Annotated in this window: 51 protein-coding genes and 32 tRNA genes (2 of these 83 running past the window's edge); 36 read left to right on the top strand and 47 right to left on the bottom strand. The window is 45.6% G+C overall.

From position 1 onward, the window contains the following. On the bottom strand, window positions 1–76 hold the start of the coding sequence (locus tag NC997_RS04955; protein WP_347276209.1) for a hypothetical protein. 794 nt of this gene lie to the left of the window's left edge; 76 of the gene's 870 nt are visible here — the first part of the coding sequence; it begins with the start codon at window positions 74–76; its stop codon lies off the left edge, out of view. Between the two features lie 404 nt (window positions 77–480). On the opposite strand from NC997_RS04955, the gene NC997_RS04950 reads away from it, so the two are divergent. The 4 genes from NC997_RS04950 (at window position 481) to NC997_RS04935 (ending at window position 2232) form a co-directional block, all read left to right on the top strand. After that, window positions 481–711, top strand: a complete 231-nt coding sequence (locus tag NC997_RS04950) for a hypothetical protein (RefSeq protein ID WP_190528383.1) — start codon at window positions 481–483, stop codon at window positions 709–711. A 56-nt stretch (window positions 712–767) separates the two neighbouring features. Beyond that, the gene (locus NC997_RS04945) at window positions 768–893 is read left to right on the top strand and encodes a hypothetical protein (protein ID WP_277881819.1); all 126 of its coding nucleotides are present in this window, start codon (window positions 768–770) and stop codon (window positions 891–893) included. Between the two features lie 53 nt (window positions 894–946). Continuing rightward, complete coding sequence (locus NC997_RS04940) at window positions 947–1504, top strand: hypothetical protein (protein ID WP_190412560.1); 558 nt, start codon at window positions 947–949, stop codon at window positions 1502–1504. A gap of 83 nt (window positions 1505–1587) precedes the next feature. Next, window positions 1588–2232: a DUF3318 domain-containing protein gene (locus tag NC997_RS04935; protein ID WP_190429385.1), complete on the top strand. Its 645-nt coding sequence runs from the start codon at window positions 1588–1590 to the stop codon at window positions 2230–2232. A 158-nt stretch (window positions 2233–2390) separates the two neighbouring features. Here the strand turns inward: NC997_RS04935 and NC997_RS04930 are convergent, their stop codons facing one another. Both NC997_RS04930 and NC997_RS04925 read right to left on the bottom strand, forming a co-directional pair. After that, window positions 2391–3869, bottom strand: a complete 1479-nt coding sequence (locus NC997_RS04930; RefSeq protein WP_190528528.1) for an esterase-like activity of phytase family protein — start codon at window positions 3867–3869, stop codon at window positions 2391–2393. A 198-nt stretch (window positions 3870–4067) separates the two neighbouring features. After that, on the bottom strand, window positions 4068–4856 hold the full coding sequence (locus tag NC997_RS04925) for a 7-carboxy-7-deazaguanine synthase QueE (RefSeq protein WP_190528381.1): 789 nt from the start codon (window positions 4854–4856) through the stop codon (window positions 4068–4070). Window positions 4857–5332: 476 nt separating this feature from the next. Between NC997_RS04925 and NC997_RS04920 the strand changes: the two genes are divergently transcribed. The 10 genes from NC997_RS04920 to NC997_RS04875 all read left to right on the top strand — a co-directional run bounded on the left by NC997_RS04920 (window position 5333) and on the right by NC997_RS04875 (window position 14082). Further along, window positions 5333–6331 carry an anti-sigma factor antagonist gene (locus NC997_RS04920; protein WP_190528379.1) on the top strand — a complete coding sequence of 333 codons (999 nt, stop codon included), beginning with the start codon at window positions 5333–5335 and terminating at the stop codon, window positions 6329–6331. 22 nt (window positions 6332–6353) lie between these two features. Then, complete coding sequence (locus tag NC997_RS04915; RefSeq protein WP_190412556.1) at window positions 6354–6803, top strand: anti-sigma regulatory factor; 450 nt, start codon at window positions 6354–6356, stop codon at window positions 6801–6803. Between the two features lie 216 nt (window positions 6804–7019). After that, complete coding sequence (locus tag NC997_RS04910; RefSeq protein WP_190528377.1) at window positions 7020–8249, top strand: glycosyltransferase family 4 protein; 1230 nt, start codon at window positions 7020–7022, stop codon at window positions 8247–8249. Between the two features lie 146 nt (window positions 8250–8395). Further along, entirely contained in the window at window positions 8396–9001 is a 606-nt protein-coding gene (gene yqeK / locus NC997_RS04905) for a bis(5'-nucleosyl)-tetraphosphatase (symmetrical) YqeK (protein ID WP_190429389.1), read from the top strand. A 105-nt stretch (window positions 9002–9106) separates the two neighbouring features. Beyond that, window positions 9107–9613, top strand: coding sequence for a ribosome silencing factor (gene rsfS / locus NC997_RS04900; protein WP_242030385.1), 507 nt, complete (start codon window positions 9107–9109; stop codon window positions 9611–9613). Window positions 9614–9633: 20 nt separating this feature from the next. Next, window positions 9634–10134, top strand: a complete 501-nt coding sequence (locus NC997_RS04895) for a CGLD27 family protein (protein WP_190412553.1) — start codon at window positions 9634–9636, stop codon at window positions 10132–10134. A 133-nt stretch (window positions 10135–10267) separates the two neighbouring features. Beyond that, a complete protein-coding gene (locus NC997_RS04890) occupies window positions 10268–11221 on the top strand; it encodes an asparaginase (RefSeq protein ID WP_190412552.1) in 954 nt (317 codons plus the stop codon). Between the two features lie 46 nt (window positions 11222–11267). Next, window positions 11268–11344, top strand: a tRNA-Met gene (locus NC997_RS04885). Window positions 11345–11435: 91 nt separating this feature from the next. Beyond that, window positions 11436–12911 (top strand): DUF697 domain-containing protein, encoded by a 1476-nt coding sequence (locus NC997_RS04880; RefSeq protein WP_190528375.1) that lies wholly within the window; start codon window positions 11436–11438, stop codon window positions 12909–12911. Window positions 12912–13167: 256 nt separating this feature from the next. Continuing rightward, window positions 13168–14082: a branched-chain amino acid transaminase gene (locus NC997_RS04875; protein WP_190528373.1), complete on the top strand. Its 915-nt coding sequence runs from the start codon at window positions 13168–13170 to the stop codon at window positions 14080–14082. A gap of 267 nt (window positions 14083–14349) precedes the next feature. Here the strand turns inward: NC997_RS04875 and NC997_RS04870 are convergent, their stop codons facing one another. The 4 genes from NC997_RS04870 to NC997_RS04855 form a co-directional block, all read right to left on the bottom strand. Next, entirely contained in the window at window positions 14350–15213 is an 864-nt protein-coding gene (locus tag NC997_RS04870) for an alpha/beta hydrolase (RefSeq protein ID WP_190528371.1), read from the bottom strand. 178 nt (window positions 15214–15391) lie between these two features. Beyond that, complete coding sequence (locus NC997_RS04865) at window positions 15392–18190, bottom strand: TIGR02921 family PEP-CTERM protein (RefSeq protein WP_190528369.1); 2799 nt, start codon at window positions 18188–18190, stop codon at window positions 15392–15394. Window positions 18191–18397: 207 nt separating this feature from the next. Next, window positions 18398–19099, bottom strand: coding sequence for a hypothetical protein (locus tag NC997_RS04860; RefSeq protein ID WP_190528367.1), 702 nt, complete (start codon window positions 19097–19099; stop codon window positions 18398–18400). Window positions 19100–19122: 23 nt separating this feature from the next. Next, window positions 19123–19803: an actin-binding WH2 domain-containing protein gene (locus tag NC997_RS04855; protein WP_190528365.1), complete on the bottom strand. Its 681-nt coding sequence runs from the start codon at window positions 19801–19803 to the stop codon at window positions 19123–19125. A gap of 174 nt (window positions 19804–19977) precedes the next feature. Between NC997_RS04855 and NC997_RS04850 the strand changes: the two genes are divergently transcribed. Continuing rightward, window positions 19978–20745: a hypothetical protein gene (locus NC997_RS04850; RefSeq protein ID WP_190528363.1), complete on the top strand. Its 768-nt coding sequence runs from the start codon at window positions 19978–19980 to the stop codon at window positions 20743–20745. Next, on the top strand, window positions 20742–21689 hold the full coding sequence (locus NC997_RS04845; protein ID WP_190528361.1) for a DUF1822 family protein: 948 nt from the start codon (window positions 20742–20744) through the stop codon (window positions 21687–21689). The genes NC997_RS04850 and NC997_RS04845 overlap by 4 nt, the downstream gene beginning before the upstream one ends. Window positions 21690–21797: 108 nt before the next feature. Here NC997_RS04845 and NC997_RS04840 read toward each other — a convergent pair whose 3' ends face one another. After that, window positions 21798–22136, bottom strand: a complete 339-nt coding sequence (locus tag NC997_RS04840) for a type II toxin-antitoxin system PemK/MazF family toxin (protein ID WP_190528359.1) — start codon at window positions 22134–22136, stop codon at window positions 21798–21800. Next, a complete protein-coding gene (locus NC997_RS04835) occupies window positions 22123–22374 on the bottom strand; it encodes a type II toxin-antitoxin system ParD family antitoxin (RefSeq protein ID WP_190528527.1) in 252 nt (83 codons plus the stop codon). The genes NC997_RS04840 and NC997_RS04835 overlap by 14 nt, the downstream gene beginning before the upstream one ends. 262 nt (window positions 22375–22636) lie before the next feature. Between NC997_RS04835 and NC997_RS04830 the strand changes: the two genes are divergently transcribed. From NC997_RS04830 to NC997_RS04740, 19 genes are all read left to right on the top strand, one after another. After that, window positions 22637–27220 (top strand): CHAT domain-containing protein, encoded by a 4584-nt coding sequence (locus tag NC997_RS04830; protein ID WP_190528357.1) that lies wholly within the window; start codon window positions 22637–22639, stop codon window positions 27218–27220. Between the two features lie 249 nt (window positions 27221–27469). After that, entirely contained in the window at window positions 27470–28003 is a 534-nt protein-coding gene (locus NC997_RS04825; protein WP_190528355.1) for a GrpB family protein, read from the top strand. Window positions 28004–28120: 117 nt separating this feature from the next. Then, window positions 28121–28603 (top strand): cupin domain-containing protein, encoded by a 483-nt coding sequence (locus NC997_RS04820; RefSeq protein WP_190528353.1) that lies wholly within the window; start codon window positions 28121–28123, stop codon window positions 28601–28603. Between the two features lie 522 nt (window positions 28604–29125). Next, window positions 29126–30079 (top strand): hypothetical protein, encoded by a 954-nt coding sequence (locus tag NC997_RS04815; protein WP_190528351.1) that lies wholly within the window; start codon window positions 29126–29128, stop codon window positions 30077–30079. A gap of 786 nt (window positions 30080–30865) precedes the next feature. Continuing rightward, on the top strand, window positions 30866–31825 hold the full coding sequence (locus NC997_RS04810; protein ID WP_190528349.1) for a GNAT family N-acetyltransferase: 960 nt from the start codon (window positions 30866–30868) through the stop codon (window positions 31823–31825). Between the two features lie 134 nt (window positions 31826–31959). Continuing rightward, complete coding sequence (locus NC997_RS04805) at window positions 31960–32160, top strand: hypothetical protein (RefSeq protein WP_190428392.1); 201 nt, start codon at window positions 31960–31962, stop codon at window positions 32158–32160. Between the two features lie 800 nt (window positions 32161–32960). Continuing rightward, window positions 32961–33027: transfer RNA gene (locus NC997_RS04800), tRNA-Met, on the top strand. 179 nt (window positions 33028–33206) lie between these two features. Then, on the top strand, window positions 33207–33941 hold the full coding sequence (locus tag NC997_RS04795) for a hypothetical protein (protein ID WP_190528347.1): 735 nt from the start codon (window positions 33207–33209) through the stop codon (window positions 33939–33941). A gap of 31 nt (window positions 33942–33972) precedes the next feature. Beyond that, window positions 33973–34047 (top strand) — tRNA-Leu (locus NC997_RS04790). A gap of 66 nt (window positions 34048–34113) precedes the next feature. Then, a complete protein-coding gene (rplL, locus tag NC997_RS04785) occupies window positions 34114–34497 on the top strand; it encodes a 50S ribosomal protein L7/L12 (protein ID WP_190528526.1) in 384 nt (127 codons plus the stop codon). Continuing rightward, complete coding sequence (locus NC997_RS04780; RefSeq protein ID WP_190528345.1) at window positions 34497–34931, top strand: hypothetical protein; 435 nt, start codon at window positions 34497–34499, stop codon at window positions 34929–34931. Before rplL ends, NC997_RS04780 begins: the two co-directional genes overlap by 1 nt. Before the next feature lie 178 nt (window positions 34932–35109). Then, window positions 35110–36543, top strand: coding sequence for a hypothetical protein (locus NC997_RS04775; RefSeq protein WP_190528342.1), 1434 nt, complete (start codon window positions 35110–35112; stop codon window positions 36541–36543). Window positions 36544–36692: 149 nt separating this feature from the next. Further along, on the top strand, window positions 36693–37355 hold the full coding sequence (tsf, locus tag NC997_RS04770; protein ID WP_190528525.1) for a translation elongation factor Ts: 663 nt from the start codon (window positions 36693–36695) through the stop codon (window positions 37353–37355). A gap of 128 nt (window positions 37356–37483) precedes the next feature. Next, on the top strand, window positions 37484–38149 hold the full coding sequence (locus tag NC997_RS04765) for a Uma2 family endonuclease (protein WP_190528340.1): 666 nt from the start codon (window positions 37484–37486) through the stop codon (window positions 38147–38149). A gap of 132 nt (window positions 38150–38281) precedes the next feature. Next, window positions 38282–40291 carry an AAA family ATPase gene (locus tag NC997_RS04760; protein WP_190528338.1) on the top strand — a complete coding sequence of 670 codons (2010 nt, stop codon included), beginning with the start codon at window positions 38282–38284 and terminating at the stop codon, window positions 40289–40291. A 20-nt stretch (window positions 40292–40311) separates the two neighbouring features. Beyond that, window positions 40312–40575, top strand: coding sequence for a UPF0175 family protein (locus tag NC997_RS04755; protein WP_190528336.1), 264 nt, complete (start codon window positions 40312–40314; stop codon window positions 40573–40575). A gap of 248 nt (window positions 40576–40823) precedes the next feature. Beyond that, window positions 40824–41621 carry a vWA domain-containing protein gene (locus NC997_RS04750; RefSeq protein WP_190528334.1) on the top strand — a complete coding sequence of 266 codons (798 nt, stop codon included), beginning with the start codon at window positions 40824–40826 and terminating at the stop codon, window positions 41619–41621. 241 nt (window positions 41622–41862) lie between these two features. Then, window positions 41863–42687 carry a TlyA family RNA methyltransferase gene (locus NC997_RS04745; protein WP_190528332.1) on the top strand — a complete coding sequence of 275 codons (825 nt, stop codon included), beginning with the start codon at window positions 41863–41865 and terminating at the stop codon, window positions 42685–42687. Between the two features lie 84 nt (window positions 42688–42771). Further along, window positions 42772–43035, top strand: a complete 264-nt coding sequence (locus NC997_RS04740) for a hypothetical protein (RefSeq protein WP_190433099.1) — start codon at window positions 42772–42774, stop codon at window positions 43033–43035. An 89-nt stretch (window positions 43036–43124) separates the two neighbouring features. Here the strand turns inward: NC997_RS04740 and NC997_RS04735 are convergent, their stop codons facing one another. Then, a complete protein-coding gene (locus NC997_RS04735; RefSeq protein ID WP_347276131.1) occupies window positions 43125–44501 on the bottom strand; it encodes a GTP-binding protein in 1377 nt (458 codons plus the stop codon). Window positions 44502–44646: 145 nt separating this feature from the next. Here NC997_RS04735 and NC997_RS04730 point away from each other — a divergent pair, with 145 nt between their 5' ends. After that, complete coding sequence (locus NC997_RS04730) at window positions 44647–45456, top strand: hypothetical protein (protein WP_190528544.1); 810 nt, start codon at window positions 44647–44649, stop codon at window positions 45454–45456. Window positions 45457–45586: 130 nt separating this feature from the next. On the opposite strand, the gene NC997_RS04725 is transcribed toward NC997_RS04730, so the two are convergent. From NC997_RS04725 to NC997_RS04545, 37 genes are all read right to left on the bottom strand, one after another. Further along, entirely contained in the window at window positions 45587–46651 is a 1065-nt protein-coding gene (locus NC997_RS04725) for a tRNA-dihydrouridine synthase family protein (RefSeq protein WP_190528330.1), read from the bottom strand. Window positions 46652–46951: 300 nt separating this feature from the next. Then, on the bottom strand, window positions 46952–47575 hold the full coding sequence (locus NC997_RS04720; RefSeq protein ID WP_190528328.1) for a hypothetical protein: 624 nt from the start codon (window positions 47573–47575) through the stop codon (window positions 46952–46954). A 610-nt stretch (window positions 47576–48185) separates the two neighbouring features. Next, entirely contained in the window at window positions 48186–48917 is a 732-nt protein-coding gene (locus tag NC997_RS04715; RefSeq protein ID WP_190528326.1) for an ATP-grasp domain-containing protein, read from the bottom strand. A 459-nt stretch (window positions 48918–49376) separates the two neighbouring features. Then, complete coding sequence (locus tag NC997_RS04710; RefSeq protein WP_190412525.1) at window positions 49377–50309, bottom strand: hypothetical protein; 933 nt, start codon at window positions 50307–50309, stop codon at window positions 49377–49379. 286 nt (window positions 50310–50595) lie between these two features. Continuing rightward, a tRNA-Lys gene (locus tag NC997_RS04705) sits at window positions 50596–50667 on the bottom strand. A 12-nt stretch (window positions 50668–50679) separates the two neighbouring features. Further along, a tRNA-Asn gene (locus NC997_RS04700) sits at window positions 50680–50751 on the bottom strand. Between the two features lie 165 nt (window positions 50752–50916). Beyond that, window positions 50917–51014, bottom strand: a tRNA-Asn gene (locus NC997_RS04695). A gap of 323 nt (window positions 51015–51337) precedes the next feature. Then, window positions 51338–51423: transfer RNA gene (locus tag NC997_RS04690), tRNA-Ser, on the bottom strand. A 7-nt stretch (window positions 51424–51430) separates the two neighbouring features. Continuing rightward, a tRNA-His gene (locus tag NC997_RS04685) sits at window positions 51431–51504 on the bottom strand. A gap of 5 nt (window positions 51505–51509) precedes the next feature. Then, window positions 51510–51583, bottom strand: a tRNA-Ala gene (locus NC997_RS04680). 6 nt (window positions 51584–51589) lie between these two features. Next, window positions 51590–51666 (bottom strand) — tRNA-Ala (locus NC997_RS04675). Window positions 51667–51984: 318 nt separating this feature from the next. Next, window positions 51985–52057: transfer RNA gene (locus NC997_RS04670), tRNA-Arg, on the bottom strand. A 9-nt stretch (window positions 52058–52066) separates the two neighbouring features. Further along, window positions 52067–52141 (bottom strand) — tRNA-Val (locus NC997_RS04665). Between the two features lie 88 nt (window positions 52142–52229). Further along, a tRNA-Gly gene (locus tag NC997_RS04660) sits at window positions 52230–52301 on the bottom strand. 52 nt (window positions 52302–52353) lie between these two features. Next, window positions 52354–53199: a TIGR02452 family protein gene (locus tag NC997_RS04655; protein WP_190528324.1), complete on the bottom strand. Its 846-nt coding sequence runs from the start codon at window positions 53197–53199 to the stop codon at window positions 52354–52356. A gap of 181 nt (window positions 53200–53380) precedes the next feature. After that, window positions 53381–53452 (bottom strand) — tRNA-Thr (locus NC997_RS04650). A 132-nt stretch (window positions 53453–53584) separates the two neighbouring features. Further along, window positions 53585–53656, bottom strand: a tRNA-Thr gene (locus NC997_RS04645). Between the two features lie 92 nt (window positions 53657–53748). Further along, window positions 53749–53823, bottom strand: a tRNA-Leu gene (locus NC997_RS04640). 117 nt (window positions 53824–53940) lie between these two features. Next, window positions 53941–54015: transfer RNA gene (locus NC997_RS04635), tRNA-Pro, on the bottom strand. 4 nt (window positions 54016–54019) lie between these two features. Then, a tRNA-Leu gene (locus NC997_RS04630) sits at window positions 54020–54095 on the bottom strand. A 9-nt stretch (window positions 54096–54104) separates the two neighbouring features. Continuing rightward, window positions 54105–54180, bottom strand: a tRNA-Leu gene (locus tag NC997_RS04625). A 30-nt stretch (window positions 54181–54210) separates the two neighbouring features. Next, window positions 54211–54283, bottom strand: a tRNA-Gln gene (locus tag NC997_RS04620). A 4-nt stretch (window positions 54284–54287) separates the two neighbouring features. Then, a tRNA-Gln gene (locus NC997_RS04615) sits at window positions 54288–54359 on the bottom strand. Window positions 54360–54367: 8 nt separating this feature from the next. After that, a tRNA-Asn gene (locus NC997_RS04610) sits at window positions 54368–54439 on the bottom strand. Window positions 54440–54446: 7 nt separating this feature from the next. Beyond that, window positions 54447–54521, bottom strand: a tRNA-Phe gene (locus NC997_RS04605). Window positions 54522–54530: 9 nt separating this feature from the next. After that, window positions 54531–54616 (bottom strand) — tRNA-Ser (locus NC997_RS04600). Window positions 54617–54719: 103 nt separating this feature from the next. Beyond that, a tRNA-Trp gene (locus tag NC997_RS04595) sits at window positions 54720–54794 on the bottom strand. A gap of 45 nt (window positions 54795–54839) precedes the next feature. Next, a tRNA-Tyr gene (locus NC997_RS04590) sits at window positions 54840–54922 on the bottom strand. A gap of 12 nt (window positions 54923–54934) precedes the next feature. After that, a tRNA-Ser gene (locus tag NC997_RS04585) sits at window positions 54935–55018 on the bottom strand. 103 nt (window positions 55019–55121) lie between these two features. Then, window positions 55122–55194 (bottom strand) — tRNA-Met (locus NC997_RS04580). Between the two features lie 22 nt (window positions 55195–55216). Further along, window positions 55217–55289: transfer RNA gene (locus NC997_RS04575), tRNA-Lys, on the bottom strand. 6 nt (window positions 55290–55295) lie between these two features. Further along, window positions 55296–55369 (bottom strand) — tRNA-Cys (locus NC997_RS04570). Between the two features lie 53 nt (window positions 55370–55422). Next, a tRNA-Glu gene (locus tag NC997_RS04565) sits at window positions 55423–55495 on the bottom strand. A 44-nt stretch (window positions 55496–55539) separates the two neighbouring features. Then, window positions 55540–55613 (bottom strand) — tRNA-Asp (locus tag NC997_RS04560). A 175-nt stretch (window positions 55614–55788) separates the two neighbouring features. Next, the gene (locus NC997_RS04555) at window positions 55789–55989 is read right to left on the bottom strand and encodes a hypothetical protein (protein ID WP_190412523.1); all 201 of its coding nucleotides are present in this window, start codon (window positions 55987–55989) and stop codon (window positions 55789–55791) included. 156 nt (window positions 55990–56145) lie between these two features. Continuing rightward, window positions 56146–56280, bottom strand: a complete 135-nt coding sequence (locus NC997_RS04550) for a hypothetical protein (RefSeq protein ID WP_277881818.1) — start codon at window positions 56278–56280, stop codon at window positions 56146–56148. A 33-nt stretch (window positions 56281–56313) separates the two neighbouring features. Next, window positions 56314–57671, bottom strand: the 3' portion of a protein-coding gene (locus NC997_RS04545) for a metallophosphoesterase (protein ID WP_190528322.1). The gene runs 217 nt beyond the window's last position; only the last 1358 of its 1575 coding nucleotides appear in the window; its start codon lies off the right edge, out of view — the gene reads right to left on this strand; the stop codon is at window positions 56314–56316.

Raw genomic sequence — 57671 nt, 5'->3', positions numbered from 1 at the left:
ATGAAAGTTCATTAAGCTTAGATACGGCATTGGCTAGCTTCATGAGCGATCGCTCTAAGTTCATATCAATATACACAGCTAAACTGCTGGGTATTTTAACAGTCCTCAAAGACGCTCCGATTCAGGAGTAATACTGAATTTCAACCTAATTGTATGGCACCATCAATAAATGCTTTCCAAGTTTTTGTTAGTTCTTCAGTTTTCAGTTGGTAGTTTGACTGTGCGAATTAGATAGGAAAAGGCATTTTTGTCAGAAAACGTACTGGCTTGAAATGCTACAAAGGCTTCCGGAAGGGTTGTGCAGTTACAAAAACCACTTTAGTTTTAGCTTGTCTGAGTTAGAGCGATCGCACTCCCCTTTTTTTGCACTTGCGTAGCATTCCACCCCAGTTTAGTCAGAGGCAGCTAGAATTAAATGAAACTTTGCGCGATCGCTCAGGATCGTTCCCTGCACTAAAACGCGGTAGGAGAAAAAACTGTATGAAAACAAAATTATCTTTGGTTACGATCGCTTCTAGCACTGCGATCGCTAGTAGCATTTTGTTGGGTTCAGTCAGTTCCGCTCAACCCTGTTCGCTTAGGTCTACTTATTATCGAGAACGGTACGAGCAAGCGAGTTGGTTACGTTCTCCATTGGCAGCAGTCATTACATTACCTGGAATCGCCCTTGCCGCGGCACTCTATCTTGGCGGTCGTTCCCACCAGCGCTAGGCAAATTTGAACTGTACCGCAGGCATCTGGCGTTGGGTTTTTCGGAGCAAAATTGCTTGAGAAACAAAAGACGCGATCGCTATCCTAGCTCCAAACCAAACCCCGATCGGAACAGCGTTAGAAGCAAGCGATCGCCCCAAGCCCTAACTAAAGACGGCTTTCTCTATGCCGTTGTCAGATAGCACGTTATACTGTGTCGTGTTATTCCTGCTCCACCTGACGCAGCGAGGCTGTCATGGGCGCTACTTTACGACAGATTGCCACGTATCTAGACAATCAAGGTTGGAAATATCACATCGACGAAGAAGCGTACCGGATTCTGACGGGTGTACAAGCTGAAAACGTAGACGAATTCTTGATTGTTGTCCAGCTGGATGAGGATGGGGAATTTTTCAAGGTATTTGCGCCCCAAGTTATATCTGGAGTTAAAGATCATCCTTACAAAGAAGCGATCCTCCAGACAATGCTGTGCATTTCTTGGGAAACCAAAATGCTGCAATGGGAATATGACCCAAACGATGGCGAAATTCGTGCCATCATTGAGTTTCCCTTAGAAGATTCAAGTCTTACCGAAAAACAATTCAACCGTTGTTTGTCAGGTTTAATTCAAATTATTGATAATGTAGCGATGCCTCGACTGAAAGAGGTGATGGAAACCGGCAAAGATCCAGGCGATCGAGAATTGGGAGAAAGGCTACTGCTTACCCTTCAAGAAGAAGCTCCTGGATTACTGCAAATGTTGGAGAGAGCGATGGAAGCGCGTAAGAAGCGGGGACTATTCCCATCTGAGTGAATCTGAATCCGGGCACGAAGATCGCTATACTCCAAAGTAATAACCTTACGATTGAAAAGCGAATTTCCTGGGGCTGGACGACTATGACATCCTATGCAACCTCTTCTGCTAGAGCTGAGATGAGCGAACTCCGGCGGTTAAAAACCTTACTGCCGCCAGAATTGCAAAGCTGGGTAACAGTCGAAGGAACGACTGAAGTGAATCCACCCCTGATCCGCTGTGAAGAAATTGGCAAGGATCAAATTGAGGTTCAAATTGATCTGGTGAAATGGGATCAGCTAGCACTCGATCAGCGGAATTTGCTGTTTTGGCACGAAGTTGCCCGAATTCAAAACGACACCATCCCTAGAGATGGCTGGGAAATGGCGGCGCTAGCAATTGGTTTAGGCGGTGCTGTCGGCGAACTGTGGGTGCAGGATGGCTTGCTGTTGATATTAGCCTTGGCATTGTGTGGTGTCTCAGGCTGGAGATTGTATCAAAAAAATAGTGGAGAGAAGCAGGTAAAAGAGATGATTGAAGCGGATGAGAAAGCGATCGCGCTTGCCACCCGCTTTGGTTATTCCCTCCCCAACGCCTACAAAAGTTTGGGTAGCGCTTTGAAAGCTTTGCTAGAGCTAACCCCAAACAAACGGCAACGGAGCAAATACGAAACGCGGCTTTCTGCCCTCAAGCGTAGTGCTGCCAAAGCCAAAGCTAAAGTCAAAGGCGCACGCGAGGACTCAATATAAAGACTCTTCGGATGCGATCGCATCCAAATCTTCGTTACCAGGCGTAAGCTGAGTAACGAGATTGAAGAATTCTTCTGTTTTACATGAGTGCCTGTCTTTCCCCAAATTCGGGTGTAGCTTTGGTACACCCGAATTTGGGCACTGTTTACATTGCCTTTTTATTGCCGCCGCTTAAGCAACAAACCGCCAAAACCCAGTAGCATTAATCCAGCCGTTGCCGCTGGTTCTGGCACTTTTTCCGGAGGTACAAACCCCTCTAACTCTGTAGCACTAGCTTTGAACGAGTAGAGGTAGCCTGGAAGTAATTTTTGTCCGGCGGGACAGCCGCTATCAATAGATACGAGAGTAAAGGCTGTACCATCTGTGCAAACATCCTGCTGACCAGCATTCCCCTGAGTCACACTAAAGTCGTTATCCGTGCCAAGGATAATTGCGTAGGAACCATCCGTTAGCTTAGGCCCGATTGTCAAACCTTCCAACTTCTCAGGGATTACTTGACCACTCGCCTTCAGCTGCGCTGCAACATCTAAAAACAGAGACTTGCTAACAGGTATTACGCCAGATGGTAAAGTATTTGTACCTATCAAGCTGATGTTGCTGACATCTGTGGCACCTGTGAGATCAATTTTGTAAACCCGCTTACTGGCGACTGGGGCTTCACTTAGAGGATCGGCTTCGCCCACGCCGCGATTATCGCGTTCCAGTACCAGGAACTCATTGTTATTGAGGGCGGTAATGGCGCTAATACCAATATTACGACCTTGAGAATTCTGCCCAAAATCGTCATCAGTTCCGGGAATGCGATCGTTAATAGCGGCAAGACTTTCTAGCTGGTAAATATATTGGGCAACGCTATCACCTGTTGCCGTATCAAACTCCACAATTCTCAAGTTCTGGCTGCGTCGTCCATCGGGACTTCCCTCAGTTACGAGCGGGTCTTGCAGCATCGCATACAGTTTTCTACCGTCTGGGCTAAGAGTCACTCCCTCAAAGCCTCGGTTATCCTGGCGACCGCTAGTAAGGATTGGGCGACCATCGACATAATTGGGAACGCTTCCAGCTAGAGGAAGTATGTTGCTTGGAGTGGCAAAGGCCCGAATGAACGAACCAGTCGAAGTGAACTCATAAACAGAGGGGCCATACTCGTCTGAAACGTAGAAGTTGCCGTTGGGTGCAACTGCAAAGCCTTCTGGATCGAAGCTAAGACCAAGAATTCCGGTATCGCCGTTGAGTAACTGGGGGTTCAACCCGTTGAGGTTCTCACCGTCCTTAGTAAATAAAATGGTCTTCAGCAGCTTAAAGTTGCTAATCGTCCCCGTGTTTGGGTCAACATCCAGCGAAAATTTCTGAACTCGGGTTTCGTAGGAAAGTACACCGCCTCCTGCACCGCGATCGCCCAAACCGTAGTACACATTCTCGTAGCGATCGTAATATAGATCCGAGAAAAAACCTAAGCGATTGATGTTAGCACCACCATTGTCGCCATTAGTCGGGAATAGATCCGTACTTTCCCCCGGAATCGCCAGAGTATTAACCAGGGAAGCAGCATAAGTAGAGGTGGTATTTGCCGTGATAGAGAGCGTAGATAGTGCCAGCGAGCAACTAACCGTCCAAAGCCAATGCTTTGCTTTCATAATGTCTTAGCCTCAGAACTTTTACTATCACGAGCATCAGACGGTTACTTTAAAAGCTGGTTAAAGATAACTTTAAAGCGGTCTTCCACACAGTAATTTCACATAAGTATTCCGGTTCTTCATCAATTCTTTATTCAACTACACAAATTTACTAATCAGGATTCGTGGTTCCTGAGAATTCCTTATGAACCATGAACAATTCTAAAGTTGACCCAGCATTTTGTGAGTCTGTGGCACAACTCGTACTTGTTTGAGGCTTCGCTTCATTAATGCCTGCCACTCCAGAACCTGCTCGGGGGTTGGAGCAAACACTGGCAGATGATGGGGCATTTGTAGGGGTGTTACTGGCTGTAAGAACACCGGGATAGCAGGGCTAACTGCTGCCACCAATTCAGATGCCTGTTCCAGCTCAGATGACTCAGTTTGGCTAGAAATAATTAATTTGACAAAACTATCAACCCGTGAGTCATGGCAAAGCTGGAGAAATTCCCTGTGCGCTTCCCACCTTTGTTCTCCACTGACGCTAGGCAGCTTCATATCCATGCCTACAGAGTCCAGGAAGGGCAAAATCGGGGCTAGTTGTTCTGGACGATGACCGCCAGTTTCTAGGTAGACTGGCAACCCTGTGGAGTGGCGCAAAACAGGCAGAAATTTAGCTAGGAAGGGAGCATGAAGCAGCGGTTCGCCACCCGTGAGGCTGATGCTGTCGTGCAAACCAGGTTGATTTTGCCGTTCAATCCATTCTAGTAACACCGAGCTAGACACTGGATTGGAGTGGGTTTCAAAGTCTCTTTGGCCAGGTGTTTGCTCCACAGTACATTTATCTGGAGCTAACCAGGTGTGGGCACTGTCGCAAAAATGGCAGCGCAGGTCGCAGATGGCAAAGCGGATAAATATTTGGCGGGTGCCTACATTCAGTCCTTCCCCTTGAATGGCGGAGAAGACTTCAATTAGCCGCGCAGTGGGATAGTCGGCAGTGTTAGGGGTCATTGTTGCTCTGACTTGAGATGCGACTGGTTCGCTCCGGACTCGGTTTACTTTAAGGTTTCTACTAATCTCATTATCTGCCTTGAGTTCCTAGATTAACCACGCGGGAAGTATGCTTGGCTCTGCGCGTGCTGCCAACAGCGATCGCTGTTGGCAGGGGGTTCCCCAGTCAGCCTTCTCACCGCTTGATAATTCTGTCAATATTGATGATTCCGGTCGGTCCCTGAGGATAACTCACGATAACTACAATTTTTAACCACCGCCAAGCTGTTTGCTCTTTGGTACCCTTAGAAGCAGTTTAAAAAATTCTTGGTACAATTCGCTATTTCAGTGCTACTATGGACACTCGATGAATTTGATTTAGGTAGAATTATATCAAAACAATAAAATAATTCTTTACAAAAACTTTTAATGAAGTTGAATTGACTAATCTCAAATATTTTTCAAAATATAAGATGGCACCTTAGCACTAGGTTTACATGGTTGGACCGATCCCCGATGCAGATTTTCGGATTACGTTCTTCAACGACACTCCTGTAGTCCAGCTACCCCCTCGCCTTACTGTTCTTGAGGCCGTGGCTTTTAAGAAAAGCTGTCAGCAATTCTTACAAGAGAGTGCCGATACCCAGCAATTAGTTTTTGATTTGAGTCAGACCACATTTATTGATAGCAGTGGTATTGGTGCGCTGGTCAGTAATGTAAAGCTAGCGCGGGAGAAACAAGTCGAATTAGTACTTCGGGGTGTCCATCCTCAAGTGATGGCAGTGTTAGCGATGACGGGGCTGGATCAAGTTTTAACGATCGAGCCGCCAAGCCAAAGCACAACCACAATCCCTGGGAAAAAATCAGAAATTCAGCTACCAACGACTCATCCTTCCGTCCGCTCGTGGATTAAACGTGGTATTGATGTGGTGGGATCGCTGGTGGGTTTAGGGATTACGGCAATTTTGTTTATTCCCATCGTCATTGTGATTAAGCTCGACGATCCTGGCCCGATTTTTTTCAGTCAAATCCGTTGCGGTTGGATGGGAAGACGGTTTCAGGTGTGGAAATTCCGTTCGATGTGCGTAAACGCGGAAGCACTGAAAGACAAAATCGAGAATCAAGCCAGCGGTGCCTTTTTCAAGAATGAAAACGATCCGCGAGTAACACGGGTGGGTCGAATTTTACGGAAGACAAGCCTGGATGAACTGCCGCAGTTTTGGAATGTTCTGAAAGGGGAGATGAGTTTAGTCGGTACGAGACCCCCGACACCTGATGAAGTAGAACGATACGAAGTTCCGGAATGGCAGCGTTTAGATGTGAAACCAGGAATGACGGGTGAGTGGCAGGTAAATGGGCGATCGCAAGTACGCAATTTTGAAGACGTGATTCGCTTAGATTTGCGCTATCAAGAGAATTGGAGCCTGATTTACGACCTCAAGTTAATTGTTAAAACAATCCTAATTTTATTTCGCAAAAACAGTGGTGCTTATTAGGAAACCTCAATTACTTCTGTTAATGACAAAGGAACAACCAATAGCACAATCCCGCCTTCAGGTGGAGACGGATCTAAATGCTTTAACAGAAGTTTTGCAATGGTTTGAGCAACTTACTCTACCGCTACTGCCCTATGAATTATGGTGGCAGTCCCAGGTAGCCTTGACTGAAGGGTTTACGAACGTCATTCGCCACGCTCATTCTTCATTGCCCCCAACCACCCCAATACAGATTGAGGTGAAAGTCTATATTAGCTATCTGGAAATGCGGATTTGGGACTACGGAAAACCGTTTAACTTGCAAGCCAAGCTGCAATCAAAGTTGCAAGTGGTGGGTCAAAAGGATTTTGACCCCCTGGAGAATGAAGGAGGTCGCGGGTTGATATTTATGCAACAATTCACAGATGAACTCGATTACACGCGGATGCCTGACGAACGAAATTGCTTGCTGATGCGAAGAAAAATTCGCTAAAACTGGAGAGTATTCGCTTTCTCCTAGATGTGCTGCTGCTTCTGACAACTGGGAATAAATCTCATCTACAAGCGCGATCGCACTTATAGACCGAGAAATAGACCGAGAAAAAGCCACATTATTCCTCAAAGAAGATGCGCGATTGTACCAACATACCGCAACCCCCGATTAGACTAGGTAAAAGCTTGGTGCTAAATATTTGGTAAGACCTAGATCATGCGGATATTGATTTACTCCTACAACTACCATCCCGAACCAATCGGCATTGCCCCCTTGATGACCGAACTAGCGGAAGGTTTGGTAGCACAAGGTCATCAAGTGCGAGTTGTCACTGCCATGCCAAACTATCCGCAACGGCGCATCTACGAGAAATATAAGGGGAAATTGTACCTAACAGAACTCGAAAATGGCGTAGCCATTCAGCGCAATTATGTCTGGATTCGCCCGAAACCGGGTTTGATAGATCGAATTCTATTGGATGCCAGCTTTGTCCTGATCAGCTTAGTCCATGCCCTCAAAGGCAGGCGACCAGATGTAATTTTGTTAACCGTACCGCCCCTGCCAGTTTCCGTTCCAGCCGCGCTCCTAGGATGGTTGCACCGCTGTCCGGTAGTCTTGAACCTCCAGGATATTTTGCCGGAAGCCGCAGTTCATACGGGGTTGCTCACCAACAAACGGATGATTGCCATCTTTGAAAAGCTGGAAAATTTTGCTTACCGAACAGCGACGAAGATTAGCGTCATTGCTGATGGATTTGTTGATAATTTAGTTGGTAAAGGAGTCCCAAAAAGTAAAATTAGGTTGATTCCTAACTGGGTTGATGTTAACTTTATCCAACCTTTGCCTAAAGAAAATAATTATTTTCGAGCCGTTCACCAACTCGACGGCAAATTTGTGGTTCTGTATTCCGGTAACATTGGTCGCACCCAACCCTTAAAGACCCTGATCGATGCGGCGACTTGCCTGCGACATATTCCCGACATTGCTGTGGTGATTGTGGGAGAAGATAAAGCCTTACAAGACCTGGAGCTTTATTGTCAAAAAGTGGATGCGCCAAACGTTTTGCTACTGCCATTTCAACCCCGCGAAAAATTACCGGAACTACTGGCAGCGGCGGATGTAGGGTTGGTGATGCAAAAGGAAAACGTGATTTCCTTCAATATGCCTTCTAAAATTCAGGTGCTGCTAGCCAGCGGTCGGGCAATTTTGGCTTCTGTTCCTGCTAGTGGTACGGCAGCTAAAGCGGTGCAGCATAGCGGCGGCGGTGTCGTCGTTCCCCCAGAAGATCCTGAGGCTCTGGCAGCAGCAATTTTAGACTTATATAAAAACCCTGACAAAGCGGAAAGACTGGGTCAGCAAGGCAGACAATATGCTATCGAAAATTACTCCTTTAAGCACGCCTTGGAGCAGTATGAGAAGCTGTTTGATGAGGTTAGGCTTCATTGATCTAGAATGAAAGCAAAATGGTTGTCGGGTTGAAGTAGCGATCGCGCGATGCCTAGCGTTTATTATCCTGGGAACTAGCGATCGCCCAAAGCCTTAGGCTTTGCCCTTTGCTTCTGTCCCGATAGCCCTATGGAGTTCCTCGCCCAATGCGCGAACAGGTCTTAGCCTGGTTAGCAGATCGTGTCCCTGCCGCTCGAATCAAACATATATTAGGCGTCGAGCGGATGTCTATTGAGCTAGCGCTGCATTATCAACTCGACGAGAAAAAAGCAGGGACAGCGGGGTTGATGCACGATCTCGCAAAATACTTTAAGCCTTCGCTGCTGTTACAAATGGCACGAGAAGAAGGATTGGAATTAGACCCGGTGGATGAAGAAAATCCGCATTTATTGCACGCAGATGTTAGTGCAATTGTTGCTAGAGACAAATTTGGAATATTTGATGAAGAAATTTTGCAGGCAATCCAGGATCACACCTTAGGCAGACCAGGAATGAGTGAATTGAGTTGTATCGTGTTTTTGGCTGATACTCTGGAACCAGGCAGAGGTAACACTCCTGAGTTAGAAGCTTTAAGACAAGTTGCTTGGCAAAATCTCTACAAAGCTGTTTGGCTAACTTGTGATTATTCCCTGAAATATCTCCTCGAAACTCGTTGCTTAATTCACCCTCGAACGATCCGTAGCCGTAATTGGGCACTTCAAATCGCTAGCAAAAAGCAGCAACCTGAAGCTGAAAGGATGAAGGATAAATGAAATGAAAAGTTAAAAAAAGCCATAAAAAGCTGAGGCTCGAAACTTCAAAAATTAAAATAGAAACTTCAGCATCTCTCTAGTACAGTGCTGTGAGTTGAACCAACTTTGAAGGAATTTATAGGTGTTTTTGAACAAGGAAATCAGGATTTAATGTCAGAACAGTTCAAGATACAGTCCTCCTCTACTGGGAACGAAGCATTCATCTCCAACGGAGACGACGCGAATGCTTCTGCTCGACTGGCTGTCAATGCAGATAAACAAAAAGCAAGCAAAGAGCTGGCTTTAACGGCTGCCAGAGCTGCTGATGACCGCAAAGCGGCTGACATCGTATTGCTACAGGTAGGAGAGGTATCCTATCTGGCGGATTACTTTGCGATCGCAACCGGCTTCTCCAGAGTCCAGGTGAGAGCGATCGCCCAATCAATTGAACAGAAAGTAGAAACGGAGTGGCAACGCCTGCCTCTGCGCGTGGAAGGAAAGGCAGAAGGCAGCTGGATACTGTTGGATTACGGGGATGTCATCATTCACATCTTGTTGCCTCCAGAGCGGGAATTCTATAATCTGGAAGCATTCTGGGGTCATGCTGAAAAAATCGATTTCTCAGCATCGTGAGCCGATGGGAGAGTAAAAACATGATGGAAACTCCAGTTTCAGTTTGCCCAGTTCCCGCCGAACAACAACCGCTCAATGAGTACCAGGAGTTGAAGGATTCTTGGTCTTTTCGCTGGGTGACGCTGGAACTGGGAGGATACATCAAAAAGCTGGCTTGGATTTGGGGTCTCGGCTGGTTCGTCGCAGGTCCAATGGCAGCGGCAAGCTTTGCGCCAGGAAAGTATCCGAGCAAGTTTATCCTCATGGGTGCAGCAGGAGCGAGCTTGGGAGTGGTGTTGGCACTGGTGCGACTGTACTTGGGTTGGTCTTACGTGCGATCGCGCCTAGAGAATCAACAAGTGTTTTATGAAGAATCCGGTTGGTATGACGGTCAGTGCTGGACAAAGCCAGAAGAAATTTTGACACGCGATCGCTTGATCGTCACTTACCAAGTTCAACCAATCCTTCAGCGGTTACAGCGAACCTTTGTCTTGCTTGCCTTATTTTTCTTTGCAGGTAGTCTAACTTGGTATTTTCTGTAATGAGTCATTAGGCATTAGGTCATTGAGCGAGAGGTAGTGGATAGTAAGGAAAGGCTGCACAGTCTACCGACGACCTCAGAACAAGCGATCGCAGGCTACTGAACAACTAACAAAAAGTGATAAAGTCTTACCCATGACAAGGGGAAAAAGAAATCAATCCGCAGAACTGGAAGTTCGGTTGCTGCGAGAAGGCATTATTGAATCAACGCATCGCGCCCAAGCAGTCGTCTGTGACAACCGAGGGCGCGTCCTATCCGTGGCAGGCAGTTCGGAAACCGCTGCTTTTGTTCGTTCCGCCCTCAAGCCATTCCAGGCGTTGGCAATTACGACTACCGGCACCCTAGAACGCTACAAGCTAACGGATCGAGACTTAGCCATTATCTGTAGCTCCCACCAAGGTACGACTGCCCAAGTCCGACAGGCTTTTAACGTTCTTTGGCGCTCGGATGTTGACCCATCAGCACTTCAGTGTCCAATTCCAGAAGGTAAACGGAGTCCGCTGGAGTATAACTGTTCCGGGAAACACGCTGGAATGCTTGCCGTTTGCCAAGCAAGGCATTGGCCTCTGAATACCTATTTGCAGCGCAACCACCCCGTTCAGCAGCTAATTTTAGGCAAAGTTGCCGAATTGCTGCGAATGCCCGCTGTAGAGTTCATCAGTGCCCACGATGATTGTGGCGCTCCGACTTACTTCATGCAGCTGGGGCAAATGGGTACCTTGTACGGTCAGCTTGCCTCTGGGAATAATTTGGATATGGAGCGCATCGTCCGTGCCATGACCCATCACCCAAATATGGTGGCAGGAGAAGGTTTATTTGATACAGAACTCATGCGTCTGACCGAAGGTGAAATCATCAGCAAAGGGGGTGCTGAAGGGATTCAGTGCATCGGTCGCGTTGGCGAAGGGATGGGACTAGCAATTAAGGTGGCAGATGGAGCAGGACGGGCAAAGTGTGCCGTTGCCATTCATTTACTTAAGCAAATGGGTTGGATTAGTCCCACGGTGGCGGAAACCCTATCGGAAACCTTTATGAGCTTGAGCAAATTCAAGCGCCTAGATGTCGTTGGAGAACTTTCGATGTTGTAGTTGCCACATTCTTGAATTTGCGTTATAGTAAATAAGTTGGCAACGACGCGGGATAGAGCAGCCTGGTAGCTCGTCGGGCTCATAACCCGAAGGTCAGTGGTTCAAATCCACTTCCCGCCACCAAATACAAAAGTAAACAATCCCTGCAATCCCAAAAGGTTGCAGGGATTTGTTGTAGGCTGGTTAGCAGCGATTCGGTTACATTTAAATATTTATGGCTGTGAATTTGCGGCGTCCGATTTTAGTCGGGGGAATTGGTCTATCATTCTCACTTTGGCTGTTGCAGAGTTTTCATGACTCAGCGGGGACAGTCGGTGAGTTTAGTGTAATTGGCGCGATCGCACTCGGCGCTGGTTTCTGGTTATTCCAGAAACAGACAGCCAAAGAGCTTCATCTGCCAGATGTCAGCCAGATGGATAGGGAAACAGTAGAAAAAGCGATCGCTCAAACCGAAGGTACGATTAGCCAGCTAGAGGCAGAGGCAGAAAACCATCCGGCAAATGCCCCGCTAAGAGAACAACTCGCCAAAATTACGACTGAAATCGACCGCCAGGAGATGCATCTGGCTGTCACTGGCGGAAAGTCAGTCGGCAAATCCACCTTAATTCAAGTTTTAGAGTCCAACTGGGTTTCGCAACAGCCGCAAAAACTCGGCTTGCAAGAGACACCCGCTTTATTTACTGCAATTGACCCCACCTCCCCGCCCCCTTCCCGAATCGGGGAGAGGTCAGATTTTGTGCTATTTCTTACCAATGGAGATTTGACCGATCCGGAATATCAAACCTTACAGCAACTAGCGGCATCTAAACAGCGCGCAGTGCTAGTGCTTAACAAGCAAGATCGGTATTTACCTGAAGAACGCGCCACGGTGTTGCAGCAATTGCGGCAACGAATGCAAGGAACGCTGAACGGAGAAGACGTTGTAGCGATCGCTGCTTCTCCTACCCCCATCAAAGTGCGTCAGCATCAACCGGATGGTTCGGTGCGGGAGTGGATGGAAACCCCCGCCCCTGAGATGAGTGCGATCGCAACTCGGTTAAGCCAAATTTTAGCTCAAGAAAGTCAACAGCTGGTTTGGGCAACGGCTTGGAGGGCAGCTTATGCGCTGAAAGCCGAAGCGAAATCCGCCTTAAATGAAGTGAGACGCGATCGCGCCCTTCCCGTTATCGAGCAATATCAGTGGATTGCCGCCGCCACCGCCTTTGCGAACCCCGTCCCCGCCTTGGACTTGCTGGCAACTGCTGCCATTAACGGTCAGCTAGTCATGGATCTCGGTAATTTATATCAGCAAAAATTCTCTATTCAACAAGCGCAAGCGATCGCTGGGACAATGGGTAGCTTGATGCTCAAGCTTGGTTTAGTCGAGCTAACGACTCAAACCGTAGGTGGGGTTCTCAAGAGCAATGCAATCACATTTGTCGCCGGAGGAGCGGTTCAGGGGGTCAGCGCTGCCTATCTAACCCGGTTAGCGGGTTTGAGCTTGATTGAATATTTCCAAGCGCAGGAAGCCGCTACGACATCCGAAGGGCGTCCCTTGAATCTGGATCAGTTGCGCGAAACCCTGCAAAAAGTGTTTCAGCAAAATCAACGAGTTGCTTTCTTGCAAGGATTTGTCAAGCAAGCTGTGGCGCGTCTGGTGCCAGAATCACCCCAGCCTGCGATCGCGGGTAACGAGATTGCTAGTTGTTAGCCAAGTAGCAGGTTAGCCCAACAGTAGGGTGAGCAATGCCCACCCTACTATTAAAATGTTTTATTCAAACTATCGAAATCTGTACTAGCTCGAAATCAAGACATCATTATATAGTAATAGTCACTAACGTTCTTGAATTTCCTAATTCAGTCGGAACACACATTCCTTTTGGATTTTGAAAGAAAGTTCAGGAAGCCGAATGTGTAGAATCGCAATCGGCAAATCGAAAAACATCTGGAAAAACTTCTTTAAGCTTATGAATAATTTTTTACCCATTGCTTACTTTCAGAATAAATTTGTCCCTTTTAACGAAGCCAAAGTTTCTATTGCTACCCAAGCTTTGCACTATGGAACTGGCGCAATTGGGGGATTAAGAGGGATTCCCGATCCTCAAAATGATAAGCAAATTTTACTATTTAGATTAGACCGTCATTGCCAAAGGTTAAGTGATAGTGCTAAGTATTTACACTACGATATACCAGCCTCTAAAATTCGAGAAACTATCGTTGATTTTATAAAAAAAAATCAACCAAATAAGTCTTTTTATATCCGCCCTCTCGTATATACTTCGGGGTTAGGAATTGCTCCTAGGCTTCATAATGTTGAGAAAGATTTTTTAGTTTATGGAATTGAACTAGCAGATTATTTATCTCCGGAAGGAGTCAGCTGTCGAATTAGTTCCTGGTATCGACAAGAAGATCGCAGCTTGCCTCTGAGAGGTAAAATCAGCGCCGCATATATTACTTCTGCCTTAGCGAAAACTGAGGCGGTAGAGTCAGGCTTTGATGAGGCAATTATGATGAATTCGCAGGGAAAAATTTGCGAAGCCTCTGGGATGAATATATTTTTAGTGAGAAATGGGCAACTGATTACCCCTGGATTTGAACAGGATATTTTAGAAGGAATTACCAGAGATAGCGTCCTAACAATTGCCAGAAATCTAGGAATTAAAACGATAGAAAGACCCGTTGATAAATCAGAGCTTTTTATCGCTGACGAAGTTTTTCTGAGTGGGACTGCTGCCAAGGTTGCGCCAGTCAAAAAAATTGAAAATTATCAATTACCAGAGAGCAAACCGATTACTACAAAACTGCGAGAAAAACTTATAGCGATTACAGAAAATCGAGATCCCGATTATCAAGATTGGGTGGATGAGATCGCGCTTGAATAAGAAAATCCGTCAGACAGAGAGACAAAGGCGATCGCATCTCTACAAACCAAACTGCCTTCGCAGGCTACAAGAACAGCATCAGCGGCGAGACTCGAAGGCGATCGCAACATTGATATCTGATTGCCACTCCCGCGTCACATCCACGGCTTACGCTTTTATTTGTATCGATGAAACTCCTCAATCCATAAAAGCAATGCTGCCCTCTCACCAGAGAGGGCATTTTTGTTTGCAGAGGAGATCGGCTCATAACCCAACCCTAAATTAGCGCTACGCCTTAACGCCCATCTGTCGGAGGATAGCAGTACACAGGTTGCTATTGACATCCAGAAAACCATCAATGGCAGTAAAGTGGTTTTTACCAGGTTGGGGTAGATATTCGCCTTTTAAACCTTTCGCTTTCCAGGCTGCTAGAAACTCCTCGGACTGGCGTTGAAATTCTTTAGATTCATCCCCGCCGTAGGTGACAATCAGCGATCCGGCTTTGTCGGGAATATGCAGGATGGGGCTGTTGCGGAGAACTTCTCCCCAAGTTAATTGTAAAGCGGGTTGCAGCCAGGTGTAGGGAAAGGGCATCAGGTCAAATAAACCACTAATCGCGCAGCCTCCTTTAATGATATCGGCGGGTAAACCGTAGGTTCCTTCCCAGTCAGTTGCCATCAGCATTGCTGTTAATTGACCGCCAGCCGAGTGACCGGAGACATAAATTCGATCGCGAGCGCCTCCAAAACTAGAAGCATTTTTGTAAATCCAGGCAACCGCTGCTCGACTCTGACGCACGATCTCATCCATTGTCACGGAAGGACACAAAGCATAGTTGGTAACCACTACTGTCACTCCTGCTTCCACAGGGGCTTTGGCGACTAAACTAAAATCCTGGCTGCTGAGCAGTCGCCAGTAGCCACCGTGAATAAACACCAAGATGGGGGCATCCGGTTGAGCGGCTGGAAAGATATCCAGATGTTCGGCTAGGGTGGGACCAAAGGGAACCTGGAGTTTGCAGTACAACGCAGAGCGTACGCTAGCGCTTGTTTTCACGTAGAAATCTGCGTACACAGTGAAATCTGGTACTGACTTTTCTACGTTATATTCAGCATCCAGCTCGGCTTGCGTTGAGAAATTACGATAGAGCATAGAGCGTTTCTCGGTTGGGTGGAATAGATTGCGGTTCTAACGTTCAGTAGCGGCTTTTTGAATGTCATTGTAGAAGCATGGCATTCAAAAAGCCCTTACTGATGTATCGCACCCAACCCTTGAATGGCTATAGTAGTGAGCCTTTGAGCCTTCTGTTTCTCGCAGTCGAAACGTGCATCTATTGTAGTTTGACGCTGCGTTGACGAGTGCGAATCAGGAACAAGGCGATCGCTACCAACCCGATAATCGCAGACGGTTCGGGTACACTAGCGTTAAAACGATTGTTCTGTTGCCTCAGCTGCTCTTTTCCATCTTCAACCGAACGATTAAAACGGTCTTTCTGAGCTTCCGCAATTTTAAGAGCCTGTCGTTGCTCGTCATTGACCAGTACAATCATGGACGAGTAAGGCGTGACAATTTTGTAAGTTTTAGCGATCGCATGAATGGCATCCAGTTGAGCAATCTGCTTTCCCTTTATCTGTTTGCTCAGCCCCAAAACCATTTGCCGCGCCGCCAGAGCTTCAAAACCTTTACTGTCGGGCTTTTGAGTTGTATCAGCACTCTGACTGTTCTCCGGGGCTTTTTCCAGAACCCAAGCATAGCCATCCACTACGCTGACGACAGATGACCCTAACGCTGCCTTCGTTGCCTGTCGCTGCAAAACTTCGGAAATTTTAGTACACACACCGCCACCACTGTCTTGAATGGCTTTAAGAGTTGCATCGTCGTAAGCAGGTGGCAGCGATCCTAGATGCACCATCCACAACGGTGCAGGCATTACTGGCACATCTTTACGATTGTCTGATAACTCGTAACCGCTTTCATCCGTCACCAATAAGATGCCGTCGTAAGACGTATTCCCTCGCAGTTGCGTAAACTGCCGCAGCATTTCCTTGGGTTGTATGCTGCCGTAGAATGTCATCTTCCTGGCATTGAAGCGACTGATATCATCGATGCGCTGCGGTTTTGCACCAGGGGACGCACTGATGTACAAATCAGCATCATTATTCGCGAAGATGTTGTCAGCAAAGCCGTGTTGTTCCAACCAGCTCAATGTTTCCGTCAGTTCTTTGGTGTGTACTGCCATACTCCGGGAAGCATCGACAATGACTGCAAACCGCTTCCCTTGGGGCATCAAGTAATTTTTTGCAGCTAACGGCTTGGCTAAGATTTGGTAGCCATCTGGCAAGTTAACCTGATGCAGACTTGGCTGATATTGCCCAGTTGCTGGTAAAAAAGGTTCCAACCATTCATCACCAACCCGTGCTAAAACTTCTCCATTGCGGATACGCTGGGTGTCCTGATTCCAAAAAATGTTACGCTTCTCGCCTAGCTGAGGTAACGCCCACCCCTTCTGTTGTCGCATGACTTTATAAGTCAGCCACAGATGCATTTCGGTTGGTCGATCTTCTGACTCCGCTTGTTCCTGCGGTGATAAACGGGGAGGAATGGGAAAGGCTCGCAAGCGATATTGAAGTGGCCCAACTTGCTCAAGTAAAGCTGGATCGACGGGACGCCAGCGCCTTACCTGTGAAGTATAAACTTTCTGAGCGGCACCGCGTGGCGAAACCTTAAAGGGGAAGCGCTTGGCTAAGTTCTCGCTGTCGCCCAGCCAAACTCCTGTAATTGCAGCGCTTTCTGGCAAAGAAAAAGAATAGAAAATTTCCTCAACATCAGTGGTTTTGTTGGCATATACTTCGTAGAGTTCCACATCTGCCCAATCGCCCTGTGGTTTAACGGTGACTTTTTGCGATCGCAACCACACCTTTTCCTGGTTAATATTTAGCAATCCTGCCTTTGCGTCGTCCAAATTTCCACTAGATTGCAAAGCGTGTTGAATTGCTTGTCGTTCTGCTTTTTGAATTGGCTTGTCAAAAAACTGGGCGTACAGCTTTCCAGCTTTTTCCATATCTCTTAGGGAACCGTTGTATAAAAACGGCGACATCAGGTGATTGTAGCTGTCTTGGAAGAACTGGGAAAGCAGCTCTGGTAAGCCAAAAACGCTCTCATACATAACGCGGATATGGTCATTTTCTTCTGAAGTGCCCAGATACCGATAAGAAGAAAAGTAAGCGTTCAGGAGTCCATCCCGAATCAAGTCGGACTTGGCTACAAGTGCTGCCTTTTCGCTGTCTGATGGTGCTGGGTTCTCTAACAGTTTAAATGCCTGAATCTGAGGCTGGGCATTGAATGAGAGGCACAGAATCATCCAAGCAGTCACCACCGTCCCCGAACCAATAACAGTGCGGTTTCGCCCATGCTGAGCCGCAAAAGCACGTAAGATTCGCTGCCCAGATTGAATGTAGTAGCTTGCCAATATCCAAGGCATGAACAGGGATAGGATAACGCTTACGCAAAAGAGCATAAAAGAGACGGGCATCCACCAGTTTCCGGAAGCCCATATATACCCAAAGTCCCTTATCCACTGAAATTGGAAGAAGTTGTACACGAGAAAGGCGGCTGCGGGTGCGGCATAAAATAGCAGCAGCAACCCTAGGTACACACCAACCCCCGGCATCAGACTGTGAGCCATCATTTGCAACCATGCGATCGCTCGATGACGTTTTGCATAGCCGTATAGCACTTCGAGGTAAAAAGCAACGATACAAACGCCCACTGTGCCCAAAATCAAAGCGCTAGCGGGGGTGAGTTCCGCAAGCCGGAGGCGGAGTCCCTGTCTGAGGAAAAAGAAGAGTAGGCACAGGAGAAACAGGGGTGCTTCCACGCCATAAAACAAACGCATCAGCTGTAAAGGTTGCTTACGGAAACGCCGCAGTCCCAGCACCGTACAGATAATCGATATCACAATCAGAACTGCAAGGGTAATGAAAAATTCTCTTTCGATCGGACTATTCGACGCAGCCTTAATGATTTCGCCTGTATATGCAGGCCAATACCCAGCGCAGACAACCAGCAAAAATGTAATATTACAGAACCAAAATATGCCGTGATATGTGGCATGAAGCAGATTCTTCATAATGCAAGTACACCTAGGAACAAATTTTCGATTATTTAGAAAATGATTGATAAACCATTGATAATTTTGGTTTCAATCAACCCGAAATTAAATTCTCATTAACCATGATTTCTTCAACTGCGATTCTGGATATTTCGTAAAACTATCTTCATTTTCTTTTTTTAGCCTCCTAAAGCGCTAATGCCTATGCTTTGCTAAGGCGTTTCTTTAATTCTTCAATTCCTTATGTACGCTAATCCCAATTTGCAAAGATTCATTGAGCAAACAACTATATTCATCTACGCGATCGTTCAGACTAAATGACATCAACGAAGTGAGATTTTCTTCAAGATTTGCAAATAACTCATAATGATTGCTCAGAAATTGACGATGTTTCCTCATGAGCATTTCCGCTTGTAAAGCGCTGCTCAAGGTTTCTTTAGTAATGCTCAAAGCTTGGATGACTTCTTTTCTAGTGCTGAGGTTATTACAGCGAGAGGGTGAACGACTTGCTGATTCTAGTTCATCGATGAGAGCGATCGCTTGAATTACCCGATTGTATTTATCGACTTTATCTATCAACCTAGCTAAAGATTTGACTTGTTTAACTTGTTGCCACAGATAATAATTCCAAATCGAGACACCCAACAGAGAAATAGTAGAAATTAGGGTTAATAATTTAATGACACCATCTGTATTTCCAGGTAAAGTTCCAGCATTGCGGATTAGAATCAGGCTCACCGGCATAACAAAAATTAAGACCAAGATAAAAATCAATATTTCTGTCAGGAGAACTGATAGCATCTGCTTGGGATTTTTGAGGGTCAACCCTCTATAGATATCAACTGCTAGGGCAGTGCTAGTATCTAAATCAACTAGGTTCTCAAGATCCTCTGCTGTTATTTGCAAATTTTCTAAGTCAGCTTGCATATCAGTTGCTTCCTGTTACGTGCTTAACGAAAACCTAGTGCGCTACTAATTACGTGCCAAATGTGAAAATAAAAGTTACTTTCAATATTACGAAATAGCTCGAAAGGTTTATCAGGAGTCCCAAAAAAAGGTCTGAGTGTCCATCCCAGTTGGCTCCCGACAAAGCCATATAGCACTAACCAACCTCGAATCATTCCTGTGCGTTTTTTCGGGTTATCAGAATCTTGTTCGTTGATAAATATCATGCCTCGGTAAAAACCATTAATACCTATCAAACCAGTAATCGTAAAAACCAGTACATTCAAAAGCTGAAAAAATCGATAGTCGTTAATGGAAAGACGAAAAAACAGGATAATGGGTGCAAAGCTGAACAGCATCACACCAATGATTGACATAGACGCTAACAGCAACGCTAGGTATTGTCCAAAGCTGCGCTTGGAGCCAGTAATCACATCGAAAAAATATAAAGTAGGCAAACAAATAGCCAACGTGATTAAATACAAAGCAGGTAGTTTAATTGCTGAAGCAACCATTTGCAATCCGCCACTAAACGAACCGATAATTGCTCCATAAAGTGCAAAAAACGCGGAACTACTAATTAATAAGGAAACAATCTTGTTTTCAAGTCTTATCCCTTTACTAATCTCTTCCAGAAATTTCTGGCGATCGCGCAAAAAGTGCATTAGGATCGCAAAATGATTCATGGCATCTCCTCCTATCAATTCAGGTATCGCTCTACAAATCTCTCAGGCACCTGCCTCAAACTTGTGGGGATATCCCCGATATTTGTTACAAAAGTTTATAAAATCTGTGAAAAGCGAAGACGGATTCGATAGGACTCAACACCCAGAGGAGAGAATCTTACTGAATTCCCTGTTATGAACGAACGGGATGAGCGGCTTGGCAAACTAATTGAAGCAGTCCGTCAGCATCCATCTGGGAGCCTTAGCTGGCGAAAAGCGATGAATCAGCTGTTGATAGAAATTCAGCAATTGCCAGGATTGGCGAGATCCGCTCACCCGGATTACTTGGAAGCTTTGGATGATACATTGCTGAAATTGGCTGATGAAATACACGAATTTGAACCCAGACAGCCTTCTTTAGAGAAGAGTTTGGTGGCTTGGATTAACCTGAAATTACGCCTGAAATATGAAGTGCGCGACTTGCATTCCTCCCAGCAGACTCGCGCCAAAAATCCCAAGAATCCTCAAGCGGAATTTCAAGAACAACTGAGGAAACCACCCCTCTCGCTTGATGTGCCCTTGGGGGATGAGGGGAGCGAAACTTTTGGCGATCGCTTGGCGGCTTCAGTTCCCTGTACGCTTTTAGAAATAGAAGCCCAAACCCGGCTAGAACAGGAACAGCGGAAAAATCAAAGAATTGGGGTTCAGCTAAAGCAATATATTGATCGAGATCCGGAAGGCAAACTTCGCCGTTGTCATCCCCAAGCTTATCCAGAGTGTAACTGCCAAATCCTCAGCCAGCGGCTGCTCTTAAAGTATCCACCCGACAAACTCGCTCTTGTAGCACGGGATCTCAACATTAATTACAACACCCTGAACTGGCATTGGAAAAACAAAGGACTCCCATTACTGCAAGCGATCGCTAGAAGTTTGGGCTATCAACCAAATGTAGAAAACTTATGAATAGTATTGCACCTGCTTCTCTTACCGTTCCCCTGAGTGACACCGCCCATCAGCTGGCGCGACAATTTGCACAAGAGCAAGCGACTCCTGAAAAAGGGGTGCGGGTATATCTCAATACCCTAGCTGTCTGGGCAGTTCACCGCTATCTAAAATGGCTGAGATACGAACCAAATCTCTCCTCAAGCGACAGTTGGCATCCTGGTATGCGAGCAATGTTTGATGTGGCGGATCTGGTTTTGCCCAACTTAGGTAAGTTAGAGTGCCGTCCCGTCCTGCCTGGGGAGACATCTGTTACACTACCGCCAGAAGCGATGCAAGACCGAGTTGGCTATGTGGCAGTTCAGTTTGGATCGCGTTCTACTCCAGGGGAACCAGTTTACTTACAGGAAGCACAGCTAATTGGATTTACCCCTGCGATCGCTACTATCGATCCGCCAGAGGAACTGCAACTTAATGACTTGCAATCTCTGGATGCACTGATTGAGTATTTAGATCAACTCGAATCGGCGCTGTCAGCTGCACCCAACAAGACGCGATCGCAACTAAACAACTGGTTACAAAATCTCTTCGAGTCTGGTTGGCAGACAGTTGAGGAGGTGTTGACGCCCCAAACGCCTCTTTTCGCATTACGCAGATTAACTGTAAGACGAGCAAAGCAAATTGAGTTGCAAACAAATACAGTTGTTTTAATTGTCACCATCCAGCCAGAAAACCGCCAAAGATTAAGCATCCATCTGCAAGTTTGTTCTGTCAATCCACAAATGACACTGCCACCTCAACTGAAATTGATGGTATTAACAGAATCTGGGGAAGTCTTCCGAGAAATTACTGCTAGCGGGACTGACACCTTTATGCAATATGAATTCAGCGGACAAGTGGGGGAACAATTTAGTGTCAAAGTAGCGTTAGGAGATACTAGCATCACAGAAGCTTTTGTCATCTAAGGATTTCTAGATAATAAAGGTCTTGTCTGAGTGGGTTTATAGCAGTTTTCAAATAACCCAGGTACAGTAGTAAGGGAAAATGAAAAGTTTCTTAAATTACATTTATTTTCAATTCAACCCTAAATGTAATTTAAGTGCAGCATCCACCAATTGCATCACTTCCTCACTCAAAGTTCCCACGGGTTCGCCCTCAATTCGCTGCTTAGAAATTGTCCTTACTTGCTGCGCCTGCACCTTAGAAGGTTTGGCTAGACCGCTATCATCTGGATTCAGTAAAATTTCAAAAGCATAGACACGGCTAATATTAGATGTAATTGGCAAAATTGTTACTGTTGTGGCGGCGCGGTTATTAATATCATTGCTGACTATTAGCACCGGGCGACGTTTATCCATCTCAGAACCAACCGCAGGACTGAGATTAGCATAATAAATTTCACCACGTTTCATTAGTCAATCCATCCGCAATTGTTACATCCCAAGTTGGGTCAATTTCTTGTGATGCTTGTCGGTAAGCCTCCTCAAGTGCGTCCTGTTGGAGTTCTTGTAGTCGTCCTTGGTAGATGTCTTGCTGTTGTTCAAGGAGTTTGACACCTGCAAGGATGACTTCGATCGCGCTATTGTATTTGCCACTGATAAGTTGGCGCTGCACAAGGGCTTCAACTTCAGGTGGTAGAACGATTTGCATGATGTTGGCACAGAGGATTTTTGACTCTATTGTAGGTGATCGCTTCTCCCACCACTTCTTGAAGTCCACCGACATCAACGAGCGATCGCCTACATTTTGGCGATCTATTGACACAGCAAGCGCCTGCATTGCCCTCACTTTTAAAACATCCTCTAATCTCGGTGGAATAGAAACGCTCTCCCCTGGTCTCATCTCGGCAAGGTTTAAGCCTATATTAATGCTGTAATGACTTAATTCTGGAAGTTCCCGAAAGCAGGCAGCGATGGAAAAATTAGTCATCCTGGATATCGATGGTGACTTGCATCTGGGAGCAGTCGCAACGCTGGAAATTCGGGAAGAAGGCAACCATGCTGTTACCACCCGTGCCAAAGGTAAATTGCCTCCAGCAACTCAGTTACTGGAACAATACGAACACTGGCAGTCTCTCTATCGCAGTTTGTCGTTCCTGTTTCGCTTGGAAGAAAGAGGGGGACAAATTACTCAGGGTTCTCCAAAAGATTTACTTGACGCTTGCCGCGAGTCTGCTCAGACCTTAGCAGATAGTTTGACAATCTGGCTCAAAGCTGAGTCTTTTCGCCCGATTCGAGAAAAATTACTCGAAAAATTATTACCAACCGATACAGTGCGGTTGATTCTGCAAATAGAAGACAACCAACTGCGACGACTCCCCTGGCATTTATGGGATTTTTTTGAGCGTTACCCCAAGGCAGAAGTAGCGCTGGGGGCAACAGCTTACGAACGGGTGGAAAATTTAGGGCAATTTCGGGAAAAGCCTAGAATTTTAGCGATTTTGGGCAACGGTAACGGTATTGATATTGAAGCAGACCGACAGTTGCTTTCAAGTTTTCTTTGTGATGCAGAAATTGTCTTTTTAGTCGAACCGCAACGCCGCCAGTTATATCAACAACTTTGGGACTCAGATGGGTGGGATATTTTATTTTTTGCTGGACATAGTTCTAGCCTTGCTTGTGGCGAAACGGGCGAGATTGAAATTAATGGTAGCGATCGCTTATCCATCACCGAGTTAACCTATGCTCTGAGAAGAGCAATAGAACGCGGCTTACAACTGGCAGTTTTCAATTCCTGCGATGGACTAGGCTTAGCACGTTCCCTTGAAAGCCTCCATATTCCCCAAATCGTTGTTATGCGGGAACCAGTCCCTGACTTGGTTGCTCAGGAATTTCTCAAGTCTTTTCTCACTGCTTTTTCTAGGGGCGAGTCTTTTTATACATCTGTGCGAGAAGCGCGAGAACATCTGCAAGCTTTAGAGGATCGATGTCCCTGCGCCAGTTGGTTGCCAGTAATATGCCAAAATCCCACGGCGGTGCCCATCATTTGGCAAGGATTACATGATAGAGGAAAAGGGTCTCTTGACGGGTACGAGCACGGCAGTGTTGTGCCCGTACAAACTGGGCAAGTTCCCTGTCCCTATCGGGGTTTGTCTGCATTTCAAGAAGCCGATGCACCGTTTTTCTTCGGTAGAGAAGCTTTCACTGAGAAACTGTTGAAAGCGGTATATAATCAGCCACTCGTCGCTGCGATTGGTCCTTCCGGTAGCGGCAAATCTTCCGCAGTATTTGCAGGCTTAATTCCACGTCTGCGTCAGATAGAAAACTGGCTAATTGTTAGCTTTCGTCCGGGGAATCGTCCTTTTTTAAAACTGGCAGAACAGCTAATTCCCCTATTAGAACCGCAGTTGCGTGAAACAGATCGTTTGGTTGAAATCAACAAACTAGCAACAGCAATTCAGCAGGGTGACTTGCCATTAATCGCTGTGTTAGAGCGAATTCTAGATAAAACTCCCACAACTGACCATCTGCTTTTATTTGCCGATCAGTTTGAGGAATTGTACGCGCTTTGTCAGGAAGCTGAAATCCGTCAACGCTTTCAAGATGAATTGTTAACTGCTGTCAACCAGATACCCAGTTTTACCCTAATTCTCACTTTACGAGCGGATTTCTGCGAATACGCCCTTTCTTACCATCCCTTTGCCTCTGCATTGCAGCGCTTCCCTCCAGAATTTTTAGGGCAAATGAGCCGCTTAGAACTGCAAGCAGCGATCGCAAAACCAGCCCAAAATTTAGGTGTACAGATCGAGGAAGGATTGCGATCGCGCATACTAGATGCCGTTAGCTGCGAACCCGGTTCTTTGCCTTTACTGGAGTTTGCCCTAACCTTGCTGTGGGAACAACAATGCAATGGTATCCTCACTCATGCTGCTTATGATGCCATTGGAGGTGTCGAACAAGCACTCGCCAGTTATGCCGAACAGGTGTACGCGGCACTCAAACCGGAAGCACAGCAACAGGCAAAGCGTATCTTTCTCCAATTAGTGCATCCCGGTGAAGGCACCGCCGATACTCGCCGCATCGCTACCCGCACCGACGTAGGACAAGACAATTGGAACTTAGTTACGCGCCTAGCGGATGCACGTTTGGTTGTCACCAGACAAGATGAAGCAACAAGCGTTGAAACTGTCGAAATCGTCCATGAAGCGCTGATTCGAGAGTGGCAACGCTTGCGCCAGTGGCTAGAAGATAACCGCAGCTTCCGGACTTGGCAGGAGCGATTGCGGATAGCTTTGCGACAATGGGATAGCCAGCAAGATGAGGGGGTACTGTGGCGAGGTGCGCCGTTATTAGAAGCTCAACATTGGTACGCCGAACGTTCAGCGGATCTGAGTTCAACGGAGCAAACTTTTATACAGGCAAGTTTGGCTCTGCAAGCACGAGAGCAGAGAGTACGCGATCGCCAACGAAGACAAGTTATCCTGGGACTCACGAGCGGTTTGATAGGACTAGGATTGCTAGTGGGAATTGCCACAAAGCAATGGCAGCGAGCTGAAACGGGTGAAATCGATGCCCAACTCAATGCTTTAAGTGCCTCCTCAGATGAACTCCTAGCCTCAAATAAAGAACTAGAAGCATTGCTGGAAAGTTTAAAGGCAGGTAGACAGCTACAACAATCTATCGAAGCCAAACCCGACACTCGCATTCGAGTGGTAACGGTTCTACAGCAAGCCGTCTACGGCGTCAGAGAGTATAACCGTCTGGAGGGACATCAAAGAACAGTCATTAGCCTCAGTTTTAGCCCGGATGGTCAAACCATCGCATCTGCGAGTGATGACGGGACAGTGAAACTTTGGCAACGGGATGGCACGCTGTTGACGACGCTGGAAGGACATCGAGACAAAGTAAAAAGCGTCAGCTTCAGCCCAGACAGCCAAATGGTGGCTTCTGCAAGTTATGACAAAACGGTGAAACTCTGGCACCGGGACGGTACACTCATAACTACTCTCAAAGGGCACGCTGGCAAAGTCAATAGCGTTGCTTTTAGCCCAGATGGTCAGTTTCTCGCCTCTGCCAGTGCGGATAAAACGGTGAAACTTTGGCGGCGGAACGGCAGCCTAATTGTTACCTTAAAGGGTCATCGCTCTTGGGTAACAAGTATTCACTTCAGCCCAGACAGCCAAACCTTAGCGACCGCTAGCACCGACAAAACAATTAGACTGTGGCACCGCAATGGTAAATTGCTAGGGATTTTAAAAGGACATACCGCTTCAGTTAATAGCGTCAGTTTCAGCCCCGACGGTCAGACTTTGGCTTCTGCTAGTGCAGATACTACAGTGAAACTCTGGCGTCAGAATCGGAGTCTGGGAGGTTTTGAAACTCGTCCCTACAGAACTTTCACCGAACACAAGGATCTCGTTTGGGCGGTTAGTTTTAGCCCAGACGGTCAAACCGTGGCTTCTGCCGGTGCGGACAAAACGGTGCAACTCTGGCGTCTGGATGGCACGCTTGTTTCTACTCTCAAAGGACACAGCGCTTCGATTTACAGTGTGAGTTTCAGCCCCGATGGTCAGAGTTTGGCTTCTGCCAGCGCCGATACTACAGTTAAACTTTGGCACCCTAACGCTGAGAAACTTCCCACTTTGCAGAAGCATGATTCTGAGGTGCGGGGTGTAAGTTTTAGTCCAGATGGTCAGACTTTGGTTTCCGCCAGCGCCGACAAAACAGTGAAGCTTTGGCATCAAGACGGGAAGCTGCTAAAAACTCTCAAAGGACACAATGGGGAGATTTCCAGCATCAGTTTTAGCCCGGATGGACAGACGTTTGCTTCAGCGAGTGCAGACAAAACGATAAAATTGTGGCACAAAGACGGCACGCTTCTGAAGACCTTCCAGGGACATACTGCTAGTGTCTTGAGTGTTCGTTTCAGTCCAGATGGTCAGACTTTAGCCTCAGCGAGTGCTGACAGAACTGTGAAACTCTGGAATCGGGATGGAACTCTGGTGGATACCTTAATCGGACATCAGGATTCGGTAACAAGCGTGAGTTTCAGCTCTGACGGTCAGACTTTAGCTTCTGTGAGTGCTGACGAAACAGTGAAGCTTTGGCATAACGGAAGTTTGCTCAGCACTCTACCGGGACATAGTGCTGGTATCTTAGATGTCAGCTTCAGTCCCAATGGTAGTACCTTCGCTTCTGCCAGTGCTGATGGAATCGTAAAACTTTGGAGCAACGGTCAGTTGCTCAAAACCTTAACCGGACATACCAATCGAGTCAATAGCATCAGCTTCAGCCCGAATGGTCAAACTCTAGCTTCTGCCAGTTCTGACGGAACGGTGAAACTCTGGAGCCTGAGTGGGAAATTGCTCAAAACCTTACGTGGGCATACTGATAGCGTTTTGGGGATAAGTTTTAGCCCAGATGGTCAAACAATCGCTTCAGCTAGTAGCGATCGCACAATTATTTTATGGAATTTGGATCTGGATGCCCTACTGGTTCTAAACTGTGCCTGGATGCGGGATTATCTGCAAACAAACAGCCTGTCGATTTGCCAGTAAAGTTGCACAAAATCCAGGTTAATTGCGATCGCGATATCTGCCTCTTTGTTGCTTCCAAATTCCTGACTTAAAATTAGCGGTTCCCCAACTGAATACACCGAAATGCCAGACCCTCTCAAACTGACACAAGATTAATGACCTCAGACAGCACTTATCTACAAATCAAGAATTTCGCAATTAGAGAATCTGCGAGTGTAGCCAAAAATTGCTCCTCATTCCCAGAATCTTACATTACTACAGGTGCCAGTCATGCCGTTCAAAGTTGAAGTAGTTCCACACAATCTACAGTGGCGAGATGCGTTTGAGGCTGAGTCGCAGCAAGTTGCCGAGGCAATGGGTGAAAATATGGTTGCAATACATCATATTGGTAGCACGGCAATTCCTAATATTTACGCAAAGCCCATCATCGATCTGCTGGTTGAAGTGAAAGACATTTCTCGTGTAGATGAGCAGAGTGCAGCAATGGAGTCACTGGGTTATGAAGTGATGGGTGAATATGGAATTCCCGGTCGTCGATTCTTCCTTAAGAATAGCCAAGCAGGTATCAGAACACATCACATTCACACATTCGAGATTGGTTCAGCACAGGTAAAGCGTCACTTAGCATTTCGAGATTACATGATTGCTCATCCTGACGATGCACAGCAATACAGTAACCTTAAGCGGAAATTAGCCGAGATGTATCCCGATGATATAGAGGGATATATGGACGGGAAAGACGACTTTATCAAAACCATTGACCAAAAAGCGGCAGAGTGGTGTGTGTCTTCAGTAAAGGAGTAACAGTGTCGCTATCCTGACTTATATTTTGCTTGCGAGGAGAAACCTCTATGAAACCCCATATTGCGATCGCTGAACTTAGCTATTAGGTATCCAGTAAACCATCTGAGAGTTACGAACATGGCAGAGAAGAAATCTTTGATTTTGCGGCGTCAACAAATAGAAGACAATATGCAAACATTCTCACACCCCTGGAATCCGAAATCCGAAATTTCAGGGACACAAATGGGGCGTTTGCTCGGACTAAAGCGCACCGGAGTCAACTTTGCAAAAGTCCCTCCCGGAAAGGAATCCTTTGTCTATCATTCTCATTACCGCGAGGAAGAATGGATTTACATCCTATCCGGTTGCGGAATTGCGGAAATTGATGGCGAAGAATTTGAGGTTGGTGCAGGAGACTTCATGGCATTCCCAACTCCTTCAGTCGCTCATCATCTGAGGAATGCAGGCGATGAAGACTTAGTTTACCTAATGGGAGGAGAAAACCTCGATATAGAAATTGCCGATTTTCCGCACCTTGGAAAACGCATGTTTCGCCGTGAAGATGCTATTGAAATTTTTGACGTGTCAGATGCCAAACCGTTTGGAGCATTAGACACCTGAATGAGGAAAAACGATTCGCTGGCTGGAAACGGAACTTTTTACGTTAGGGATGAGTAGTCACCTTATGGCTATTGTTCATAAGCCAGCAGTCTAACAGGATGATTGAAAGCAAAGTCATTACAGAGGAGAAAATGAGGATATACGAAAAGTTTTAGTCTGGATAATTCCCAAAATACCCTAAAGTTAGACCGCCAAGGTGCCGGATAATCTTGGTGGATAAAGGCTGTTAGACTCCAAAAGCCCAGGATAAGTCCAGGCTTGGCAAAGTTAGACGCAAAACAGTGAGTTAACATAAAAATAAGCGTGTTAGACGGCTTAGTGCGGTTGAATAAATTGTTAGTCTTCAATTGTTGGTAAGGCGAAGGCGCAATTTGACAGTTGTCTGTGGGACGTAAGACGTTGAAAAAAATGCGATTCTTTGTTTAATTTGCGTTAAAAATTCGCAATCAACGCAACTTTTGTTTATCTAGCATTATCTATAAAATTTCTAATAAAAAATTAGTTCGTTTTTAAGGAGAAGCTATGAGTGATTTCAGAAAGTTATTAAATACTCTCAAACGAGAGTCAAGAGTAAAAGAGTGTTTTTGCGCTAGTGATGAATGTTCTTCAGTTATTAAAGCGCATTCAGTCCAGAACAATAAAATTTTGAGGGAAATAGCCACCGATGGTTTGGTTGTCCAGCTAAAACCGGAGGATTTGGACGGTAATTTTATAATTGAATCAGAAGAGATAGGTAGAAAGATAGCAACAGTTTCTACCAATTTTTGTGGTTTCCATGACACAAAGATATTTCTCCCAATTGAATCAAAGGACTATCGTAAAAATGATAAGCAGCAGGAATTTATATTTGCATATCGAGCCTTTGCTAGAGAATATCACCTGAAGCGTGAAGCTAAAAATCTTTATGAGAATGCTAGAAAGGCAGCTAGAGAGGATAATAAACATTTTTTTGATTTAGTCCTAAAAGGCACAAACAACACTTTGCGACAATTAGAAAAAGAAAAGGAAAAGCTTAATACTGCTCTAAAAAAATCCGATTTTGGAATCTTTGGGACACACATAATAGAGTTCCACGGCAATTATCAGATAGCAGCTTCATCTTTATTTGCAATTAAAGAGGATTTGCAAGGGAATCCTATCAATGATCTATCTGATCTTGATCAAGAATTAAAGTGGATATTTTTAAGTGTATTTCCTCAAAAAAGCAAAACTTTAGTTCTTCTTAGTTTCTACAAGAAGAATCGAAAGTTATTTTCATTTATAAGAAATCAGCTTATGAAAAAAAGCCTTCAAGAACAGAAACTAATTATTTCAAATATATTATTATGTCATGTTGAGAATTTAGTGTTATCTCCTAGGGTATGGGAGAAACTTCTTCCAGAGAAGCAAGATGCTGTCAAGCGAATATTTTTAAAAACTATCACCTGCTCCGAAAATCGCCTATCAAATATTAGGGATATAAACCTGTTTATATGACCTTAATACCTCTTATCTAGTTCATAAAGCAGCCAAATTATAACTGGAATTGGTGGTGAGAAGATTAAACTACCAGACCTTTATAGGCTAACAAATCGTTAGGCTGGACGAAAGAGAGCTTCTAGTCTGAAGTTGTTGTGGAAAAAATACTCAAAAGCCTTAGTGTGACTAAATAGACGCAGTTTTGGACTGCTATTTTACTGGATATACCTCAGTAATTCCTAGAAAGGCTAAAAAGTTTGAGTATAGTAAGTTTTGGCTTTTTGAAGCGCTTATTAAAGCCAGAAAACCTATACATGGCTATTTTTATAGCATAGAATGATCGCTGGGTCTATATTTTTAATTAATTTACAAGGGTACAAACAGTCACTGACTATCCAAAGCTGGGTTGCCATTAGGTTATATCTATACTGCTTTGTCCCGCCAGGTTAGAGGATATTGATACACTGTTTCGTATTCGGATGAGTGCGATCGCACCTCTTGTAGGGTGCCTTAATAACGCACCACACTCTCATTAAAAACGCGAGCTTCTGCTTCTAAAGAAACGCTCAATCTAACTAACGCCTTCACGCTAGCCAAGTGGAAGAAAGCTTCTTCAGCAGCAGCTGCAAGCAGATCGCTTTAAGCAGTGCAGAAATTCATCGCGATCGCAAACTACGATCTGCAATGTCTGCTTGTCACCCAATCGGGTGAGGTGTTCTTTCCGCAAGTTTTTGTAGTATGCCTGTAGTAAAGCGCAACTTAAATTTCCGGAATTACGGCAAAGTAGGCATCTAAGCTAATTTTATGATTACTTTAACAATGCGTCCTTATGCAGGGGAAGCGGATTTAGAAGCGATCGCTCACTTGATCAATTCCTGCGAAGCGGTCGATAAACTCGATGAAGGCATATCTGTATCTGAACTGCGACAGGAATTTAAAGCACCTTCATTAGACAAAGCACGCGATCTTTGCCTCTGGGAAAACTCTGACGGTAAGCTGATTGGCTTCGGACGAATGTGGATTCCCCCTGATGGCGAAATCATCGAAGGCTACATTGGTTTCCACGTCCACCCAAGCGATCGCGGCGTTTATCTGGAAAAACAGATCGTCGCCTGGGGTGAGGAACGGATGCGCGAAGTTAGCAAAGAACGCTGCATGAGTGTTAAGCTGCGCTCCAGCGCTCGCGAAGACCAAGCCGAACGCATCGCTTTCTTAGAAAGTTGCGGTTTCACTGCCGATCGGTACTTTTTCACCATGAGGCGATCGCTGGATGAACCAATACCACAACCGCAGTTTCCAGCAGGTTTCACCATTCGCCAAGTAGAAGTTGAACAAGACGCAGAAGCGTGGGTGGAGATGTTTAACCAGTCGTTTATCGACCATTGGAATCATCACCCTTTAACTGTGGAGATGCTTAAGTATTATCTAAGCGACCGGGATTACAAGCCGGAATTAAACTTGATTGCGATCGCTCCTGATGGGACTTTTGCTGCTTTTTGCCACAGCAGGATCTATACAGAGGAAAATGCACGCAGCGATCGCAACGAAGGCTGGATTGCTGTACTAGGCACGCGGCGCGGCTTCCGTAAGATTGGGCTGGGACGAGCTATGTTACTAAGCGGGATGCAGCGTTTGAAGGCTGCTGGCGTAGAGACAGCCAAGCTTGGCGTCGATGCTCAAAATCCTTCAGGTGCGCTGCAACTCTACGAATCTGTCGGTTATGCCACACTTCACACCCGCATTTTCTACGTCAAGGATGTGTAGTTAGACTCTTGCTTAAAAATCTTGCTGCCGAACTCTTGACAACTTTTGTAGTGTTTATGTAGTATAAAGTAGTGAAGCAAGAGAACGACAAGTTCATACATCATCTTGCTTCCAACTTTAAGGAGGTGTTCAAAATGGTTCACATTCGTTTTGAAGGTCGTTCTTACGACATTGAAGAAAAGCAACTAGGTGTAACGGATGGCATGAACGACAAATCCGTTAAGGAACGCCTTGCACAGCATTTTGATGTTAGAAGCGATCGCTTCCAATCCTACGTTGTCGATCGCCGTCCCAGTGGGGATTTAATTGTACGTCCAGAAGCAGTTTACGGCTAGATAATTTTGAATTACAAATTGAACTCAAAACTCAAAATCCAATACTCAAAATTATTCATTCCCGCGCCCTAATTTGTGAAGCTTACACACATTCCCGCTTCGGTCGGGGAGGTAGTGGGTTCGACTCCCACCGACTGCTTCTTAATGCAGTCGTAGCTCAACGGATAGAGCGCCAAGTGATAACAGCTTTGCTGACTTGCGCGGGATAAAAATCAATTTTCTTGTTGATTTAATCTGAAAATAATGGCACGCGCCCCGATGTAAGAAGCATACAAACTGGTAACGTTCGGGAAACCGAATTGTAGGTTCGATTCCTACCCTCTCCGCTGCATGGAGAGGTGTCAAAAAAGCTTCTTAAACTTGCGCGTAGCTACTACTCTTTATCCCAACTGGAAATAAAAAATAAAGCTTCCACTTCGTACCCAAACTTAAAAAGCTTACATACTAGCTCTGTGGTAGAGCAATCGACTGATTAATCGATAGGTCGGGTTCAACTCCCGTTAACTATAGCTTTCTTAACTTGTACGAAGTGACAATTCTTTCCAAAACAGATTGGATACTAAATAGTGCGTTTTATGGATACTCAGCTTTAAATTTTGTGTTCCGCGCCCTAACCTGAAAAGCATACACACATCCGCCTGATAAGCGGGAGATGTAGGTTCAATTCCTACCGCTGCCATTATTTGGCAGTGTAGAGTAACGGTAACTCTCCAGTGAATAGCTTTTTTAACTTGCGCGGAACACCCAATACTTTCGAGACTGCAATAATCGCTTCGCGCCCTAATAGATAAAGCTTACATACTAGCTCAGTTGGTTAGAGCACTTGACTCATAATCAAGCCGTGACGGGTTCAATTCCCGTGTATATTCAAACAGCTTTTTCGACTTGCGCGGAGCAATCTAAATACGAATAAATTTATCGTTATTTTTGATATTTACTGGAGGGTTTTCCAATGTTATGCAGTTCTTCCCTAATTACAACAAACCTAGCCATAACTGAATGGCAATTTATCAGAATCAATAGAAATTTAGGGACGATATCGAGTAATGAGCGAACATCGTTTGGGGGAAATTGTCATTGAACGTCCTCGTGGAGGAATGAGGATAAGTGTAAAAAAGCTTACAGGCTATAAAAAATCTCTGCAAAAGATTACTAATGAGGCAATTGAAGAAGGGTTACTCTGTCCTTATTTAATTAAGACCAGAAAACGCACAAAACACTTCTCAGATTGTCTTGGTCCATTACGTCGCTGGTTGCATTCTAAAGTAGGCGAATCTTGGGATAATGTTTACAGCGAATTATGCCAGCAGCTTGAAACGAGAACGTTATCAGGACAACATATTCTCTCCCATGTATGGGGTTTTGTGGAAAAGGATGTTGAACTAATTGATGGAGTTCCTTATTCTACTAAATCGTGCAAGTATTTACCTAGAAATCCGCTGAATTATTGGAGAGAGCAACTTTATATCCATCCCGATACTAAAGTTCTCTGCTTAGCTAAGAAAGCACCCAATAAACCTCCCGAAAAGCAAGACAGTCTAGTGGTTGTTAATGACTGCCTAGAATATCATAAAATTAACAATTTGTGGTATGCAATAAAGCTTCAAAATACACCACCACCAAAGCCAGTAACAGATATTGTCTTAAAAGAAATTGCTGACGGTTGGAGTGTACGGGAGAAGCAAGGTAGAAGAATCTACAGAAAAAGTTACGCTGTCGATAAACGTCAGTGTAACAAGAAGGAAATTAAGTTCATTATGCAGCAGCTTGCAAATAGTTAAACTTTTCATTCCGCGCCCTGATAGAGAAAGCTTACATACTAGCCGAATTGGTACAGGCGCTTGATTTAAACTCAAGATTATGCAGGTTCAACCCCTGCGTATGAAACAACAGCTTTCTCGACTTGCGTGGAATGATAATATTTCATTTTTTATTATGAGGAGAAGTATAAAGATGTCTGTAAAAACAATTAAGATTCTAGAGCAAGTAAAATCTTTAACACTAACCGAAGCGGCAGAATTAGTTAAGCAAGTTGAAGCCACTTTTCGAGTTGATGGTTCGCCTCGCCAGCAGACAGGTATTATTGAAATAATCGAGGAAAAAGGTGAAGAACTTTCTGTAAAAACTGAGTTTGATGTAGTTTTGGAGGAAGTTCCTGCTGATAAGAAGATTGCAATCCTCAAAGTTGTACGGACTTTGACTAATTTGGATCTGAAGTCAGCAAAAGATTTTGTTGATTCAGCGCCGAAAGTGGTGAAAGAAGCGATCGCTCTCGCAGATGCCAACGACATCAAGCAACAGCTAGAAGTAGCAGGTGCGAAAGTAGCTCTTAAGTAATGGTCGTTGTGAAATACCAGACAGTCGATGAAATAGAAAATCTAATCGCAGCATTCAAGAATTGCACATTGCCACGAGACGAGTGGAATCATCATGCACACTTAACGGTTGCAGTATGGTATCTCACTCGTTACTCGAAGGCAGAAGCGACGAATTGCATACGCGATCGCATCCAGCACTACAACAAAGTGAATGGCATCCAAACCACCAACGACAGCGGCTATCACGAAACCATAACTCTATTTTGGATTCGGCTCATCAGTAGATATCTGTCGATTGCGGGGAAAGATTTTTCTATCGTAGATATTGTTAACGAGTTTATCAAAATTTACGGAAATAAGTCTTTTCCCTTGCAATACTACAGTCGCGATCGCTTAATGTCTTGGCAAGCTCGGATAAGTTGGACTGAACCGGATTTGAAACCTTTAGATTAGCAGGGATGACAGTCTCTTGCTTGGCAAATTATAATGGCAGTTGTCGCCGCGCCCCAACAGAAAAAGCTTACATACCCTTTTAAGGTAAAAAAACAGCTTTCTCGACTTGCGCGGCACCAAATTACTTGCGTGCGACATCTGCCTCCTCAACACTTCAAATGAAATGGAGGTAGTTGCAATGAATACACTAGAACGCGACTTGCGTTTGGAAATGCTCAACAGTCTGCTGACTACGCCACACCGGGAACTCGGTAAGGTAGCAGAAGTGCATAAGATGATGGTCGAACTTGACCCCATCTTTTACGGACACCTGGCTGTATGGTATCAGCGTCAGGGTGATGTGCGCGACCACAAGGAAGTTTTTGTCGGTAATTTGCTTACCAGCAGCTTGAACGAACACCGAGGTGCGGGTTTTATGATGCTACAAGAGTTTCCACCTTACCAGGTGGCGCGGATTGTAGACTTTATGAAGCAGCATCAGCAAAAGTTACCGCGTTCGGCGCGGACTGCGGTGCGGCGATATTTGCAGGAACGGGAAAAGAATGCTGCATTTTTCGATCGCGCTGCGGTGCGGGGACGCAAGGCGATGAAGCATCTGTATGCAAGTTTGCACATCCGCCCTAGCGATCGCGCTAACGCCGTACTATTCAAAGATGCACCGCCTGAAGATAGTCTTGCGTTTGCACTCAAGCAGCTTGCAAAAGCAGAGACACCACAAGCACAAGCACAACTGATTGCAGAACACAAAATTCCCTACACTGTCGCCATTGGTGCGGTGAAGGAAGTAACGCCAGAAGTGCTGATGGCGCTAGTTAACGCCATGTCACCGCAGGAGGTAATTAACAACCTCAAGTCACTCCAAGCGCGAGGTGCGATGGAAAACGCTGAGGTGAAGGTGTTGATTGATGCAAAACTGACTGAAGCTGCAACAAGCGATCGCGTGTCTGCATTCAAGGCGCTGAAAGCAGCAGGTGTCGCCAATGTCGATGATGCAACTGTGGCGCAGCTAGAGCAAGTTGTCAACGAACAGGTAAAAAAGCGGGGTAAGATTACCAAGTCTACCGCCTTGTTTGTAGACAAAAGCAGCAGCATGACTGAAGCGCTGGAAGTCGGAAAGCAAATTGCAGCTTTGATTTCTGGCATCAGCGAAGGTAACTTATTTGTTTATGCCTTCGACACCAAAGCTGTTGAAGTAAAAGCACAAGGTAAAGCGCTGTCAGATTGGGAGAAAGCTTTCCAGAAGCTGTTTCCGGATGGTTGCACTAGCATTGGTGCATCGCTGGAAAAGATGCGGCAAAACAAACAGTCGGCAGAACAAATCATCATCGTTACCGATGAAGGCGAAAACAACGCTCCTTACTTCAACACAGTTTATCCCCGATACTGCGAAGAATTGAAGGTTGTGCCGAATGTAATTATCGTCAGAGTCGGCAATCATAGCAACCACTTAGAAAAGCAGTTGCAACAGTCTCAAGTATCGCTGGAGACATTCACTTTCGCTGGTGATTACTACTCTCTGCCAAACTTGGTGCCATTGTTGTCTCGTCCATCTCGCCTTGAATTGTTGATGGAAATTCTAGAGACACCGTTACCAGTGCGAGTTGATAACTAGATAGGCTCACTTGTGGCTAAATCGAAGCATAGAAAGCCTAACCTCTAACCCCTTCCTCTTGTAAGAAAGGGGAAGAAAAAAGCCCCTCTCCCCGCAGGAGAGGGGTTGGGAAGAGGTCAACAAAATTATTAGTCAACGAGGAATCAAATCTGGTGGAAATAACTGCACAAGTTGTCAAACAACTGCGCCTACAAACAGGTGCAGGCATGATGAATTGTAAGAAGGCGCTGGATGAAACCAATGGCGATATGACCAAAGCGATCGCATGGTTGCGCCAAAAAAGTATGAGTAGAACATGCGGCGGCAGCCATCGTATTTCGGCAGAAGGAATTATTGACAGCTACATTCATACTGGCGGTAAAGTTGGGGTGCTAGTAGAAGTGAACTGCGAAAGTGATTTTGTAAGTCGCAGTGAAGTATTTCAAACCCTGGTGCGGAACATCGCCATGCAAATTGCCGCTTGTCCGAATGTGGAGTATGTAAAGGTAGCAGACATTCCGACTGAAATTGTTGCGAAAGAAACAGAAATCGAAAGGGGACGCGATGACTTGGCTAGCAAACCAGCAAACATCAAAGAAAAAATTCTTCAAGGACGAATTGAAAAACGCCTGAAAGAAATGTCTTTGATGGATCAGCCTTACGTTCGCAACCAAAGTATTGTGGTGGAAGAACTGGTTAAGCAAAGCGTCGCCCAACTGGGCGAAAATATCCAAGTGCGTCGCTTTGTCCGCTTTAAGTTAGGCGAAGGCATTGAAAAGCCAGAAAGCAACTTTGCCGAAGAAGTGGCTGCACAAATGGTCGGTAGGGAATAAAGCTGAGAGCTTATACTTGTGGGGTGGGCATCTTGTCTACCCTACTTTCTTCAGAATCGTTAAGCTACTTATACTCACCACTCAGCACTTCCAAGATAGGATAGTCTCAATAATAAAAAGTTGAAACAATGGCAAGCCCTTCCCTGCCAGTTCAAGATATACCTAGAGAACGCACCCATCGAGTTATCCTGCAAGGGGTTAGTTGGCAAACTTATCAAGCATTGTTAACTGAAATGGGGGATAATCGTTCTTCTCGTCTTGCCTACGATCGAGGTGTATTAGAAATTACAATGCCGTCCGACCGCCACGAAACTAACACGAAGCTTTTGGAACGGATGATCGAGGCATTAACTGAAGAGTTGGACTTACCCATAAAAGGATTTCGTTCAACAACTCTAAATCGAGAAGATTTGCAGCGTGGTGCAGAACCAGATTCTTGCTATTACATCCAAAATATTGAGCGCATTCAGGGTAGAACGATAGACCTTACCAAAGATACTGCACCTGATTTAGTAATTGAGGTTGATATTACCAGTCCCTCTAGTAGAAGACTACAAATTTACAGTCAATTAGGAGTTTCTGAAGTTTGGCGTTACGTTAAGGAACGGGTAGAAATTAACCAGTTACAGACAGGAACATACAATCTCTGTGAGAATAGTCCAACGTTTCCATTTGTATCAGTAGAAATTATTAATCAATTTTTACAGCAAGCAGAAACCCAGGACGATACTACTTTTATACGTGCTTGGCGTAAGTGGGTAAGAGAGAAACTGCGGGAAAAAGAGGATTGCTGAGGATGCGATCGCACTTAGGGTTATAGCTTGTAATTCTTGAGGGGCGGTCATCTTGGATGCCGTACTGACTCTCGGAGCAGCAGCCCTTACACTATAATTGAGGACAACTGTTATGCCGATGAAGCTTCTGAAATGATTACAGTAGAGATAACACCTGGTAATCCAGGCAGCAATGAATACCAAGCTGCTAAAACTTTAAAAGCAATTTTTGAAAGAGATATTGAGCCATCTAGGAACGGCAGAATTTTAATTGCTCCTAATTTGACTTTGTATGGACAGGAAACCAAAGATATAGACATCATGGTTTTTAATCAATTTTCTACGTTTCCTTGTACGTTAAACTCTAAAGGTAAACAAGGTAGAAAAATAACCGATTATTCCAAGAAAATTGTCAACATCAAAAACTTTTGTTTTGTAATTGAAGTGAAAGACCATCCTATAGAAAAGATTAGTTTTGAAGCACTTCGCAGTTTAGTGCTTTATAAAAATAAATGGCATGATGCAACCAACCAAAACGAACAGCAAAAATACTCACTACTAAATTTTTTTAAAGATAAAATTGGGTGGAGTCCTTATATTTGTAATTTTATTTGGTTTAGAAATATTAATTTAGTTGACCTACCGAACTACCCTCATAATGTATTGCATTCAACTCCAACATTTATTCAAATTTTAGAACTTGCCTGTGAACAATGTTTTCCTTATTTTTATCCTGGTGATGGTGGAGGCTACTGGGATATTTCTTGCACCCGGATTAAATCTTCAGAAATATTTGATGGCCTTGATGAAGTATTTTCTGTTTTTGAGAAAGCGAAAAAAGGTATAGGCAAGCTCACAAAAAGCAGGCTTGATAATATTACAAAAATAGAGATTTTAAAAAATCAAAAGTATGCAAACGCTATAGGCAAAAGATTGGTAGTGTTACGTGGCAGAGCTGGCACTGGCAAAACAGTGAAACTGCTTCACATTTCCTATAATTTGTATGTAAAAAATGAGCAACGTTGCCTAATTCTTACTTATAACAAAGCTCTTGTATCTGATCTTAAACGGATGATTGCTCTCGCTCACGTTAGTGATGACATTGCCGCTCCTACTATTGCTGTTAGAACCGTACATTCTTTCATGCGAAGTCTCATGATCGGCTTTGGAATTGATATACACGAGCAGGAAGACGGATATTTTATAGAGCATTATGACGACTTAAAACAGAAAATGCTTTCTTATATTAAGAAAGGACTTTTAAATACCAATGATATCCAGCGGCTAATGAAGAAAAAGCATGATGAGGTTGCTTGGGATAAGGTATTAATCGATGAATGTCAAGATTGGCCAGAAGATGAAAAAGAAATCCTGTTCACTATTTTTGAAACTAAAAATTTTATTATTGCAGATGGGATAGACCAATTAATTCGGAGTACAAATAGAACTGACTGGTTGACTGGCGTTGACCATCATCCAATAGTCCCGCAGAAAAGGTCACTGAGACAAACAGCAAACCTATGCCGATTTGAAAAACACTATGCTGCACAGGTTGGATTAACCTGGGACTTAGAGCCAAAAGATGACTTACTCGGAGGAAAAATTATTATTACATCTGAAGAGTATAATCCTTCTTTGCACCAAAGGTTACTGGATGAGTGTGAAGAGTCTGGCAATAAACCTTATGAAATGCTTTTCCTAGTTCCACCAAGCCTTGTTGATAAAACTTATAGTGATGAGGGAAAAGTTACTAATAGCAGTTTTAAATTAAGCCCAAAATGGAATGAATGGGGTATCAAGTTATGGGATGGAACCCACTCTGGAAATAGATCGGACTATCCGAAAGAGGTGGAAGAGATTCGCGTATTGCCTTATGACTCTTGTAGAGGTTTGGAAGGCTGGACTGTTGTATGTCTGGGAATGGATGAATTTTTTGAATACAAAAAGTCTAAATTGAACAATTTTGAAGAAGAGCAACTGAGCCTTAATCTAAATAACTCACAAAAAGTAAGAGAAGAACCTGCGTATAGATGGTGTATGATACCATTTACAAGAGCAATTGATACTTTAGTTATAACTATAAAAAATCCACAATCAGAATATGCTCTTATTTTGAGAAATTTAGCTGCCAAATGTCCAGACTTCATTGAATGGATTGAGTGAACAGCGAGTTTTAAGAAGAAATGACAGCATCAAAGATTGAGGTTAAGTTTACTGCAGCAGTCCCTAAAGTATCTGAAGAACATCTAGCCCAAGCTCGATGCAAAGCGCATGAGGCGTTTGTGATGGAACTGCTGAGGCAAAGTAACATCAGTGCAGAAAGGGCAGCAAAACTGTTAGATATAGATCGGTGGCAGCTAGCTGAACTGATGTTTGTTTATGACATCTCACCTTTTGATGACATGATCGCTAAGGAAGAACTGCAACGCGAGATCGCATATCTCTAGCGTTAAAAAAGTGCTAGATGACTTGATAGCCAACGGCTACACGCATTGGTCAACGGCTTTATGATGATGCCTTGACGATCGCAGGAGAGTAGGGCAATATTGTAGTATGTGTATTACAAAAAAGCAGCACTGCTTTGGGGAATTGCTCACCAAGCGGTTTGATTTGTGTAGTGCTTCGCACTAAGGCGCTGCAACGCTTACGCATTTAAGTATTTAACGATTATCTAATTTTAAAGGTGGTGAGACTGATGAAAAAAGCTCTCAATCATGTTGATGTTTGCTTTGTAATTGATACAACTGGCAGTATGGGTAGTTTCATCCAAGAAGCAAAACAACAATTGCTGGATACAATTCGTTTGTTGTCAGCTGACAGTGATATCAATTTGCAAGTCGGTTTAGTAGAATACCGCGATCACCCTCCACAAGACACCAGTTTTGTAACTCGCATCTATCCGCTGACTGCAAAGTTGCAGGAGATGCAGAAGAACATCAACAAACTGGAAGCGAATGGGGGTGGAGATCATCCGGAAGCTGTTTATGATGGTGTTCAGGATGCGGCTAACCAGATGAAGTGGAGACGCAACAGTTGTCGTTTCATTTTGTTGGTGGGTGATGCACCGCCGCACGGTTTCCATGCAGATCGCGATGCTGAGGGCTTCACGCATACCGATCCGGCGCGATATCCTAATGGTTTAACGGTGCAGTCGGTAACGGCGGCGGCGGAAAATCAGCGAGTAACGGTTCATGCGCTGTGCATGGGAGGCGATCGCGCTACGTTGCAGTCGTTTACCGCGATCGCAACTGGCACGAGTGGACAATGTGCCTCTGTCCGCGATGCTAAAGATGTGATCAGTCAGATGGTAGCTATGCTAACTAGCGAATTCCGTAACTTGGAATTTGACGGTAAAGTATTAGATACGGTACAGCGTCTTGGTTCTCTAGATATCAGCGCTACTGCTGAAACTCTCGCTTGTCCAAGACTGCAAGTTGCATCTGCGATCGCGCGACTTGGAAAGCGTGGTTTTTTGGAGGCATTAATTGTCTAGGTAATGCTTGCGTGCCCTAACTTTTAGAGCATACATACTGTTTACGAGAGGATAAGTATCCGTGGCTTCGACTCGATCGAAGCAGCGAACGTGGGAGGAAGGGGCGAAGAACCTGGGAGGTAAGCGATTAAGTAGCTATCCTTTAAATAGTGTGTAATAACTAACCAGCGGAGTTCCTTTTCGATTGCGATCGCTTTGCTCTATTAACTTGCACGCAAGCAATCCCTAATATATATAATTAATGGCGAAACAACGACTTGACACCTTATTAGTAGAACTTGATTTATGCACCTCCCGGCAGTTAGCACAACGGCTAATACGTGCCGGTGAAGTAATGGTTAATCAGCAAGTCATTGATAAGCCGGGAACGGAGGTAGAAACCGAGGCGCAAATTAAAATTAAAGAGCGATCGCGTTTTGTTTCCAGAGGCGGTGAAAAACTCTCCAAAGCACTTGAAGAATTTGGCATTTCCGTACAAGATCGAATTTGCTTAGATGGCGGAATTTCTACTGGCGGATTCACCGATTGTTTGCTGCAAGCTGGGGCAAAAAAAGTTTATGGCGTTGATGTCGGTTACGGACAAGCTGACTGGAAATTACGCAATGATACGCGGGTAGTGTTGAAAGAACGGACTAATCTGCGCTATCTCACACCAGAGGAATTGTACGGTGATGAACAGCCAGCAGATTTAACGGTTGTAGATGTGTCGTTTATTTCCCTAACCAAAATTCTCGATGCTTTGTGGAAATTGACACAGCCTCCTAGAGAAGCGGTATTGCTAGTAAAGCCGCAGTTTGAAGTCGGGCGATCGCGTGTTGGTAAAAAAGGTGTGGTGCGAGATCCTGACGATCAAGCAGATGCTATTTTCCAAGTATTACAAGCCGCGCAACCGTTGGGATGGCAATATCGCGGCTTAAGTTGGTCGCCAGTGACCGGGCCTGCTGGTAATATCGAGTATCTGTTGTGGTTGGATATGGATAGCGCCACACTACCGCCGAGTTTGCAAGCCATTAAACAGATTACCGAATCCGCTGCATCTCACTTTCGAGATAATCTTAAATCGTAAATTTTTCTGTCAGTTTTGATACCGTTTGGCTCTATTCAGGTCAAATTGAGACAGAAGCAAGCCTTAAAAGTAGAGGGTCAAAGCATGAGTACCCAAGACCAAGCACGGGAATTGATGGCGCAGCACCGTCACCACGACGAACACTTACACGAGTCCATGCGAAGCCGTGCAGAGGCTGAGGTACATCAAACTCACCCTGCTGACGCCCATACCCAAGAACAGGCACGGGAATTGATGTCGCAGCACCGTCACCACGACGAACACTTACAAGAGTCCATGCGAAGCCGTGCAGAATCAGAATTAGGCGCTGCCGATCGTGGTGCTGATTCTTCCCAAGTACAATCTTGATCTGAATTTAAAAGTTGAATTACACTGAGAACTTCTCCTGCGCCCCTTCCCTGTGAGGGAAGGGGTTGGGGGTTAGGTTTTGCGTTCATCTATTTGCTTTGATTGCTTGGAGATGTTCCGCCGAATTGCAACAATTCCTGCCGCAAGCGATAAAGAATTGTATTCGGTTCTACCTGATTGAGAATCTCTTGAATGACGGTATTCGCTCCCAACTGTCCCCACGTGCAGCCTTGCTCTAGATACACCTGCGCCGCCCGACCGACTGCATAAGCTCCATATCCGGCGATACCAGCTTGGGCGATCGCTGCACCGCCATAAGCCGTAATATTGGTTGGACTCTCCCCAGCCCCAATCGCTGCCGCACTCTTGCCCAACCCGAAAACTAAACTACTGCCGAATTCACCCAGCAGCAAGCCGCCCGAACTAAACACAATGGTTTTCCAAAGCTTTCCAACTTCATAACCCGTCATCGGCAACCCATACAGCCGCGACAAGGAGCGAATTAGCGCCAAATCCGCCACCGTTCCTGCCAAAACATCCAGAACAGCAATCGGATTGAGCGCAACCGCGATCGCTTTGTATCTCACATAGCTCCAAATTAGCTGCTCCGCCTCAGTTTCACGAGCCGCCACCACTTTCTGAGCAATGCTTGCTTCAGCTTCTCTTGCCTGAACTAAGGCATTGAGCGCTAAAAGCGATCGCCCTTCTCGATTCAGAATTCCCAAAATCTTCTGCTTCAATTCATCCACCTGCGGCGGCGGCGTCTCCCATTCCTGCGTGACGCGACCATCGGGCCACTCTACACGCACCTCTAGGGGTGCAGGTTCCGCCGCCACCATGACAATTTCATCCTCTTGTAAAGACGGAAGCGATCGCGTCTCCCGACTGCCAGCACCCAAAATTTGCAACTGTTGATAAATCGCTTGTCGGTCTTGCTCCGGATATAGGTCAATCTTGTTAAATACTAAAATTAAAGGCTTCTGGCTCAGGCGCAATTCGCACAGTGCCTGATACTCCGTTCGCGTGATATCACCTGCCACCACAAACAAAATCAGGTCAGATTGACGCGCTACTTCCCGCGCCATTTCTGCTCGCGCTTGCCCCTGAATTTCATCCAATCCAGGCGTATCAATCAATTCCACCTGCACCTTACCCGCCGCGTTAGGCGTCCAGCGCACGGAACGGGGCCACTGAGTCACCCCATTCAGCGGCCCAGTTTGCAGAATTTTCTGCCCCACTAAGGCATTTAACACTGCTGATTTGCCGCGACTGACTAAACCAAAAGCGGCTATCCGAATCACACCCTGGTCTAACTTATCCAGCGTAGACTTTAAAAAATCCAGTTCAGTTTGCAGCGCTGCGGTTGCTTCTAATTTTGAAGGGTGCCGTTGGCTGCGAGAGTGGGAATACCAAGACAGCGCTTGCCGCAGACTGGCACGAGCGCGATTGAAGTGAGTTTCTTGCAGAGTGCTGCGTGCAGAGGATGTGTGACCCCCAACAGCGGCATTGGTTTGGGATAATTGAGGATGGCTCAAGGCTAGATTAGAAGAAGCTACAGATCCATTTTCGCTCGATATCTCATTGCGATCGCTTGATTGCACTCTACCTGAAATGAAAAATCCACTTCTTTGTTCTCTTTTCCTAACCACCTTCCTGGTGGGTGGCTCTCCCATCATTAATGCAGTGCAAGCTGAGCAACCGATTCTACTCGCTCAGTCGGTATGGAAGCCCTTCGCTTCACGCGCAGGCGGCTTCACCGTGTTGATGCCCGGTGCACCGAACCAAAGTCAGGAAACGATTCAGACTAAAGGTGGGCCAATTAAAGTCCAACTCTTCCAGAGTTTCCGACCGAATCAAGCCGGTTATGTCGTTGGTTATTCCGACCTCCCGGCTAATCTGATCAAGACTCCTAGTGATGTTAACAGTTTCTTGGCTGGGGCAATTACTGGATTTGCAAATAGTTCAAAAGGGAAGCTTTTAAGCCAACGAAATATTAATTTAGGAAGTTACCCCGGAAGAGAATTTAAACTGCAACTCTCTCAAGGAGTAATCGTTAAAAGTAGATTTTATTTGGTAGACCGGAGACGATTTTATCAGGTCTTCGTAGTAACAGATAAAGAACAAGACTTAGTTAAAAGTATTGATGGTTTTTTGACTTCTTTCAAACTTACTAAAAATTCATCGGCAGCCCGAAACGTCCCCAAGGAAAACCTCAATGCCTCTTTACAAAAGGCAGTCTGCACTCAAAATTGGACGCAAGCGATCAAAGTAATCGATCGAATGAGAAAAGTTGTCCGCGATCCAAACACTCAAAGTCAGTTAGTAGCCTATCGACAGCAATTACGAGGTTTGGCGAATTCTGATGTACCCGTTCCTGCGTCACTTCTTACTGGTTGCACTGCTGCTGTGCCAGCAAAATAAACACGCTACAACAATAGCAATCCAATTTTAGTTGTGAGGCAACCCTTCAGATACCCGACTTCGTAAGAGTTGTCGGGTATTTCGCCTTCACGAATCATTTAGGATTGCGATCGCACTGGATTCTCTATTTTCAGTTTGCGATCAATTCGCGGGCAGTCTCGCAGCTAGGACGAGCCAGAAGTCTAGGATACGGCTCCGACGCAAATTCTTGGTCGGGGTTGCTTAATAAATAGCGATCGCATACTCCAAATAGTTCCGCTTCAGTCTGGGATAGGCGCATATCTTTTAAAAAAGATCCGGCGGCATCCACACTCTGACCGATGTAATTTAGATACATCTTCATATAGCTAACCCGCGCTTTCTCCGGTACTGTCCATGCTGTCATCGTTCGACGCAGTAGCTCAATGTAACCGCGAACTTCACCCAGCGTTACGGTCGAAACAGGTTGACCGCTCAGGTATTGGCGAATTTGCTTAAAAATCCAAGGATTTCGGATTGCAGCACGACCAACCATCACCCCTGCGGCTCCTGTCGTGTCTAGAACCGCTGCTGCTGTTGCGGCAGATGTCACGTTTCCGTTGGCTAAAACTGGGCAATTAACCCGTTGTACGGCATGGGCAATCAGATCGTAATGCACGTTGCCATAATACATTTCTTTGACAGTACGACCGTGCAAGCTCAGCAAATCAATTTTGTGCAGGTTAATCAAGTCGAGGATACGATCGAAATTAGCGGTATCTTCAAAGCCAATTCGCATTTTGACCGTCAACAGCCCATCGACAGCCCCCCTCAACTCGCCAAGGATTTGGCTAATCTTTTCGGGATCGCGTAACAATCCTCCACCCACGTTTTTGCGATAAATTCTTGGCGCAGGACATCCCATATTCAGGTCGATACCCGCGACAGGATAGCGGCTTAGTTCTTTAGCAATGCGTACTAGATCGGAAACACTCTCACCAATGAGCTGAGCAAAGATGGGACGTCCGGTGGAGTTCTCTGTAATTGATCTGAGGATATTTTTATCTAAACTTGAACTCGTATGGACGCGAAAATACTCAGTAAAGAAATAATCAGGACTGCCATAGTTAGCGATCGCGCTCATGAACAGCAGATCCGTCACATCCTGCATGGGAGCAAGCGCCGTTAATTTCAGTCCCGGATACATAGGAGGCGGAAGTAGAGCGGATTGTGACATTTGCGCGGTCGGTTGATGTTGGATAAAAAATTATTTGTTGCGCTCGACAAACTTCTTGTCACTCGGACTAAAAAGCTTGAAAGCTTGTAGAATCCCAACTTGGATTTAGATAATCATCCTTTTCAGATCGTCCCATACAGGGACTTATTATTTTAGCTTTAAAAAGATGTCATTTCAATAGGTAATGGTTACTGCCTGTACCTTTTAAAATGACGAAGGTTTGTTAATAGAAACAAATATCTTTTATTCTAAAATTATTCAACACCAATTAATCAATTCATTCTAATTAACGCCAGTTACTCAAAAATTATAACCAACTCCAATTAAAAGTCCGACATCAGCATTGCGATTAGCGGGGAAGCCTGCATTTGCCCGTACCGTGCCCGTTAAGTCTCTTGATAACGGAACATCAACGCCGCCAGAAATAAGTGGACTGATATTCAGACCATCGGCAATCCTGAGCATGACTCCTCCACCAAGGAAAGGGGAGATAATAGTTTGTCCAGATGCACCGCGAATGGGAAACTCACCAGTTAGGGCAATCATCGAAGTTGCAGTGCGATCGCCAAATATGATTGTGGCATCGTGCAAAGACAGGTTGTCCGTAAATCCGACCTTGGTCAGAATCGCTAGACCTCCCGTTCCTAGGGTAGTCGTATCACCCGCTAGTCCGATAGCACCTCCAAGACCGATATAGCTGCGCCGGGGACGAGATTCTGGTTCGGGATTGACCTGAGCTTTCAGCGGTGCATTTGTTTGTGAAGGAACTGCATCTGATTGCTGCAAAACACCTTTAAAAGTAGCATCAGGGGTTGACAGTGAACCTGCTGACTGGGCGTAGGATTGCGCTGGCTCTAAGACAGCGGAGCTAACTAAGCAGACAAGACTCAGTTTTAGAAAACTTACAAAAGGTTGCAACATCATTTTTTTACTCATGATTGATTATAGGTGTTGCTCAAAAAGGAATGCTTTCCTGAGCAAAATGGAACAATTAACCTGTCCGCCCCTTTTCCGAAATGAAGTGTCCAAACGGTAACGCCGCTGAGGTGTCAGAAAACAGTCATCATAAAGATTGAATCATGTGGGCGCGATCGCGTGTTTGTTGAGAAACTGTTGTCGCTTCTCGCAACTCAAAGAGCATCAGATATCCCACGTCCATCTAGTCTAAGCGTTTGTTAGGCATTCAAAAGCCTGGGATTGCTGGTTTTATAACTCAATCTAGTCTACGAGGTGACTTGATTGCACTAAAAGGAGAGTGGCGATGCTATCCATAAATAAGGGAATAGCCTGATGCTGTGTTCTGGTATAGGATTCTCAAGTATTATCCTCACCAATAGCTTAACGGTATAACTATTTATTCAACTGCACGAAGAGGTTTAACACGCTTATGGGGAAGGGAAACCGGAACCGATGAACGTCTTTAGAGCATTCGATTTTCTAAGTGAACCTTCCTTCGCTCCGCTACCTAACTTATTAGTTGATTTCCTGACTGCTCATCGTACAAATACCGTGATACTTGCAGCCTAACTATATGTTATGCAGCAACAACAGCATACCGTAGCACTTCTAAAACCTCAATGGGATCGCAACCATACAAACCTGCTCCCCAGGCTGCATTTTGTTCAACAACTGCCCATCCTCTTCCTTGAATCATACCTACGTCAATTACTGATGCCTGAATAATCTCTACCTGTTCATCTGATAGTAGAGTTTCGATGAACTCCCGAACCTCGCACTCTTCCTCTTCAGTATGTACAAAATCATTCTCTCGCTGTAACTCTCCATCGCGGAGATAGACTGAGAATGTTTTCAGAGAGCGATTCAAAATAAAACAACGAAACTCCTTTTTCCACTCCACAATTTCCGCTATTAGCACTGGCATCTCATCGGGATAATCGCTTGGCAATTCCTTACCTTGATAAACGCGGGCAGGGAAACTTTTGTCGTTTGGCGGTTTGATAAAAGCTGCTTTTTCTATGCTCCGTGCTTCACCGAGGGTACTGAGATAAACCCAACGCTTCCGATATTCTTCAGGTAAATTGGGTAGCCAATCATCTGGTGCGTCAAGTAAGTGAAGTCCAAGTTGCTCCGCTATCATCTCTGTCATCAATGCTTCCACATACAAGACTGGTTCGGGTACAAGTTTTAATTCATCAGGTAGCCGCCAGTTCATTAGTCGCTCGACTCGCCAACCCAGACGATTAGCTGCACGCCATAAAGCCTGAGAATCGTCAGTGTAGCGTGGAGTCAAAATCAGAGTTGGCATCAGTTACAAAGTCTTTAAATGCTAGCAGGCAATCTCTAATTATAAGCAAACCACCGGGGAGGTACTGCCCCTCTTCCCTCTGCGTTATCAGCACAGTGCGTCGTTTCTTGGCTTCCGGTGCTTAATGTAATGACGTACCATCCTCAGCACACATCCATCAATACGAGTACTGCCATCTTTCCATCCCACATCGACAAGCTGATAGCGATCGCATCCTTGGAATGCTAAGAGCAAAATTCATCTTGGCGTATATGCAAAGCAGAAGTATAGGTTGGGTTTCCTTGCATTAACTCAAGCTATGACGATGAGCGATCGCACTTCTGTTGCAGCACATTATTTATGAAGTCCCATAATGAATTTTCTGCATTTTTCAGCATTTGTGTAACATCCAAAACCTAACCTCCTTATCATCTAGTAATGGAAACTAGGACGACACTAGCTGTCCAATACAGCAAAGTGTTAGGTGTACTCCTCCTCATCTTCATCTTCGTTTAAGAATGCTTCACCATTACCATCTAATAATTGACTCATCTCAGAAGGCAGCTCAATACCTTTTTCTCGGAGTTTAATACTTATTTCACGCAGTTGGTTTATATGAGTGGAAATTTCTTCCAGCTCATCTATTAAGTTACCCACTTCTTCATCAGTGACTTCGCCACAGACAACACAGGTACCTTGTAAAATCGATGCACTACGGGTTCCACAATTCATACATAGGTAAATAGTGTCTTTTGCATTGCGGGAAGACCAAAGTTTAGCAACTTCCTCCTTTGACTCTGTGCCTGCTGAACCAAGTTCAGCAAGTAAACCACCTAAAGTCTCCACAATTGGATCAAAATCATTTGTCCAAGGTTCCCAACTCCATTCTTCGGTGAGCGTCACACCAAAAAGTCGATAGGTTAAGTAATTACACAGGGATAGGAAATCTAGAGAAACAGCACGCGCTTCCTCCAATCTAAAGCTAAACATATAATGCTCAATTGCATTACGTATATCTTTTGCCTGCTGGATTAGAGCTACTTGTTGTGGTGAAAGAAGTGATGGTTCGAGAGCTATGAGCTTGTTTAGGGCATCTGGCAGCCCAATAGTGTAGGTTCTGGATTTATTTCGGAAGACATCATTAGGATTCTGCTGATATATGTATCCCTTAATAATCAGTTCAAGTGCTTGTATGAGATGCAAGATTGCAAACTTGTAGTGATAAGTATTTGGAGGCTTAGTAAAAAGCTCTCCTCCCCAAGATTTTAGACAGCCTTTCTCATCTCTCCATGAGACAAAACCATCTTCGTCATATTCTTTGCCAAAATCAACAGATTGCTCCGCTAACTCTAAATGTTCAACTGCGTGATAAAGGCTGTGATAGCCATTTTGCAGCAAATTCAGTTTCAGCATTACTTAATAATTTTTCTGATTTTTTTTTGATACGCTAATTATCTATTGAACCGCATCGAACGGTTTAACACACTTATCTGTAAGTTGCCCTCCCCAAAGGATACCCTGACTAGAGTAGTAGCGTAACTAATGGATAATTAGCAGTCTTGAGAAACCTGTGTCAGCCGTCTTGAACCTAAAACTCAACAGTCAAAATTTCATTAATCAGTCCACCGGGGAGGTACTGCCCCTCCTACAGCAATGTTGTAAGCATTGCACCTCGCTTTTCGGTCTCCAGTGGAAATAATGGGTGGTATAGGAGTTGAACCTATCTGGTGCTGGTTAAAAGCCAGCTGCACAGCCGATATGCCAACCACCCGCACAAATGAAACTGCCAGAGTGGGGGTCGAACCCACAACCTTGCGGTTAACAGCCGCTTGCTCCGCCATTGAGCTATCTGGCATTAACCCCTTACCCAAGAGTCGAACTTGGCTACCATTCTTAGGAGGAATAAGTCTGCATCCAGCAGGTAAGGGAAGTTTTATCCCGTGCAAGTCGAAAAAGCATTTGGTTTTGTCGGTTAACAGCCGAGTGTGTATGCTTTGTCTGTTAGGACACGGGTGAAAATTGGCTCCGGGAGTAGGACTTGTAGGCACAGCCTTCAAGGGAGAGTACCTACAACAACGCGGTTAACAGCCGCGAACTCTGCTATTGAGCTATCCCGGAATAACCCCTCGCCCAAGAGTCGAACTTGGTCGCCAGCCTTCGGAGGGCTAGGTCTGCATCCCGCAGGCAAGGGAAACCCCTCTGGATGGAGTCGAACCATCAAGTCCGGCGTTCGTAGCACCAGATCCTATTCCGTTGGCAGAGGGAAATCCACTGGGAAGGTACTGCCCCTTCTATAGCCGCGTTATCAGCACGGTGCTTCGCTTTTCAGCCTCCAGTGGACAAAGGAAGATGGAGGAATCGAACCCCTACGACATCACTGCCGTACCACGGTTTTCAAGGCCGCTTGCCGTCCATTCGGCGGCATCTTCCGAGTTGAATAACGGAAGCTGGAGGAGTCGAACCCCTACAGTTATTCACTGCACTCCTGTGTTCGAGACAGGTTGCCGTCCTCTCGGCAGCAGCTTCCATTCAGGGGTGTCTGACGGGAATCGAACCCGCTATGACTGGTTCCACAAACCAGCGCCGCTACCGCTTTGGCTTCAGACACCATGATGGAGTCAAGGAGAATCGAACTCCTAACCTCTTGCGTGCAAAGCAAGCGCTCGTGCCTTTTGAGCTATGACCCCTAAATTTGGTGGATACTGGTCAGAATCGAACTGACATCTTTCTACTTGCAAGGTAGATGCTCTACCAATTGAGCTACAGACCCGTGTTTTGTGTTGTTGAATGCGATCGCATTCTCGCGTGCAAGTTATCAGAGCATTTTGCGTTTTCTCAGTTACTAGAGGGACTCCGCCGATGAGTTGTTACACACTCTTTAAAGGATGGCTACCTTGAAGCCAACCTGCCGGGTTCTTCGCACTCCTCGTTCTCAAACGCCCGCTGTGTTTGAACAGCGTTACTTTTCCTCTCGTACTAAAGTATGTAGGCTCTAGTGATTGGGTCACGCAAGATGCGATCGCCGTAATTGCAAAATATCAACAAACCAACTTAATTCACCTCCTTAAATTAAGAAGCGTTAAACCAGCGCCTCCACTAGGATTTGAACCTAGGACAATCACTTTAGAAGAGTGCTGCTCTTTCCCCTGAGCTATGGAGGCAATCTAAATTGGTAGTCCTGGCAGGATTTGAACCCGCAACCCCTTGCTTGTAAGGCAAACGCTCCACCATTGAGCTACAGGACTACGAAAGCGAGTGATGGGATTTGAACCCATGCGCTGAGTGTGGCGCACTCAGATGCTAGCCGCTACATCACACCCGCATATTTAACAGAGCGGACAACGGGACTCGAACCCGTATCATAAGCTTGGAAGGCTAATGTGCTAGCCATTGCACCATATCCGCATATCTAAAATCTGAAACTGCTTGAGGCGTTGATTCTAGTTGTGAGGGAATCCTATTTTTCTGATGAAAATCGACTTTGAAATTCTCCAAATATTCTGCTTTCTTTAGAAGAGTCAAGTACAGAAAATAGAACGCTTTTGAATCTCCCCCAAAATTGACCGTTGGGTAATAAGAAATCTGCAAACATTTGGGCAACCATTGATGGCTCATTTTTAAATACCCCACATCCCCAAGCCCCTAAAACTAGAGCATCGCATCCATAGTAAACAGCTAAGCTCAACAATTTTGCACCGCGACTATACAGAACTTCGGGTATTTTTTCAGCATCCTTGGGTTGGTTTCTCCAAATGGCACCAGCATTAGGAGCTGGACTTGTTATGAAATCAACCAGAAAAGGTTTCTCTAAAAGCGTTCCATCATCTTTTCGGAAGATTGGACAACCGGGTGAGTAGATGATGCGATCGGAGTATAGGAGCGATCGCTGAGAACGATGGAAATCGTAGTATTCGGGGCATTTTAACAGGCTTTTATAAAGTGCCGAACTACGCGCCAGACTCTCTTCTTGGGCTTGAGCGCCTTTGAGAAATCCACCTCCAGGGTTTTTAGCAGAAGCAAAATTGAGAACGGCAATTTTTTGAAAGTTTTGCGATCGCGTTATGCGTTCTGCTCCCATCAGAGTTGTCTCATTCCTAACCTCAAATTCTATATTTGAGAATTGAGGAGAGCTAGAGAGAACGTTTTGTTTGATAGTTGAGAGGGTATCGGGTTCGTAGTATTTTGTCTGAGCAAGACAGGATACCAATCCTTGACCAATATCGACCTGTTTACCTTCAGGGGAGTAGTAGTAGCCTGCTTCGAGAATTTCTAGCGTGTCTTGAGCGATCGCAATCCGCCTCATGATTTCTGCTCTAATTCGTTAGCACAAAATTAACAGACGATTAGCCTCTGCATTTTAGCCATGCCATTCAGTTCAACAAGATATAGAGAAGAAGTGAGCTAAAGCATCTGTAACCGTCATCGTTGTCATATTTCCCTCCTCTTTAAACTCAAAAAATAGACTGTTAGCATAGCCACACCCAAGCAGATGGCGAGACTCGAACTCGCATAGGCAGTTTACAAGGCTGCTGTGTTGCCATTAACACCACACCTGCAATCAGAAAGCAGACGGCGGGGGTTGTTCGCGTCAGCGTTCCCGTTCGGCGTTAGCCGTTACCGAAGGCTAGGGTACACACATCAAGGGCCTACCATGCCCTTATGTTTCCGGTTACGCCACATCTGCTTGAAGCAGGCGGCGAGAGTTGAACTCGCATCAGAAGATTACGAAACTTCTATGCTTGCCATTGCACCACGCCTGCAATTTGGTGGCGGGGGCAGGAGTTGAACCTGCTGATAAGAGGCTTATGAGACCTCCAAGCCTACCCTGGCTACTTCACCCGCATCGCACCAATGCCCCTGACTGGACTTGAACCAGCAACCTCTTCGTTCTAAGCGAAGCGCCTCGTGCCAATTGGGCTACAGGGGCAAAATGATTGGTCTATTCGTATTCGGGCTTTAACACCCAATACCCCTGGCTGGGATCGAACCAGCATAAACTTTGCACTCAACAAAGTATGTCTACCTGTTGCATCACAGGGGTAAATCGGGGTGGCAGGATTTGAACCTGCGACCTTCAGCTCCCAAAGCTGCCGCGCTAGCCAAGCTGCGCCACACCCCGTTAATGCTCCTGGTGGGATTTGAACCCACACATAGACTGTTTTTAAGACAGCCGCCTACTTCCAATTGGGCTACAGGAGCGAGTTTTGATGCTCCCGGTGAGACTCGAACTCACACATAGACTGTTTTTGAGACAGCCGCCTACTTCCAATTGGGCTACAGGAGCGTGATGAAAGCTGCCTTCTCAGGGGCAGAACTGGGGAGGCAGGGCTTGAACCTGCATTTTTCCGCTTTCAAAGAGCGGTGCCATGCCATTAGGCGACTCCCCAATAAATGCCGAGGTAGGATTCGCACCTACAACTTCATAATTCAGAGTTATGCGACTTGCTATTCGTCCACTCGGCAATGAAAGGCTGCCCTGGTAGGGATTGAACCTACGACCGTTCGCTTAACAGGCGACTGCTCTTCCACTGAGCTACAAGGCAACGACAGCCCCCCAGGTCAGAATCGAACTGACGACCTCCTGTGCTTCAAACAGGCGCTAACTACCAACTGAGCTACCGGGGGAAGTTTCAACGGAGAGGACAGGATTTGAACCTGCGTTAGGTAAAACCTAATCAGACTTTCCAAGTCTGCGCCTTAAGCCACTCGACCACCTCTCCAAGTTGACGAGAGCGGAGGAACTTGAACCCCCACGTCTACCCTCCGGGAAGCAAGCTACGGTTTCGTAGACAGAGAGTTTATCCAGTTAAACGACGCTCTCAATGGCGCGGGGACTGAGATTTGAACTCAGATCATCGATTTTGGAGATCGAGATGTTGCCAATTACACCATCCCCACATACGATTTGAACTTTGAATCTAAAATTAAAAATCCAAAGTCCAATGGGTCGGGCAGGATTCGCACCTGCAATGCATAAAAGCGGCGGTTTTACAGACCGCTGCCCACCCTAATAGGCGAGCCGACCCAAATGAAAAAGGCGGAGAGGACAGGACTCGAACCTGCAATGGGTTGCCCCAAACTTCTTTAGCAGAAAAGCGCTTTTACCATTCAGCCACCTCTCCAGATAGCCCCAAAGGGATTTGTAGGCGAAGCCTTCTCGAAGGGTACCCTTGTACTCGCCTTGAGGGGGCGATGTCCTAAACCGCTAGACGATGAGGCTTTGAGTAGGAGTAGTAGGAATTGAACCTACGACGAGCCTCTTATGAGAAGGCTGCTCTACCACCTGAGCTATACTCCCTCGATTGCAGTCTTCAGGGCAGTGGGAGTAGCAGGACTCGAACCTGCAACCATACGGTTAAGAGCCGCCTGCTCTGCCAATTGAGCTATACTCCCTTTGAGAGGTCGAGGTGGGATTTGAACCCACGAATTTCTCTTTTGCAGAGAGACGCCTTAAGCCTCTTGGCGACTCGACCTCGGCGATTTGGGCAATTTACAATCTGAAAGAAACAGATACTAAATCGCCCCATAGTCCCAACGGGGTTTGAACCCGTATTCCAGTATTGAAAGCACTGTGTCCTAGCCGCTTAGACGATGGGACCTTGTAGCGAGATGAGATTAAGAATTTTTATCTCTATTTGCTGAACGAGGCTGACGGGACTTGAACCCGCGACATCTTGTTCGACAGACAAGCACTCTACGCAACTGAGTTACAGCCTCATCAATTCAGCAATCTTGCTACAAACGTGTTACATCTCCGGGCTGTGGGGGGCATTGCTTGCTAGGCTATTCCCCCACTTGAGATGTCTGTGCTTAATTAAAAATGCACAGTATCAATCGTTAAATAGGTGATTTCTTATTCAGTTTTCAAGGTTCAGAAAAAGATGGAAAATATTTACAGAAATAATCGCCTTTCTAGGTAATAAACCTGTTGGGTATTACGCCTAGATTCAGCAGTTTTGGTTTGAGTGAGGTGTGTATTATCCGCTTGTTCAGTATCTACTTCAGATTTTTGGGAAGTAGGCTGATGCTGCACCTCAAAGGATTCTGGCGGATGCCAGCCTTTATTGATTCGTTGGATGTAAAGTAACATCATGACTTTTTTGGGTTAGAGGTTTTTGTCTCTTCCCCTCTTTCAATATATTTATACTACATAAATACTACAAAGAGTGTCAAGGGGTTGGGGAAAAATATTTTGGGAATTTTGCAAGGATGCAGGAAACCTACCCAAACTCCTGACTGAGCTTAAGTTTTATGCCTGACATTTTGCCAAGCCATCTATATATATAAGGAATTGCAGGCTGTAGTATGGGATGTGCGATCGCTCATCCCCTGGTGGATGGTTCCCTGGCAGATAGCACTGACGCAAGACAAAATCGAGGGTCACTGACCCTAGAGCGATCGCTTATCCTACAAAAACTTAGATTGAAAACGCTTCAATCTCGCTATTACTCCACTCTCGCCGCGATCGCTCAGCGATAAACGGTCGGACTTTGAACTTCGGAGGGCGACCGTCAAAGACATCAATTCGCAAAAATGAGTAAGGTCGTCGCTTCTGCAACCCCTGACCATGACGACCGACAAAAAGCAGCGATTTTGCCACCAAGCGGGTGTCACCGCCCTTGATTCCCCCAAAATTCTCCGTCAATTCTGCTCCCTCAGACCGCTGACGGCGGAGACTGTGACCGCTGCCACCACAAACGATCCAATTGATATTGGAGTCACCGTATCCGGTATCGCCAGTTTGGAGATATTCCAGACAGTGAGCGTGACCGTTCAGAATCAGATCGACCAGCGGACGCCCCTCCGCCTCGTTTCCGACTGCTTGCTTCACCGCATCTAACACCCGGCGGAGACGCTGACGAACTGCTAAAGTTTGCGCCTGGTGCCACTTCGTCGCCTCTGTAACATAGGGGGGATGGTGGAAATAAATGACCCGCCCGCGCACCTCGGCGGTATTCCAAGATTCAATCAGCCTTTGCCTCAACCAGTCCAGCTGCTCGAAATCAGTGACTGTCGTTTCGTCGGCTGCCAGTTGCTTGTTGATGTCAATCAAAAGTTCGTCGATTTGCTCTAGTTTGGCTTGATTGTCATCCAGCTGTTCAGCCTCTTCGGGTCGCCCGGAACTCAGTAGAGCTGAGGCTTCCATGATTTGAAGTTTCTGCCGTTCCAAGTCAGACCGACGATTTTCTAATTCGCTACGGTAGTCGTCCCCCTCTTGAGTCGTTGGCAGGGGGATTGGCGCATTGAAAGTATTTGAATCGAGTGCAAAGAAATCAATTCCACCGCTGCGAAACGTGTAATAGCGGTTAGGTAAGCGGGTGAAGCGTCCCGGTTGATAAGAAAGACAGCGACCTGTATCCGTCTTGGCAGTGTAATGACGATCTAGATGACGAGCCAATTCGCTCTCGCTATTGAACGCTTTGAGGTAGTCAAGAAACGCTCGTGCATAGGCATTCCCTTGACCCGAACCGTGCCAGCCAATGTCCAAGTCTAACTGAGAGCGCAGCAGGCGGCGTAAGGGCAGCGAAGCCTGGGCGATTAAACCATAGATAAAGGGTAGGTCATAGTAATCGTGGTTCCCTGGCACCGGCAAGAACGGCATATTGAAGACCATTTGATCGTAGGCAATGCGTTCCGGGCGATCGCCTCCTACCAAAAACTCTCGGTAGGGAGAAATAAAGTTTTTTAGGTAGTATTCGCTGGAGCCAACCAGATAGATCACGTCGCCGGTGTGCAACACGAAACGGCTCTGTTCGCGGTGGGCAAGCATGAGTT

Source organism: Trichocoleus sp. DQ-A2 (assembly GCF_039961915.1).
GTDB lineage: Bacteria > Cyanobacteriota > Cyanobacteriia > Cyanobacteriales > FACHB-T130 > FACHB-T130.
The sequence above is the reverse complement of the archived record's forward strand: the minus strand, read 5'-3'. Positions and strand labels throughout refer to the sequence as shown.

Coding starts and splice junctions, on each gene's coding strand:
- NC997_RS04780 (WP_190528345.1), top strand. CDS start 34,497: ATGGTCGTTGTGAAATACCAGACAGTCGATGAAATAGAAAATCTAATC.
- NC997_RS04730 (WP_190528544.1), top strand. CDS start 44,647: ATGAAAAATCCACTTCTTTGTTCTCTTTTCCTAACCACCTTCCTGGTG.
- NC997_RS04760 (WP_190528338.1), top strand. CDS start 38,282: ATGATTACAGTAGAGATAACACCTGGTAATCCAGGCAGCAATGAATAC.
- NC997_RS04915 (WP_190412556.1), top strand. CDS start 6,354: ATGACAAAGGAACAACCAATAGCACAATCCCGCCTTCAGGTGGAGACG.
- yqeK (WP_190429389.1), top strand. CDS start 8,396: ATGCGCGAACAGGTCTTAGCCTGGTTAGCAGATCGTGTCCCTGCCGCT.
- NC997_RS04870 (WP_190528371.1), bottom strand. CDS start 15,213: ATGCTCTATCGTAATTTCTCAACGCAAGCCGAGCTGGATGCTGAATAT.
- NC997_RS04935 (WP_190429385.1), top strand. CDS start 1,588: ATGACATCCTATGCAACCTCTTCTGCTAGAGCTGAGATGAGCGAACTC.
- NC997_RS04920 (WP_190528379.1), top strand. CDS start 5,333: ATGGTTGGACCGATCCCCGATGCAGATTTTCGGATTACGTTCTTCAAC.
- NC997_RS04895 (WP_190412553.1), top strand. CDS start 9,634: ATGATGGAAACTCCAGTTTCAGTTTGCCCAGTTCCCGCCGAACAACAA.
- NC997_RS04910 (WP_190528377.1), top strand. CDS start 7,020: ATGCGGATATTGATTTACTCCTACAACTACCATCCCGAACCAATCGGC.
- NC997_RS04875 (WP_190528373.1), top strand. CDS start 13,168: ATGAATAATTTTTTACCCATTGCTTACTTTCAGAATAAATTTGTCCCT.
- NC997_RS04775 (WP_190528342.1), top strand. CDS start 35,110: ATGAATACACTAGAACGCGACTTGCGTTTGGAAATGCTCAACAGTCTG.
- NC997_RS04655 (WP_190528324.1), bottom strand. CDS start 53,199: ATGAGGCGGATTGCGATCGCTCAAGACACGCTAGAAATTCTCGAAGCA.
- NC997_RS04810 (WP_190528349.1), top strand. CDS start 30,866: ATGATTACTTTAACAATGCGTCCTTATGCAGGGGAAGCGGATTTAGAA.
- NC997_RS04710 (WP_190412525.1), bottom strand. CDS start 50,309: ATGCTGAAACTGAATTTGCTGCAAAATGGCTATCACAGCCTTTATCAC.
- NC997_RS04850 (WP_190528363.1), top strand. CDS start 19,978: ATGAACGAACGGGATGAGCGGCTTGGCAAACTAATTGAAGCAGTCCGT.
- NC997_RS04835 (WP_190528527.1), bottom strand. CDS start 22,374: ATGCAAATCGTTCTACCACCTGAAGTTGAAGCCCTTGTGCAGCGCCAA.
- NC997_RS04890 (WP_190412552.1), top strand. CDS start 10,268: ATGACAAGGGGAAAAAGAAATCAATCCGCAGAACTGGAAGTTCGGTTG.
- NC997_RS04750 (WP_190528334.1), top strand. CDS start 40,824: ATGAAAAAAGCTCTCAATCATGTTGATGTTTGCTTTGTAATTGATACA.
- NC997_RS04725 (WP_190528330.1), bottom strand. CDS start 46,651: ATGTCACAATCCGCTCTACTTCCGCCTCCTATGTATCCGGGACTGAAA.
- NC997_RS04755 (WP_190528336.1), top strand. CDS start 40,312: ATGACAGCATCAAAGATTGAGGTTAAGTTTACTGCAGCAGTCCCTAAA.
- rplL (WP_190528526.1), top strand. CDS start 34,114: ATGTCTGTAAAAACAATTAAGATTCTAGAGCAAGTAAAATCTTTAACA.
- NC997_RS04715 (WP_190528326.1), bottom strand. CDS start 48,917: ATGCCAACTCTGATTTTGACTCCACGCTACACTGACGATTCTCAGGCT.
- NC997_RS04860 (WP_190528367.1), bottom strand. CDS start 19,099: ATGCAAGCTGACTTAGAAAATTTGCAAATAACAGCAGAGGATCTTGAG.
- NC997_RS04825 (WP_190528355.1), top strand. CDS start 27,470: ATGCCGTTCAAAGTTGAAGTAGTTCCACACAATCTACAGTGGCGAGAT.
- NC997_RS04740 (WP_190433099.1), top strand. CDS start 42,772: ATGAGTACCCAAGACCAAGCACGGGAATTGATGGCGCAGCACCGTCAC.
- NC997_RS04865 (WP_190528369.1), bottom strand. CDS start 18,190: ATGAAGAATCTGCTTCATGCCACATATCACGGCATATTTTGGTTCTGT.
- NC997_RS04815 (WP_190528351.1), top strand. CDS start 29,126: ATGAGTGATTTCAGAAAGTTATTAAATACTCTCAAACGAGAGTCAAGA.
- NC997_RS04795 (WP_190528347.1), top strand. CDS start 33,207: ATGAGCGAACATCGTTTGGGGGAAATTGTCATTGAACGTCCTCGTGGA.
- NC997_RS04925 (WP_190528381.1), bottom strand. CDS start 4,856: ATGACCCCTAACACTGCCGACTATCCCACTGCGCGGCTAATTGAAGTC.
- NC997_RS04745 (WP_190528332.1), top strand. CDS start 41,863: ATGGCGAAACAACGACTTGACACCTTATTAGTAGAACTTGATTTATGC.
- NC997_RS04805 (WP_190428392.1), top strand. CDS start 31,960: ATGGTTCACATTCGTTTTGAAGGTCGTTCTTACGACATTGAAGAAAAG.
- NC997_RS04880 (WP_190528375.1), top strand. CDS start 11,436: ATGGCTGTGAATTTGCGGCGTCCGATTTTAGTCGGGGGAATTGGTCTA.
- NC997_RS04555 (WP_190412523.1), bottom strand. CDS start 55,989: ATGATGTTACTTTACATCCAACGAATCAATAAAGGCTGGCATCCGCCA.
- NC997_RS04855 (WP_190528365.1), bottom strand. CDS start 19,803: ATGAATCATTTTGCGATCCTAATGCACTTTTTGCGCGATCGCCAGAAA.
- NC997_RS04950 (WP_190528383.1), top strand. CDS start 481: ATGAAAACAAAATTATCTTTGGTTACGATCGCTTCTAGCACTGCGATC.
- NC997_RS04840 (WP_190528359.1), bottom strand. CDS start 22,136: ATGAAACGTGGTGAAATTTATTATGCTAATCTCAGTCCTGCGGTTGGT.
- NC997_RS04720 (WP_190528328.1), bottom strand. CDS start 47,575: ATGATGTTGCAACCTTTTGTAAGTTTTCTAAAACTGAGTCTTGTCTGC.
- NC997_RS04830 (WP_190528357.1), top strand. CDS start 22,637: ATGGAAAAATTAGTCATCCTGGATATCGATGGTGACTTGCATCTGGGA.
- NC997_RS04765 (WP_190528340.1), top strand. CDS start 37,484: ATGGCAAGCCCTTCCCTGCCAGTTCAAGATATACCTAGAGAACGCACC.
- NC997_RS04845 (WP_190528361.1), top strand. CDS start 20,742: ATGAATAGTATTGCACCTGCTTCTCTTACCGTTCCCCTGAGTGACACC.
- NC997_RS04940 (WP_190412560.1), top strand. CDS start 947: ATGGGCGCTACTTTACGACAGATTGCCACGTATCTAGACAATCAAGGT.
- NC997_RS04820 (WP_190528353.1), top strand. CDS start 28,121: ATGGCAGAGAAGAAATCTTTGATTTTGCGGCGTCAACAAATAGAAGAC.